General features: G+C 50.5%; 64 protein-coding genes and 2 tRNA genes (1 of these 66 running past the window's edge). 17 read left to right on the forward strand and 49 right to left on the reverse strand.

Annotation, left to right across the window (positions count from 1 at the left end; translation table 11 throughout):
- Positions 1–760: 760 nt before the first annotated feature.
- The 6 genes from A6301_RS21590 to rlmE all read right to left on the reverse strand — a co-directional run bounded on the left by A6301_RS21590 (position 761) and on the right by rlmE (position 6386).
- Positions 761–847, reverse strand: a tRNA-Leu gene (locus A6301_RS21590).
- Between the two features lie 24 nt (positions 848–871).
- A complete protein-coding gene (gene secG / locus A6301_RS21595; protein WP_107170106.1) occupies positions 872–1204 on the reverse strand; it encodes a preprotein translocase subunit SecG in 333 nt (110 codons plus the stop codon).
- 247 nt (positions 1205–1451) lie between these two features.
- Positions 1452–2789 carry a phosphoglucosamine mutase gene (glmM, locus tag A6301_RS21600; protein ID WP_107170107.1) on the reverse strand — a complete coding sequence of 446 codons (1338 nt, stop codon included), beginning with the start codon at positions 2787–2789 and terminating at the stop codon, positions 1452–1454.
- Between the two features lie 7 nt (positions 2790–2796).
- Complete coding sequence (gene folP, locus A6301_RS21605) at positions 2797–3630, reverse strand: dihydropteroate synthase (RefSeq protein ID WP_107170108.1); 834 nt, start codon at positions 3628–3630, stop codon at positions 2797–2799.
- A 117-nt stretch (positions 3631–3747) separates the two neighbouring features.
- Positions 3748–5700: an ATP-dependent zinc metalloprotease FtsH gene (gene ftsH / locus A6301_RS21610; protein WP_234258711.1), complete on the reverse strand. Its 1953-nt coding sequence runs from the start codon at positions 5698–5700 to the stop codon at positions 3748–3750.
- Between the two features lie 56 nt (positions 5701–5756).
- Positions 5757–6386, reverse strand: a complete 630-nt coding sequence (gene rlmE, locus A6301_RS21615) for a 23S rRNA (uridine(2552)-2'-O)-methyltransferase RlmE (RefSeq protein ID WP_107170110.1) — start codon at positions 6384–6386, stop codon at positions 5757–5759.
- Between the two features lie 143 nt (positions 6387–6529).
- On the opposite strand from rlmE, the gene yhbY reads away from it, so the two are divergent.
- Positions 6530–6823: a ribosome assembly RNA-binding protein YhbY gene (yhbY, locus tag A6301_RS21620; RefSeq protein WP_107170111.1), complete on the forward strand. Its 294-nt coding sequence runs from the start codon at positions 6530–6532 to the stop codon at positions 6821–6823.
- 128 nt (positions 6824–6951) lie between these two features.
- Here the strand turns inward: yhbY and greA are convergent, their stop codons facing one another.
- A complete protein-coding gene (greA, locus tag A6301_RS21625) occupies positions 6952–7431 on the reverse strand; it encodes a transcription elongation factor GreA (protein ID WP_005971506.1) in 480 nt (159 codons plus the stop codon).
- Between the two features lie 268 nt (positions 7432–7699).
- On the opposite strand from greA, the gene dacB reads away from it, so the two are divergent.
- Entirely contained in the window at positions 7700–9133 is a 1434-nt protein-coding gene (gene dacB, locus A6301_RS21630) for a serine-type D-Ala-D-Ala carboxypeptidase (protein ID WP_205540995.1), read from the forward strand.
- Positions 9134–9203: 70 nt separating this feature from the next.
- Here dacB and cgtA read toward each other — a convergent pair whose 3' ends face one another.
- The 4 genes from cgtA to rplU all read right to left on the reverse strand — a co-directional run bounded on the left by cgtA (position 9204) and on the right by rplU (position 12277).
- On the reverse strand, positions 9204–10376 hold the full coding sequence (gene cgtA, locus A6301_RS21635; RefSeq protein ID WP_215483491.1) for an Obg family GTPase CgtA: 1173 nt from the start codon (positions 10374–10376) through the stop codon (positions 9204–9206).
- Between the two features lie 260 nt (positions 10377–10636).
- On the reverse strand, positions 10637–11599 hold the full coding sequence (locus A6301_RS21640; protein ID WP_107170114.1) for a DMT family transporter: 963 nt from the start codon (positions 11597–11599) through the stop codon (positions 10637–10639).
- Between the two features lie 89 nt (positions 11600–11688).
- Entirely contained in the window at positions 11689–11946 is a 258-nt protein-coding gene (rpmA, locus tag A6301_RS21645; protein WP_005971498.1) for a 50S ribosomal protein L27, read from the reverse strand.
- A gap of 19 nt (positions 11947–11965) precedes the next feature.
- Positions 11966–12277 carry a 50S ribosomal protein L21 gene (gene rplU, locus A6301_RS21650; protein WP_010283026.1) on the reverse strand — a complete coding sequence of 104 codons (312 nt, stop codon included), beginning with the start codon at positions 12275–12277 and terminating at the stop codon, positions 11966–11968.
- Between the two features lie 256 nt (positions 12278–12533).
- Here rplU and ispB point away from each other — a divergent pair, with 256 nt between their 5' ends.
- The gene (ispB, locus tag A6301_RS21655) at positions 12534–13505 is read left to right on the forward strand and encodes an octaprenyl diphosphate synthase (RefSeq protein ID WP_234258712.1); all 972 of its coding nucleotides are present in this window, start codon (positions 12534–12536) and stop codon (positions 13503–13505) included.
- Positions 13506–13584: 79 nt separating this feature from the next.
- On the opposite strand, the gene A6301_RS21660 is transcribed toward ispB, so the two are convergent.
- Together A6301_RS21660 and A6301_RS21665 are read right to left on the reverse strand one after the other, a co-directional pair.
- Positions 13585–13959, reverse strand: coding sequence for a DNA-binding protein (locus A6301_RS21660; protein ID WP_107170116.1), 375 nt, complete (start codon positions 13957–13959; stop codon positions 13585–13587).
- A 248-nt stretch (positions 13960–14207) separates the two neighbouring features.
- Positions 14208–14594 (reverse strand): DNA-binding protein, encoded by a 387-nt coding sequence (locus tag A6301_RS21665; protein ID WP_205540993.1) that lies wholly within the window; start codon positions 14592–14594, stop codon positions 14208–14210.
- Between the two features lie 188 nt (positions 14595–14782).
- Here A6301_RS21665 and A6301_RS21670 point away from each other — a divergent pair, with 188 nt between their 5' ends.
- A complete protein-coding gene (locus A6301_RS21670) occupies positions 14783–15046 on the forward strand; it encodes a helix-turn-helix transcriptional regulator (RefSeq protein ID WP_005971488.1) in 264 nt (87 codons plus the stop codon).
- Positions 15047–15233: 187 nt separating this feature from the next.
- Here the strand turns inward: A6301_RS21670 and mdh are convergent, their stop codons facing one another.
- Entirely contained in the window at positions 15234–16172 is a 939-nt protein-coding gene (gene mdh / locus A6301_RS21675) for a malate dehydrogenase (RefSeq protein ID WP_005971486.1), read from the reverse strand.
- Between the two features lie 469 nt (positions 16173–16641).
- Between mdh and argR the strand changes: the two genes are divergently transcribed.
- Positions 16642–17112, forward strand: coding sequence for a transcriptional regulator ArgR (argR, locus tag A6301_RS21680; protein WP_012773258.1), 471 nt, complete (start codon positions 16642–16644; stop codon positions 17110–17112).
- A gap of 68 nt (positions 17113–17180) precedes the next feature.
- Here argR and tsaD read toward each other — a convergent pair whose 3' ends face one another.
- On the reverse strand, positions 17181–18194 hold the full coding sequence (gene tsaD / locus A6301_RS21685; protein WP_234258713.1) for a tRNA (adenosine(37)-N6)-threonylcarbamoyltransferase complex transferase subunit TsaD: 1014 nt from the start codon (positions 18192–18194) through the stop codon (positions 17181–17183).
- 227 nt (positions 18195–18421) lie between these two features.
- Here tsaD and rpsU point away from each other — a divergent pair, with 227 nt between their 5' ends.
- The 3 genes from rpsU (at position 18422) to rpoD (ending at position 22534) form a co-directional block, all read left to right on the forward strand.
- Positions 18422–18637 carry a 30S ribosomal protein S21 gene (gene rpsU / locus A6301_RS21690; RefSeq protein WP_001144069.1) on the forward strand — a complete coding sequence of 72 codons (216 nt, stop codon included), beginning with the start codon at positions 18422–18424 and terminating at the stop codon, positions 18635–18637.
- 152 nt (positions 18638–18789) lie between these two features.
- Entirely contained in the window at positions 18790–20544 is a 1755-nt protein-coding gene (gene dnaG, locus A6301_RS21695; RefSeq protein WP_205540989.1) for a DNA primase, read from the forward strand.
- Between the two features lie 154 nt (positions 20545–20698).
- On the forward strand, positions 20699–22534 hold the full coding sequence (rpoD, locus tag A6301_RS21700; protein WP_107170120.1) for an RNA polymerase sigma factor RpoD: 1836 nt from the start codon (positions 20699–20701) through the stop codon (positions 22532–22534).
- 96 nt (positions 22535–22630) lie between these two features.
- On the opposite strand, the gene mug is transcribed toward rpoD, so the two are convergent.
- Positions 22631–23134: a G/U mismatch-specific DNA glycosylase gene (gene mug / locus A6301_RS21705; RefSeq protein ID WP_234258714.1), complete on the reverse strand. Its 504-nt coding sequence runs from the start codon at positions 23132–23134 to the stop codon at positions 22631–22633.
- A gap of 140 nt (positions 23135–23274) precedes the next feature.
- Between mug and A6301_RS21710 the strand changes: the two genes are divergently transcribed.
- A tRNA-Ile gene (locus A6301_RS21710) sits at positions 23275–23350 on the forward strand.
- Positions 23351–23444: 94 nt separating this feature from the next.
- On the opposite strand, the gene A6301_RS21715 is transcribed toward A6301_RS21710, so the two are convergent.
- On the reverse strand, positions 23445–24068 hold the full coding sequence (locus tag A6301_RS21715; RefSeq protein WP_234258715.1) for a Bro-N domain-containing protein: 624 nt from the start codon (positions 24066–24068) through the stop codon (positions 23445–23447).
- A 168-nt stretch (positions 24069–24236) separates the two neighbouring features.
- Between A6301_RS21715 and A6301_RS21720 the strand changes: the two genes are divergently transcribed.
- The gene (locus A6301_RS21720) at positions 24237–24533 is read left to right on the forward strand and encodes an Arc family DNA-binding protein (protein ID WP_161547132.1); all 297 of its coding nucleotides are present in this window, start codon (positions 24237–24239) and stop codon (positions 24531–24533) included.
- A 662-nt stretch (positions 24534–25195) separates the two neighbouring features.
- Here the strand turns inward: A6301_RS21720 and A6301_RS21725 are convergent.
- The 23 genes from A6301_RS21725 to A6301_RS21835 form a co-directional block, all read right to left on the reverse strand.
- A complete protein-coding gene (locus tag A6301_RS21725; RefSeq protein WP_234258716.1) occupies positions 25196–26851 on the reverse strand; it encodes a hypothetical protein in 1656 nt (551 codons plus the stop codon).
- On the reverse strand, positions 26848–27396 hold the full coding sequence (locus tag A6301_RS21730; protein WP_234258717.1) for a hypothetical protein: 549 nt from the start codon (positions 27394–27396) through the stop codon (positions 26848–26850). Before A6301_RS21730 ends, A6301_RS21725 begins: the two co-directional genes overlap by 4 nt.
- Positions 27368–28090: a hypothetical protein gene (locus tag A6301_RS21735; RefSeq protein WP_234258718.1), complete on the reverse strand. Its 723-nt coding sequence runs from the start codon at positions 28088–28090 to the stop codon at positions 27368–27370. Before A6301_RS21735 ends, A6301_RS21730 begins: the two co-directional genes overlap by 29 nt.
- The gene (locus A6301_RS21740; protein ID WP_234258719.1) at positions 28090–28704 is read right to left on the reverse strand and encodes a tail fiber assembly protein; all 615 of its coding nucleotides are present in this window, start codon (positions 28702–28704) and stop codon (positions 28090–28092) included. The genes A6301_RS21735 and A6301_RS21740 overlap by 1 nt, the downstream gene beginning before the upstream one ends.
- Complete coding sequence (locus tag A6301_RS21745; protein WP_234258720.1) at positions 28704–30878, reverse strand: phage tail protein; 2175 nt, start codon at positions 30876–30878, stop codon at positions 28704–28706. The genes A6301_RS21740 and A6301_RS21745 overlap by 1 nt, the downstream gene beginning before the upstream one ends.
- Before the next feature lie 6 nt (positions 30879–30884).
- Complete coding sequence (locus A6301_RS21750; RefSeq protein WP_234258721.1) at positions 30885–31517, reverse strand: phage tail protein; 633 nt, start codon at positions 31515–31517, stop codon at positions 30885–30887.
- Positions 31510–32694, reverse strand: a complete 1185-nt coding sequence (locus A6301_RS21755; protein WP_234258722.1) for a baseplate J/gp47 family protein — start codon at positions 32692–32694, stop codon at positions 31510–31512. The genes A6301_RS21750 and A6301_RS21755 overlap by 8 nt, the downstream gene beginning before the upstream one ends.
- A complete protein-coding gene (locus tag A6301_RS21760; RefSeq protein ID WP_234258800.1) occupies positions 32684–33019 on the reverse strand; it encodes a DUF2590 family protein in 336 nt (111 codons plus the stop codon). Before A6301_RS21760 ends, A6301_RS21755 begins: the two co-directional genes overlap by 11 nt.
- The gene (locus tag A6301_RS21765) at positions 33019–35028 is read right to left on the reverse strand and encodes a phage tail tape measure protein (protein ID WP_234258723.1); all 2010 of its coding nucleotides are present in this window, start codon (positions 35026–35028) and stop codon (positions 33019–33021) included. Before A6301_RS21765 ends, A6301_RS21760 begins: the two co-directional genes overlap by 1 nt.
- Complete coding sequence (locus A6301_RS21770) at positions 35025–35207, reverse strand: hypothetical protein (RefSeq protein ID WP_198340221.1); 183 nt, start codon at positions 35205–35207, stop codon at positions 35025–35027. Before A6301_RS21770 ends, A6301_RS21765 begins: the two co-directional genes overlap by 4 nt.
- An 8-nt stretch (positions 35208–35215) precedes the next feature.
- A complete protein-coding gene (locus tag A6301_RS21775) occupies positions 35216–35473 on the reverse strand; it encodes a putative phage tail assembly chaperone (RefSeq protein WP_234258724.1) in 258 nt (85 codons plus the stop codon).
- Positions 35470–35649, reverse strand: coding sequence for a hypothetical protein (locus tag A6301_RS21780; protein ID WP_234258725.1), 180 nt, complete (start codon positions 35647–35649; stop codon positions 35470–35472). Before A6301_RS21780 ends, A6301_RS21775 begins: the two co-directional genes overlap by 4 nt.
- Positions 35606–35962 carry a hypothetical protein gene (locus A6301_RS21785; protein ID WP_234258726.1) on the reverse strand — a complete coding sequence of 119 codons (357 nt, stop codon included), beginning with the start codon at positions 35960–35962 and terminating at the stop codon, positions 35606–35608. Before A6301_RS21785 ends, A6301_RS21780 begins: the two co-directional genes overlap by 44 nt.
- A complete protein-coding gene (locus tag A6301_RS21790; RefSeq protein WP_044210396.1) occupies positions 35962–36303 on the reverse strand; it encodes a M15 family metallopeptidase in 342 nt (113 codons plus the stop codon). Before A6301_RS21790 ends, A6301_RS21785 begins: the two co-directional genes overlap by 1 nt.
- Positions 36300–36593: a phage holin family protein gene (locus A6301_RS21795; RefSeq protein WP_234258727.1), complete on the reverse strand. Its 294-nt coding sequence runs from the start codon at positions 36591–36593 to the stop codon at positions 36300–36302. The genes A6301_RS21790 and A6301_RS21795 overlap by 4 nt, the downstream gene beginning before the upstream one ends.
- A 9-nt stretch (positions 36594–36602) precedes the next feature.
- The gene (locus A6301_RS21800; protein WP_044206963.1) at positions 36603–37058 is read right to left on the reverse strand and encodes a DUF2597 family protein; all 456 of its coding nucleotides are present in this window, start codon (positions 37056–37058) and stop codon (positions 36603–36605) included.
- On the reverse strand, positions 37055–38197 hold the full coding sequence (locus tag A6301_RS21805; RefSeq protein ID WP_234258728.1) for a DUF2586 domain-containing protein: 1143 nt from the start codon (positions 38195–38197) through the stop codon (positions 37055–37057). Before A6301_RS21805 ends, A6301_RS21800 begins: the two co-directional genes overlap by 4 nt.
- 17 nt (positions 38198–38214) lie before the next feature.
- Positions 38215–38892 carry a phage virion morphogenesis protein gene (locus A6301_RS21810; RefSeq protein ID WP_234258729.1) on the reverse strand — a complete coding sequence of 226 codons (678 nt, stop codon included), beginning with the start codon at positions 38890–38892 and terminating at the stop codon, positions 38215–38217.
- Positions 38889–39389, reverse strand: coding sequence for a phage tail protein (locus A6301_RS21815; protein WP_234258730.1), 501 nt, complete (start codon positions 39387–39389; stop codon positions 38889–38891). The genes A6301_RS21810 and A6301_RS21815 overlap by 4 nt, the downstream gene beginning before the upstream one ends.
- Positions 39386–39838 carry a head completion/stabilization protein gene (locus A6301_RS21820; protein ID WP_234258731.1) on the reverse strand — a complete coding sequence of 151 codons (453 nt, stop codon included), beginning with the start codon at positions 39836–39838 and terminating at the stop codon, positions 39386–39388. Before A6301_RS21820 ends, A6301_RS21815 begins: the two co-directional genes overlap by 4 nt.
- Positions 39839–39932: 94 nt before the next feature.
- A complete protein-coding gene (gene gpM / locus A6301_RS21825) occupies positions 39933–40634 on the reverse strand; it encodes a phage terminase small subunit (protein ID WP_234258732.1) in 702 nt (233 codons plus the stop codon).
- A 2-nt stretch (positions 40635–40636) separates the two neighbouring features.
- Positions 40637–41674 carry a phage major capsid protein, P2 family gene (locus A6301_RS21830; RefSeq protein ID WP_234258733.1) on the reverse strand — a complete coding sequence of 346 codons (1038 nt, stop codon included), beginning with the start codon at positions 41672–41674 and terminating at the stop codon, positions 40637–40639.
- A gap of 74 nt (positions 41675–41748) precedes the next feature.
- Positions 41749–42573 carry a GPO family capsid scaffolding protein gene (locus tag A6301_RS21835; protein WP_234258734.1) on the reverse strand — a complete coding sequence of 275 codons (825 nt, stop codon included), beginning with the start codon at positions 42571–42573 and terminating at the stop codon, positions 41749–41751.
- A gap of 156 nt (positions 42574–42729) precedes the next feature.
- On the opposite strand from A6301_RS21835, the gene A6301_RS21840 reads away from it, so the two are divergent.
- Genes A6301_RS21840 through A6301_RS21850 form a run of 3 tightly spaced genes read left to right on the forward strand, consistent with a single transcriptional unit; the run spans position 42730 to position 45850 of the window.
- Positions 42730–44505: a terminase large subunit domain-containing protein gene (locus A6301_RS21840; RefSeq protein ID WP_234258735.1), complete on the forward strand. Its 1776-nt coding sequence runs from the start codon at positions 42730–42732 to the stop codon at positions 44503–44505.
- Positions 44502–45521, forward strand: coding sequence for a phage portal protein (locus tag A6301_RS21845; protein WP_234258736.1), 1020 nt, complete (start codon positions 44502–44504; stop codon positions 45519–45521). The genes A6301_RS21840 and A6301_RS21845 overlap by 4 nt, the downstream gene beginning before the upstream one ends.
- A gap of 8 nt (positions 45522–45529) precedes the next feature.
- Entirely contained in the window at positions 45530–45850 is a 321-nt protein-coding gene (locus A6301_RS21850) for an ogr/Delta-like zinc finger family protein (RefSeq protein ID WP_234258737.1), read from the forward strand.
- Positions 45851–46134: 284 nt separating this feature from the next.
- Here A6301_RS21850 and A6301_RS21855 read toward each other — a convergent pair whose 3' ends face one another.
- The 8 genes from A6301_RS21855 to A6301_RS21890 all read right to left on the reverse strand — a co-directional run bounded on the left by A6301_RS21855 (position 46135) and on the right by A6301_RS21890 (position 51744).
- A complete protein-coding gene (locus A6301_RS21855; protein ID WP_234258738.1) occupies positions 46135–48183 on the reverse strand; it encodes a replication endonuclease in 2049 nt (682 codons plus the stop codon).
- Positions 48183–49190, reverse strand: coding sequence for a phosphoadenosine phosphosulfate reductase family protein (locus A6301_RS21860; protein ID WP_234258739.1), 1008 nt, complete (start codon positions 49188–49190; stop codon positions 48183–48185). Before A6301_RS21860 ends, A6301_RS21855 begins: the two co-directional genes overlap by 1 nt.
- Positions 49187–50107 (reverse strand): Dam family site-specific DNA-(adenine-N6)-methyltransferase, encoded by a 921-nt coding sequence (locus A6301_RS21865; RefSeq protein WP_234258740.1) that lies wholly within the window; start codon positions 50105–50107, stop codon positions 49187–49189. The genes A6301_RS21860 and A6301_RS21865 overlap by 4 nt, the downstream gene beginning before the upstream one ends.
- Positions 50104–50343 (reverse strand): DUF2732 family protein, encoded by a 240-nt coding sequence (locus tag A6301_RS21870; protein WP_234258741.1) that lies wholly within the window; start codon positions 50341–50343, stop codon positions 50104–50106. The genes A6301_RS21865 and A6301_RS21870 overlap by 4 nt, the downstream gene beginning before the upstream one ends.
- A 75-nt stretch (positions 50344–50418) precedes the next feature.
- Entirely contained in the window at positions 50419–50772 is a 354-nt protein-coding gene (locus A6301_RS21875) for a hypothetical protein (RefSeq protein ID WP_234258742.1), read from the reverse strand.
- Between the two features lie 2 nt (positions 50773–50774).
- On the reverse strand, positions 50775–50978 hold the full coding sequence (locus A6301_RS21880; protein WP_234258743.1) for a phage filamentation protein Fil family protein: 204 nt from the start codon (positions 50976–50978) through the stop codon (positions 50775–50777).
- Between the two features lie 11 nt (positions 50979–50989).
- Positions 50990–51493, reverse strand: coding sequence for a phage regulatory CII family protein (locus A6301_RS21885; protein WP_234258744.1), 504 nt, complete (start codon positions 51491–51493; stop codon positions 50990–50992).
- 20 nt (positions 51494–51513) lie between these two features.
- Entirely contained in the window at positions 51514–51744 is a 231-nt protein-coding gene (locus A6301_RS21890; protein WP_234258745.1) for a regulator, read from the reverse strand.
- 154 nt (positions 51745–51898) lie between these two features.
- On the opposite strand from A6301_RS21890, the gene A6301_RS21895 reads away from it, so the two are divergent.
- From A6301_RS21895 to A6301_RS21910, 4 genes are all read left to right on the forward strand, one after another.
- A complete protein-coding gene (locus A6301_RS21895) occupies positions 51899–52480 on the forward strand; it encodes a phage repressor protein CI (RefSeq protein ID WP_234258746.1) in 582 nt (193 codons plus the stop codon).
- A 2-nt stretch (positions 52481–52482) separates the two neighbouring features.
- On the forward strand, positions 52483–53193 hold the full coding sequence (locus A6301_RS21900) for a hypothetical protein (RefSeq protein ID WP_234258747.1): 711 nt from the start codon (positions 52483–52485) through the stop codon (positions 53191–53193).
- Positions 53190–54251 (forward strand): tyrosine-type recombinase/integrase, encoded by a 1062-nt coding sequence (locus A6301_RS21905; RefSeq protein ID WP_234258748.1) that lies wholly within the window; start codon positions 53190–53192, stop codon positions 54249–54251. The genes A6301_RS21900 and A6301_RS21905 overlap by 4 nt, the downstream gene beginning before the upstream one ends.
- 194 nt (positions 54252–54445) lie before the next feature.
- Positions 54446–54805 (forward strand): protein YebF, encoded by a 360-nt coding sequence (locus A6301_RS21910; protein WP_234258749.1) that lies wholly within the window; start codon positions 54446–54448, stop codon positions 54803–54805.
- Between the two features lie 22 nt (positions 54806–54827).
- On the opposite strand, the gene A6301_RS21915 is transcribed toward A6301_RS21910, so the two are convergent.
- Positions 54828–55352, reverse strand: the 3' portion of a protein-coding gene (locus A6301_RS21915; RefSeq protein ID WP_107170123.1) for a LysR family transcriptional regulator. 378 nt of this gene lie beyond the right edge of the window; the window shows 525 of its 903 coding nt (coding positions 379–903); its start codon lies off the right edge, out of view — the gene reads right to left on this strand; its stop codon occupies positions 54828–54830.

Here is a 55352-nt window from a genome sequence, read left to right on the forward strand (position 1 = left end):
AAAAAATTAATTAACAATTTCATTTACTTACAACAAAATCACGACAGGGAATTTTTATTTTTAGACATAAAAAGGATAAAGCATACATGCAGAAATAATTATTTAAGATAAATAGTGGATGATATAAATTAAAAAAATCAGTTAAACTTTAACAAAGTATATTTTTAAAACCATGAAATCCAGCATATAACATTATATAAAAACAGCTCACAAACTCACTCTCACCCAACTATTAAATACTAAAAAAGGTATTTCCTGCACGTTTTTATATTTATCGCATGATAAATAGGGTGGTTAATCTAACGAACTTACTCATCTTGTAACCCTTCACGGTAAAAATTATTCCCCGAGGAAAAACACACCCAAAGTAACAGAGAATAGAGCCTCAATAACATCACAGAGTAGCAAGAAGTCCCATTTCACTAAAAGATCACGCCAAGAACGCCTCACCTAATAGACAATAGACCAAGCCCAACCGACACAGGAATGATGGGCGTAGCCACACTGGTTCCCTAAAAAACTACAAGCATAGATAAATCCAACCCATTGAATCTTTAACCGACTACCAGCCCTCTATAACACGGAGAAAATAAGATATAAGACAGTGGAGTTATATTATTGGGGAGGGATAGGAAACGCGCCTCAAGCCTTTATCGACTTACTAGACGGTAACCCTTAGCAGGTCAATGGCGCATCTGTAAGGTTAATGCGAGAAATTAAAGACAAAAAAATAGACGCTGTTAGCGTCTATTTTTTATGTTGGTACCGAGGACGGGACTTGAACCCGTAAGCCCAATCGGGCACTACCACCTCAAGGTAGCGTGTCTACCAATTCCACCACCACGGCATCACAATTACTGCTTCAAAACGCTTACTTCGGAATGTCACTCGCCGGCGTTGAAGGTGCAACAGGCGTTGTCGTCTGTTCCACTTTTTCTGGCTGGCTTAGGTTATCCCATGCACCACCTCTTTTCTGCAGCGAACTTAAGTTGCCCAGAATGAGACTGATAATGAAGAACAGGGTCGCCAGTATCGCAGTCATGCGGGTCATGAAATTACCAGAGCCGCTCGAACCGAACAAAGTGGCAGAAGCACCTGCTCCGAACGAGGCCCCCATATCAGCACCTTTACCCTGTTGAAGCATGATCAAGACAACAAGCCCGATCGATACTAACAGGAAAATCACTAATAGAGCTTCGTACATAGTCGTACCCGTTAACCTTTTCCCCATGATTCATGGAGATGCTATATTCTGGCGGCAAACCGCGTGTCATTCCGCTAAACAGGGTGTAGGACATCCCTTATGAAGCGGGTCTGAATACTAACCAAAGGATGTAACCTACGCAAGGGTAATTTAGCTACTACAGCTTGATTGCAGAAAAAAACAGCGGCTTTCGACACAAAGCACATATCGAAAGCCTTATCTACCTGATTGGTGAATCAAAAAAACCTCAGCTGACGGCTTTCACCGCATCAGCAATACGATTAGCCAGCGCAATTACCGTCTCTTCGTGTTCACCCTCAACCATGACGCGAATCAGTGGCTCAGTACCAGATTTACGCAACAGTACTCGTCCGCGTCCGGCCAATTCTTTTTCTACATCCTGCGTAATCTGCTGCACATTGCTATCTTCCAGCGGATCATTTTCGCCAGTAAACCGTACATTAACCAAGATCTGTGGAAACAGCTTCATGCCACTGCATAGGTCATGCAGGCTCATATGATTTTTCACTATCGCGGTAAGTACTTGCAAACCAGCGATCACTCCGTCTCCCGTCGTGGTTTTATCCAATAGGATTACATGACCGGAATTTTCCGCACCGATACGCCATCCTTTTGCCTGCATCATTTCTAACACATAGCGGTCACCCACCTTGGCACGAGCAAACGGGATACCCAGTTGCTTTAACGCAACCTCAAGCCCCATATTACTCATCAGAGTGCCTACCGCACCGCCACGTAGTTGCCCTTGACGCAGGCCTTCACGAGCGATGATATACAGGATTTGATCGCCATCGACCTTGTTGCCCAAATGATCGACCATGATGAGCCGATCGCCATCGCCGTCAAAGGCCAGCCCAACATCCGCTTTTTCAGCCAGTACACGTGCCTGTAGCTGCCTCACGTCCGTTGCGCCACACTCTTCATTGATATTCATCCCATCCGGCTCACAGCCAATCGCGATGACTTTAGCACCAAGCTCACGCAATACGCTGGGGGCGATATGATAGGTAGCGCCATTGGCGCAATCGACGACAATTTTTAAACCATTGAGACTCAGTTCGCTCGGGAACGTCCCCTTACAAAACTCGATGTAACGCCCAGCAGCGTCAACAATCCTGCTGGCTTTGCCTAACTCTGCGGACTCAACACACGTCAGTGGTTTTTCCAGTTCAGCTTCTATCGCTTCTTCTACGTCATCTGGCAGCTTGGTGCCGTCAATTGAGAAGAATTTAATGCCGTTGTCATAATACGGGTTGTGAGAAGCAGAAATAACGATACCCGCTTCTGCACGGAATGTGCGGGTGAGATAAGCAACCGCAGGCGTCGGCATCGGGCCAGTAAAAGAAGCGGACAGCCCCGCGGCTGCGAGCCCAGCTTCTAGTGCGGATTCGAGCATATAGCCAGAGATACGAGTATCTTTGCCGATAATAATTTTACGCGAACCATGCCGCGCGAGTACTTTCCCAGCAGCCCAGCCCAATTTAAGTACAAAGTCAGGTGTAATAGGCGTATCGCCGACCTTGCCACGTATACCATCGGTACCAAAATATTTGCGGTTACTCATCTTGTTTTTATTCCTTGGCAGAAAGGGTGGCTTCAACAATGCGCATGGCATCAGCCGTTTCTTTAACATCGTGGACGCGAATAATCTGTGCTCCTTGCATTGCCGCAATGACTGCGCAGGCGACGCTACCATGAACACGCTGTGCTGGCGGCACATTAAGGAGTTGTCCAATCATGGATTTCCTCGACATGCCAACTAGCAGAGGCAGCTCAAAGCGGTGTAACTCGCTCAAACGAGCCAGGAGCGCGTAATTATGAGCAAGATTCTTACCGAATCCAAACCCAGGGTCCAGTAATAGCTTACTTTTCGGAATGTTGGCATTCACGCAGCGTTCAATCTGCTGTTGAAAAAAATTTCCGATATCCTGTAGTAAGTCATCATAATGCGGTTTGTGCTGCATGGTTCTCGGCATACCCTGCATGTGCATCAGACACACTGGCAAACCTGTTGCTGCTGCTGCTTCCAGAGCACCGGGCTCTTGCAAAGCACGAATATCATTAATCAGATGCGCGCCTGCCAGTGCCGACGCCGTCATCACCTCGGGTTTTGAAGTATCGACCGAGATCCATACGTCAAAACGTCTAGCAATGGCTTCAACCACGGGCACCACACGTTCCAGCTCTTCTTCTGTGCTGACCTCATCCGCCCCAGGGCGCGTTGATTCACCGCCAATATCGATCAGGGTCGCGCCAGCGGTAACCATCTCCTGAACGTGCAGTAACGCCGCATCAAGCTTATTGTGTTTGCCACCATCGGAAAAAGAATCTGGCGTGACGTTAAGAATGCCCATGATGTGTGGGCAGGAAAGATCCAGCGTTGAGTCTCTGGCAACCAGTTGCATGATTTACCTCCGCATTCTGGTGTAGTTAGCGTGTAATGTGATTCAAGAGCATTCCCAGTAAAAAACCCCAGCATAGGCTGGGGTTTCGTAACGTTACAGATGTCTATCACGGGCAAATTATTTGTCGTCCGCTTGCTCAGACATCGTATTACCAGGATTGCTGCCTGAATTAGGAGTATGCGGCTCATCCACTGGCGTAGGGGCTTTCGGTGTGCCGCCACCATTGCCTGAATCGTTATCGGAGCGAGAAGCCTCCCAACCTGCTGGCGGGCGTACGTCTTTCTTACGTCCCATCAGATCGTCGATCTGGGGCGCATCAATGGTTTCATACTTCATCAACGCATCTTTCATTGAGTGAAGGATATCCATATTTGCCATCAGCAGTTCACGAGCACGCACATAGTTACGCTCAACCAGAGATTTGACTTCCTGATCGATGATACGCGCCGTTTCATCTGACATATGCTTGGCTTTTGCGACGGAACGACCGAGGAATACTTCACCCTCTTCTTCCGCATAGAGCAATGGACCGAGTTTTTCAGAGAAGCCCCACTGCGTCACCATGTTACGAGCAATTGACGTCGCAACTTTAATGTCATTGGACGCACCGGTCGAAACATGTTCCACGCCGTAAATAATTTCTTCAGCCAATCGACCACCGTACAGCGTAGAGATCTGGCTTTCGAGCTTCTGACGGCTGGCGCTAATCGCATCACCTTCAGGCAGGAAGAACGTCACACCCAGTGCACGACCACGTGGAATGATCGTCACTTTGTGTACCGGATCGTGCTCTGGTACCAGACGACCAATAATTGCATGCCCAGCTTCATGGTACGCCGTCGACTCTTTCTGCTTTTCAGTCATTACCATGGAACGACGCTCTGCGCCCATCATGATTTTGTCTTTCGCTTTCTCGAACTCGACCATCGAAACAACACGTTTGTTGCCACGAGCGGAGAACAATGCGGCTTCGTTAACCAGGTTAGCCAAATCCGCACCAGAGAAACCTGGCGTTCCACGCGCGATAACAGACGCATCGATATCTGGAGACAGCGGTACGCGACGCATATGAACTTTCAGAATCTGTTCACGACCGCGAACGTCTGGCAACCCAACCACAACCTGGCGATCAAAACGACCTGGGCGCAGCAAGGCAGGGTCCAGAACATCGGGACGGTTCGTCGCGGCGATGACAATAATGCCTTCGTTGCCTTCAAAGCCATCCATCTCAACCAGCATTTGGTTCAGCGTCTGCTCACGTTCATCGTGGCCACCGCCCAAACCAGCACCACGCTGGCGACCAACGGCATCAATTTCATCGATAAAAATGATACAAGGTGCGGCTTTCTTCGCTTGTTCGAACATGTCACGAACACGAGATGCCCCGACACCCACAAACATTTCAACGAAGTCAGAACCAGAAATCGTAAAGAAAGGTACTTTCGCTTCGCCAGCAATCGCTTTCGCTAGCAGCGTTTTACCCGTTCCCGGTGGGCCGACCATCAGAATACCCTTCGGAATTTTACCGCCCAATTTCTGGAAACGGCTAGGTTCGCGCAGGTAGTCGACCAGCTCGCTAACCTCTTCCTTCGCTTCGTCGCAACCGGCTACATCAGCAAACGTCGTCTTGATCTGATCTTCAGTCAACATACGTGCTTTGCTCTTGCCGAAGGACATGGCACCTTTACCACCGCCGCCTTGCATTTGACGCATGAAGAAGATCCAAACGCCAATCAGTAACAGCATCGGGAACCAGGAAATAAAAATAGATGCCAACAGGCTCTGTTCTTCCGGTGGCTCACCAACGACTTTCACATTCTTCGTTAGCAGGTTATCCAGTAGCTTGGGGTCATTGACAGGAATGTAGGTCGTGTATCTGTTGCTGTCTTTTTTGATAACACTGATCTCACGCCCATTAATACGTGCTTCACGGACCTGATCCTGATTCACTTCAGTCAAGAAGGTTGAATAATCCACCCTACGGCCATTCGACTCGCTGGGCCCAAAGCTCTGGAAAACAGACATCAGCACAACTGCGATGACTAACCAGAGAATTAGGTTTTTCGCCATGTCACTCAAGGGATTAACCTCATATTACAACTGTGTTAAAAAACAGCGTTAGGGTACTACAGTTTGCGCCCTGTCGCTACAATATACACTTCACGAGACCGGGCACGTGAGGCGTCTGGTTTACGAATTTTCACCTTCGTAAACAGGGAGCGAATTTCCCGCAGGTATTCATCAAAGCCTTCTCCCTGAAACACTTTCACCAGGAAACTTCCGCCTGGGGCTAATACATCTCGACACATACCAAGAGCTAATTCAACCAGATACATCGACTTCGGAATATCAACGGCTGGTGTACCACTCATGTTAGGGGCCATGTCAGACATCACCACCTGAACTTTGCTATCGCCAACTCTTTCGAGCAAAGCTTTGAGGACCTGTTCATCACGAAAGTCCCCTTGCAGGAAATCGACGCCAACAATCGGGTCCATCGGTAAAATATCACACGCGATGATTCGACCATTTCCACCAATTTGCGTGACCACATATTGCGACCAGCCTCCCGGTGCAGCGCCTAAATCTACAACCGTCATGCCAGGTTTAAACAGTTTGTCGCCCTGCTGTATTTCGTCAAGTTTAAACCAAGCACGTGAGCGCAGCCCTTTTTTCTGGGCCTGCTGCACATATTTATCGCTAAAGTGTTCCTGCAACCAGCGACTGGAACTTGCAGAACGCTTTTTATTCGCCATCGATTTTCCAACTATTCTCAGTAACACGCTCGTGGTGGGGAGAAACTTCTCACATATTACCAATCAGAACAGTCAAATTGGTTATAATCATGAGATGGCGGTAGAATGACCCGTTTTCAATCCCAACCTAAGTAAAAAAGACAATGAACCTAAGTAATAAACAAAAACAACACCTGAAAGGCTTGGCCCATCCGTTAAAACCGGTTGTCATGCTAGGCAATAACGGTCTCACCGAAGGTGTTCTGGCTGAGATCGAACAAGCATTATCGCATCACGAACTGATCAAGATAAAAGTAGCGACAGAAGATCGCGAAACCAAGGCCTTGATTGTTGAAGCGATTGTTCGCGAAACAGGCGCCGCTAACGTTCAAGTTATTGGCCATACGCTGGTACTCTACCGTCCTGCGAAAGAACGTAAAATTGTGTTACCACGATAACACTTTTTATTTCAGGATACTCGGTTTTAACGGAAAGGTGCCATGCCTCTCGGTTAGAGAAAAGGCCGCAAGCGGCCTTTTTCTTTTCTTTACAATTTTTGCTGTTTTAATCAACAATATGGCAAAATTTATAAATATTCGACCTTCAGAACTTCGTATTCCACATCGCCGCCCGGCGTACGAATGACCACAACGTCATCTTGTTCTTTGCCGATCAGACCACGCGCGATGGGAGAGTTAACAGAAATCAGATTTTGCTTAAAATCCGCTTCGTCATCGCCAACAATCCGGTAGGTTTGCTCTTCATCGTTATCCAGATTCATCACCGTCACAGTTGCACCAAAAATAACACGCCCGTTGTTTGCGGCCATTTTCGTGACATCGATAACCTGTGCGTTAGACAGTTTGGCTTCAATATCTTGAATACGCCCTTCACAAAAGCCCTGTTGCTCACGTGCAGCATGATATTCTGCATTTTCTTTCAGATCGCCATGCTCACGCGCTTCAGCAATCGCCGCAATAATTTCAGGCCGGCGCACAGATTTCAGGTGATCAAGCTCTTCGCGCAATTTTTCAGCACCGCGCAACGTCATCGGAAATTGTTTCATAATGTCTATACCTCTAAAAAAGTCTGTAAGACTCAAATAATCGTCATCCTGACGCGCTAAAAATCAAAGGCGACGGAGTCTCTGCAACGTGCCAGTCCTCACTGGACATAAAACAAAAGCAACCAGCCCCGGAACAAAATTTCCAGGCTAGCAGCGGTTTTGCATTTTGATACGTATTTTACCCCAGAGTTCAATGAGGGTCATCGTTTACTTTAGACCTTATTGCGCCGTAGTATGACCACACGTTACCCCGTTCTTAGCTGAGATTATGCGTTTTTCATCGATTGTTACCGGACTTGCCTGCGCTTTTGTTCTGCATGCCAATGCAGCTTCTGTTGAGGATCATCGTCAATATCTGCCAGATGGCGCCAATTTGGCGTTATTGGTGCAGAAAGTTGGCGCAACAACACCCAGCATGGCCTTCAATAGCCAACAAATGGCGCTTCCCGCCAGTACACAAAAGGTGATAACCGCATTAGCTGCATTACTACAATTGGGTCCAGATTATCGATTCATCACCTCGATGGAAAGCCATGGCTCTGTCACCAGCGGAATTCTGAACGGCAACCTTATCGTACGGTTTGGCGGTGACCCAACCCTGAAACGCCAGCAGATACGGAATATGGTGCAGGAATTAAGGAAACGAGGAATACGGGAAATCGCAGGTGATGTGCTGATCGATACCTCCGTTTTTGCTAGCCACGATAAAGCACCAGGCTGGCCTTGGAACGACATGACACAGTGTTTCAGCGCCCCGCCGGGGGCTGCTATTGTCGATCGTAACTGTTTTTCCGTTTCGCTCTACAGTGCGCCTAAAGCGGGTGATAACGCATTCATCCGCGTTGCATCCTATTATCCAGTGCAAATGTTCAGCGAGGTGCGCACGCTGGCGAAAGGCGCTTCCGATGCGCAATACTGCGAACTAGATGTGGTTCCTGGAGAATTAAATCGCTTTACGCTCACAGGCTGTTTGACTCAGCGTACAGAGCCCCTTCCACTGGCATTCGCTATTCAGGATGGGGCCAGCTATGCCGGCGCGATCGTTAAAGATGAATTACAGCAGGCAGATATCCGCATTAAAGGCAGCCTGCGCCGACAGACACAGCCAAGTGCAGCGGGAAGCGTGCTTGCCCAGACGCAATCAGCGCCACTGCATGATCTTCTCACTATCATGCTAAAAAAATCCGACAACATGATTGCCGACACGGTCTTTCGCACCATTGGGCATGAACGTTTTAGTGTACCGGGAACGTGGCGTGCAGGTGCAGATGCTGTGCGCCAGATTCTGCGTCAGAAAGCAGGTGTGGATTTAGGAAATAGTATTGTTGTTGACGGTTCGGGCCTGTCACGACACAACCTGATTTCACCGGAAACGATGATGCAAGTATTACAGTACATCGCGCAGCACGATAATGAGCTGAATTATATCACGATGCTTCCGCTTTCCGGCTATGACGGTACGTTACGTTATCGTGGCGGCCTGCATGAAGCGGGCGTTGATGGCAAGGTTTCGGCTAAAACAGGAGCCTTGCAGGGCGTATACAATCTGGCTGGTTTCATTACCACCGCGAGCGGCCAGCGTATGGCATTCGTTCAGTTCTTGTCAGGCTATGCCGTTCCGCCAGAAGACCAGCGCGCACGTCGCGTCCCTCTGGTGAGATTTGAAAGCCGCCTCTACAAAGACATTTATCAGAGCAACTAACATAAGAATACGGCCTTATCCTGTCAGGATAAGGCCGCGATAGACGAGAATCGACTAACAGAAGGAGGGATTACTTTTGATAGATAATCTCAACACCTTCATCATCCTCATCGTCCCAGTCATCATCCCACTCTTCTTCGGCTTCTTTTTCTACTTCAGCCAGTTGTTCACGGTGATAGTCATCCCACATGAACTCAACTTTTTCCGGCGCACTTTCGGCAATCGCCGTTATTTTCGGGTTGGCTTTCAGGAAGCTCATCACATCCCAGCAAAGTGGAGTCACGCCTTCACGGTTTGCCGCAGAAATCAGATAGTATTTGTCATCCCAACCAAGCGCGGCCGCAATCTCTTTGGCACGTTGTTCTGCTTCAGCCTTGTCGATCAAGTCAACCTTATTGAAAACCAGCCAACGCGGTTTTTCTGCCAAACCAGCGCCATACTGCTCTAACTCGTTGATAATGATTTTGGCATTTTCAACCGGATCTGATTCATCGATCGGCGCCAGATCAACCAAATGCAGCAGTACACGGCAACGTTCAAGGTGCTTCAGGAAACGAATCCCCAGCCCGGCGCCGTCGGATGCCCCTTCGATCAACCCAGGAATATCTGCCACAACAAAACTCTGCTCGCTATCCATACGAACCACACCCAAGCTAGGTACCAGCGTGGTAAACGGATAGTCGGCCACTTTCGGCTTCGCCGCTGATACAGCACGGATAAAGGTCGATTTACCTGCGTTAGGTAAGCCAAGCATACCCACGTCAGCTAACAACAGCAGCTCCAACGTCAGTTCACGTTCTTCGCCTTTCGTGCCGCTGGTCTTCTGACGGGGAGCACGGTTGACGGACGATTTAAAACGCGTGTTACCTAAACCGTGCCAGCCACCTTTCGCCACCATCAAACTCTGCTGATGGCGCGTCATATCACCTAGCACCTCGCCAGTACCCTGATCCAGAACACGGGTACCAACAGGGACTTTAATTGTAATATCTTTACCGCGTTTACCGGTACAGTCGCGGCTTTGTCCATTTTGCCCCCGCTCAGCGCGGAAGGATTTTTCAAAACGATAGTCGATCAGCGTGTTCAGGTTTTCGTCTGCCAGCAGATAAACGTCACCGCCATCACCGCCGTCACCACCATCCGGGCCACCGTTAGGAATATATTTTTCACGGCGAAAGCTAACACAACCGTTACCGCCATCGCCCGCCACAACGAGAATTGTGGCCTCATCTACAAACTTCATTGATTCTCTCCGCAAAAAACCAATAGAGAATATCTACGTGTTTTAGGCTTGTTATTGGTTCTCTTTGGCGTAACTTTTTGATTTTACGGTAGGTAGTATATTTTTACCCACCATTAAAAAACTGACGCACCAGAACGCATTCCAGCAAAGGAGCAGGATTGTACCTGCCTGCTCCAATAATTTCATCTGTATTAAAAATAAACAGTGCATGCTGTATGTCAAAAAACGCCTGTAACCCACCGCAATACACCTTATTTAATCTACTTTTGCGCCATCAATGGTGGCACGGGTTCCTTTTTTCCAGGAAGAAAACGATGCCCGATAGCGGAAAACATAGCGCCAGCAACCACGACAAAGGCTCCTACATAACCAACCCAATTCAGCACCGGCGCAGCAAAAAAAGTCGGCCACCCTAACGCCAGTAGATCGGAAAACAACAGCGTAAACAGCGGTGTTAACGTAATGACCGCGCTAACCTGCGACGCCTGCCAGCGAGCCATCGCCTCCGCAAGCGCGCCATACCCAATTAATGTATTCGCACCGCAGAATAACAGGCAGATAAGTTGCCACCCACTAAGTTGAAAAATAACATCGGGCTTGGCAAAAGGCGTAATAAAGACAACACATAGAACATATAGCAGAAACAGAATTTGCTGCGATGTCAGACGCCGTAGCAGGACTTTCTGCGCTACACCATAGGATACCCATACTGCCGAGGCGCAAACGCCCAACAATACGCCCAGCGTGTAGTCCGTTAACCGAGTAAAAATCTCAATCAGACTGGTATTAAAGAAAAGAATTAGGCCACAGATCAGCATGATCGCGCCAATGATCTGCGTGCCACGCATCTTTTCCTTCAGGATGAGTACGCTGGCGAACATCATTCCAACCGGGGAAAGCTGTCCAATGACCTGAGACGCCGTCGGGCTCAGATATTGTAGGGATGAGCTAAAGAAAACAAAATTGCCTAACAGTCCCGCCGTAGCAATCAGCAGCAGAACCCACCAACGCCGATGACGGAAAACCCGCATTGGGGGTAACTTCTTACGGGATGACAAAATAATGCCAAGCCCAATCGATGCGATAAGAAAGCGATACCAAACAATTGTATAAGGTTCCATCACCACCAGAACCTGTTTCATAGCTATCGGCAACGCTCCCCAACAAACAGCCGTGGTAAGCGCCAGACAAAGACCGATACCCATCTGCTGTTTAGTATTCATACTTATCCAGGTGGTTTACTCAGAATCAGAATGTAAAAAGCCCCGCAAAGAATTGCGGGGCTTAAATCCGTAAGACCTAACGCGAAAAATTATTCAGCAACGATGCTGATAAATTTACGGTTTTTTGGGCCTTTAACTTCAAACTGAACTTTACCATCAGTCAAAGCAAACAGAGTATGATCTTTCCCGCAACCAACGTTAGTTCCTGCGTGGAATTTGGTACCACGTTGACGAACGATGATGTTGCCAGCCAGTACACTTTCGCCGCCAAAACGTTTTACGCCCAGACGTTGTGCGTTAGAGTCACGACCGTTACGGGTTGAACCGCCAGCTTTCTTGTGTGCCATTTAATCCGCTCTCCTAATCTTAAGCGCTGATGCCGGTAATTTTCACGTCAGTGAACCACTGACGGTGGCCTGCTTGCTTACGGTAGTGTTTACGGCGACGGAACTTAACGATCTTCACTTTTTCGCCACGACCGTGAGCAACAACTTCAGCTTTGATTTTACCGCCATCGACGAAAGGAACGCCGATTTTGATTTCTTCACCATTAGCAACCATCAGAACTTGGTCAAACTCAACGGCTTCACCAGTTGCGATGTCCAGCTTTTCCAAGCGAACGGTTTGTCCTTCGCTTACTCGGTGTTGTTTACCACCACTTTGGAAAACTGCGTACATATAAAACTCCGCTTTCCGCGCACCCGTTAATAGGTTTCAGAGCGCGCTATAAATATTCATAATAGGGCGCGAATTCTACGCAAAAATACTGAGGATGACAAGTGCATAATCAACGGATGTGAAGAAAAAGAATACAACGTATGAACTGCCGTTTATCTCTCTCATTTTTCAAGTACAATCTGCTTAATAAGTTCCATCTTGCCGATATGCAACAGCAATCTTACGGCAGTGTTGAAGACATACGTTGGCATAAACCATGAATCTAGAACAAATTACAACATTAACCGCGCAGGATATGGCGGCTGTTAACAAAGTCATTCTTGAACAACTGAATTCCGACGTCGTTTTGATCAACCAGCTTGGGCATTACATCATCAGCGGTGGTGGAAAACGGATACGTCCGATGATCGCGGTGCTTGCAGCCAGAGCCCTTGCCTATGACGGGAATAAACATGTCACTGTCGCCGCACTGATCGAATTTATTCATACCGCAACGCTGCTGCATGATGACGTGGTAGACGAATCCGACATGCGCCGGGGTAAAGCAACGGCCAATGCTGCCTTTGGCAACGCGGCAAGCGTGCTGGTTGGAGATTTTATCTATACCCGCGCCTTCCAGATGATGACCAGCCTTGAATCGTTACGTGTGCTGGCGCTGATGTCAGAAGCGGTAAACGTGATTGCCGAAGGGGAAGTCTTGCAGTTAATGAATTGCAACGACCCGGATATCACAGAAGAGAGTTACATGCGCGTCATTTACAGCAAAACGGCACGTTTATTTGAAGCCGCAGCGCAGTCATCCTCTATCCTTGCAGGCGCGACGCCAGAGCAAGAAAAAGCACTTCAGGACTACGGTCGCTATCTAGGCACTGCATTCCAATTAATTGACGATTTGCTAGATTACAGTGCAGACGGCAAAACGCTAGGCAAAAACACAGGCGATGACCTTAATGAAGGCAAACCAACGCTGCCGCTGCTGCACGCCATGCGTAATGGTAATGCAGAACAGAGCTCGCTGATTCGCACTGCGATTGAAGAAGGAAACGGGCGCCATCTGCTGGAACCGGTTCTGGCTGCAATGCAGCAATGCGGTTCACTCGATTATACACGCCAGCGTGCAGAAGAAGAGGCGGATAAGGCGATCAGTGCGCTACAGTTACTACCAGACACGCCATACCGTGTGGCACTTGAAGGACTTGCCCACTTAGCCGTACAGCGCGATTTCTAACGTGGTGTTAGATTTTTCCTGGCAAAAATATTGATTCAGTCTAAGTAGCGCTGCCTTGCAGCGCTACTCGCTCAACAAATTAGGCAGTTTGATCGATGGTGGCATCATCCAATCGAGACAACATTGCTATTGTGCCTTCACGCAAGATGAAATTAATCAGTTGGGCACGTTCATCAACGGATAGCTGATGGAAAATATGCACCCATGATGACAGCAGGGTCGGCTCATTATCGATACGATAATATTCTGTTGGCGGATTCTCTTTCACCAGCAAAGAGTTTCTGACTTCATTCGGCAAACTGCGAATAGAGTATTCGACGCCACGCCCTTGAACCCCTTTCCGTCGGCGCTTTTCCCAACCGTCGTCTCGTGCTCGTTTGTTCAGCCCCTGCGGTGACTTAGGCAATCCACCTACGCCGACCAGCTCACTTGTTGCAAACCATTCTTTGTCCATACTCGTCACTCCCTTGTTTGTTTTGAACAGGCATTACGTCAACTCGCCCAAAAGTTTCCATATAATAGACTATAATTACCTAAACCGCTAACTTTTACGCGTTATCGACACACCTAAGTAATAGAAGAAATGATTAAATCCAGCGCAATGCCACAACATAGCGGCCAGAACAATGCGACAAAACAAAAGACACCCCAGACTCTTCTCTATCGCTAAGATTAGCGATCAGAGCACGTATTAGTGGTAAGTCAGTCAATCTCTATAGATGAGACAACGTCCCCATCTAATGGCGTAATACCCAACTGGCTCAGCGTAGTAGACACCCCGACCCGTAGGATATAAGCAATTAATTCATCTCTTTCTTTTTCAGATAGTTGCTGATAGATCTGCATCCATACGGCCAGTGCCGCAGGCTGTCTCGCCGAGTAGGCGGAAGGCTCGATTTCGAGTAATAGGGACTTTCTTACCGTCTCCGGCAAGCTGTTAATTGAGTACTCCACTCCCCTTCCCTGGACGCCTTTACGGCGACGTTTCTCCCATCCATCTTCGCGGGCGCGCTTATTCAATCCTTGTCTTGATTTCGGAAGGCCGCCGACTCCAACCAATTCGCTGGTAGCAAACCACTCTTTTTTCATTGCCTTTCATCCTGATAGTGCCATCCCTAACAAAAACGCATTTATTTTGGAAATTAATTGAGAATTTTAAGGAAAATTAATGCTATATTATTTCCAAATAATAATGTCATGTTAGCTCGGCATATAACTAACATCCGTTATTTATACCACTAATCTACAGTCGTCTTATAGCAAATAAGGGAAGGATTATGATTTTAAGGAAACAAGACTGGCATCCTGCTGATATCATTGCTGCACTGCGCAAGAAAAATACGACGCTGGCGGCAGTATCGCGAGCGGCCGGATTAAGCTCATCTACACTAGCTAACGCATTATCACGCCCTTGGCCCAAAGGGGAATGGCTTATCGCCGATGCGCTAAGTATTCACCCATCAGAGATTTGGCCCAGCCGATATTACAATCCAGAAACCAATGAGCTTATCGATAGAAAAAAACTCATCCGCCCCGATTAAAAAAGAAAAGCCGGAGATCGACATCTCCGGCTTTTTATTCTGCGTATTATTAACATTCAATAATACCCTAAATAATTCGAGTTGCAGGAAGGCGGCGACGCAGAGAGTCCCCAGGAGCTTACATAAGTAAGTGACTGGGGCGAGCGAGGAAAGCCAACGCACATGCAGCTTGAAGTATGACGGGTAATTAATTCTTGATGAACGTCTCGCCTAGCTCAATATCCTGCTTCAGCGTATCCAGCATGCTGTTCAGTGCATTTTGCTCAAACGCACTTAATGCGCCAATGTCTTTACGCTCGGCGACGCCATCTTTACCTAACAGAATCGGCTGAGCGAAGAAGCGGGCATGCTTGCCATCACTCTCAACATACGCACATTCCACCACACCGCTTTCGCCTTGCAGCGCACGAACCAGAGACAAACCAAAACGCGCCGCAGCCTGCCCCATAGACAGCGTTGCCGATCCACCACCTGCTTTGGCTTCAACAACTTCGGTGCCCGCATTCTGGATACGCTTGGTCAGATCGGCCACTTCTTGCTCACTGAAGCTGATACCAGGAACCTGAGAGAGCAGAGGCAGAATCGTCACACCAGAGTGTCCGCCGATAACTGGCACGTTAATATCCTGCGGCTGTTTGCCTTTCAACTCAGCAACAAACGTGTTGGAACGGATGATATCCAGCGTGGTTACACCGAACAGTTTGTTTTTGTCATACACGCCGGCTTTTTTCAGCACTTCGGCCGCGATAGCGACGGTCGTGTTCACCGGGTTAGTAATGATACCGATGCAGGCTTTCGGGCAGGTAACTGCAATTTGTTCAACCAAGTTACGCACAATACCTGCGTTGACGTTGAACAGATCGGAACGATCCATACCAGGTTTGCGTGCCACACCGGCAGAAATCAGCACAATATCCGCACCGGCAAGTGCCGGTTTAGCGTCTTCACCGCTATAGCCTTTGATCTTCACTGCTGTAGGAATATGGCTCAGATCGACAGCAACACCCGGTGTTACCGGAGCAATATCGTAAAGGGATAGTTCTGAACCTGAAGGAAGCTGGGTTTTGAGGAGGAGTGCGAGTGCCTGACCGATACCACCTGCTGCTCCGAGAACTGCAACTTTCATCCTAAACTCCTTATTATCGTAAAATAAAAAAGTGCCGTGAATTCATTTGGTTATAAACAGAATGTAAAAAATAAAGATAAAATTAGTCTACTTATCTTTCTGCAAATAACATGAGAGATAAAGATACGCTATGTCTCTAATAATAAATCAAAAACAGCCATTCGTTTGAAAGGTAAGTAAAGTTAATAAGCTATTGAGCTATAACGTGGTATTCATTCACGTGCGTTTAACCAGTGCGCTACAGTACACCGATCAGTGGCATCCAAACAACATCATTCTGATAACATTTGATTTACTTTTATGTGACGAAGGACGCATTTTTCGGACTACCGGGAGGCTCAATTTTTTTGAAAACAGCAACTAGCGCATATCTGGGGAAATCGACTGGAATTATACGCAATTTAATTGCATAAAAATTCACACAACTGCATAATAGAAAGATTAACCATAACAATTAATCCGGTGCAGAATGCGAAATTCGACAAAACAAGAAGACCTCGTTAAAGCGTTCAAAGCGCTGTTAAAGGAAGAGAAGTTCAGTTCACAAAGTGAAATTGTTCAGGCATTGCAAGATGAAGGATTTGAAAACATCAACCAATCCAAAGTGTCGCGCATGCTAACGAAATTTGGCGCAGTGCGCACGCGCAATGCAAAAATGGAGATGGTGTATTGTCTTCCAGCCGAGCTCGGTGTCCCTACTACGTCCAGCCCGCTAAAGAACCTGGTGTTGGACGTGGACTACAACGACGCTGTCATCGTGATCCATACCAGCCCAGGAGCCGCGCAGCTCATCGCCCGCCTGCTAGATTCACTTGGGAAATCTGAAGGTATTCTTGGCACCATCGCGGGTGATGACACCATCTTCACCACGCCAGCCAGAGGCTTCAGCGTCAAACAACTTTACGAAGCAATTCTGGTGTTATTCGAACAAGAGCTGTAATCCGCTCGTCTGGTGCCACTTTTTACTACGTGTAGGCCTGCTACACGTAGTGATTATCGCCCGAACGCTCACACCGCGGGCAATTCCGCCAACGGCCAACGTGGTCGAACAGAGACGCCAAGCGTCTGGCTAGCGCCGTGAACTAGGCGAACGCTGCCCGCATAGGCAATCATCGCGCCGTTATCCGTGCAAAACTCGGGACGCGCATAAAACACTTCACCACCGCGTTTCGCCATCACCTCACCTAGACGCTGGCGCAGCGTCCGGTTTGCACTGACGCCTCCTGCCATGACCAGTCGTTTAAAGCCCGTTTCATCCAGCGCACGACGACATTTGATGGCCAGCGTATCCACGACGGCATCTTCAAACGCACGTGCAATGTCGGCACGCGTTTGATCGTCATCGCCATTGCTACGAATCGTATTAGCAGCAAACGTTTTTAGCCCAGAGAAGCTGAAATCTAATCCCGGCCGATCGGTCATCGGGCGTGGGAACGTAAAGCGATGGGGATCGCCCGCCTGCGCCATTTTCGACAGCATTGGCCCCCCCGGATAATCCAATCCCAGTAATTTGGCGGTTTTATCAAACGCTTCACCCGCAGCATCGTCAACCGATTCACCCAGCAAACGGTATTCGCCAATACCCGTCACGCTGATGAGCTGCGTATGACCGCCAGAAACCAGCAACGCGACGAAAGGAAATGCTGGAGGGTTATCTTCCAACATGGGTGCCAGCAAATGCCCTTCCATGTGGTGCACAGGAATCGCCGGAACGCCCCAAGCGAAGGCAAGAGCACGACCAACCGTCGCGCCCACCAATAATGCGCCAACTAAGCCAGGCCCGGCGGTATAAGCCACGCCATCAATATCACCGGCCTGTAACCCGGCTTCACGCAAGGCTGCCTGAATTAACGGCACCGTTTTACGCACGTGGTCACGTGAGGCAAGCTCAGGCACTACGCCACCGTAGTCAGCATGCAATTTGACCTGGCTGTATAATTGATCAGCGAGCAAACCAGTTGTTGTGTCATAAATGGCCACACCAGTTTCATCACAGGATGTTTCGATACCCAATACGCGCATTACTGTTCCTACCTTGATGACGATACAAGCACGCGTTAAATGCCACTTGCTTCAAACTGTGGATAGTCTACCATAAGCGGCCTGATTTCTGCGCTGGCCTTGGTTGCGCGTTTTATGATCACCGCAATGCTTTACAAAGGCGTCACGTTTGCAGTAGAATTCCGCACCATTTTGAAAAGGCTGGCACAAGGCCAGCGGCAAACCGAATTTATTGAGGTGAGAGGCACATGCCGGTAATTAAAGTACGTGAAAACGAGCCGTTCGACGTAGCTCTGCGTCGCTTCAAACGTTCCTGTGAAAAAGCAGGCGTTCTGGCTGAAGTTCGTCGTCGTGAGTTTTATGAAAAACCAACGACCGAACGTAAGCGCGCTAAAGCTTCTGCAGTGAAACGTCACGCGAAGAAATTGGCTCGAGAAAACGCACGCCGCACTCGTCTGTATTAATTTTCAGGAGGGCTTCCCTCCTACGCGTGATTAATCCGCAGACTTAGCAGTTGCATACGAAGGCCGTGCTTTCCGAAAGGAAGCGCGGCTTGTTGTCGTTTATAAGCTATATCCGATGTAACCACGTTACAGAAGGTATACACCAGGGGCTTATGGCTGGACGAATCCCACGCGTATTTATTAATGACCTGCTGGCTCGCACCGACATCGTCGATCTCATTGACGCGCGCGTCAAACTGAAAAAGCAGGGCAAAAACTACCATGCGTGTTGTCCATTCCATCACGAAAAAACCCCCTCATTCACCGTAAATGGTGACAAACAGTTCTATCACTGTTTTGGTTGTGGCGCACATGGCAACGCCATTGACTTTTTGATGAATTACGATCGCCTCGAATTCGTTGAAACTATTGAAGAACTGGCCACCCAATACGGCCTCGAAGTGCCTTATGAAACTGGCACTGGCCCAACTCAGTTAGAGCGACACCAACGGCAAAGTCTGTACGAATTGATGGGGCAGCTGAGCGGGTTTTACCAGCAAGCGCTCACACAGTCGGTTGGTACGCCAGCGTTACAGTACCTGCAACAGCGCGGCTTAAGCGCAGATGTCATCAGCCATTTTGCAATTGGCTTCGCACCGCCCGGTTGGGATAACGTTCTAAAACGCTTTGGTCGAAATAATGACGACCGTAGCACATTGAACGATGCCGGCATGCTGGTGACTAACGATCAGGGCAGAACGTATGACCGTTTCCGTGAGCGCGTCATGTTCCCTATCCGCGACAAACGGGGTCGAGTGATTGCCTTTGGCGGACGGGTATTAGGCGACGGTACACCAAAGTATCTCAACTCGCCGGAAACAGAGATTTTTCATAAAGGTCGCCAATTATACGGCCTGTATGAAGCGCAGCAGAGCCACACCGATCTCAAGCGACTCTTGGTTGTTGAGGGCTATATGGATGTGGTGGCACTGGCGCAGTTTGGTATTGATTATGCGGTGGCCTCGTTGGGGACGTCCACGACCGCCGATCATATTCAGTTACTATTTCGTGCTACAGACCAGGTGGTGTGTTGTTACGACGGAGACCGTGCCGGACGCGAAGCGGCATGGCGCGCGCTGGAAACTGCGCTACCCTATTTGAACGATGGTCGTCAGCTACGCTTTATGTTCCTGCCGGACGGTGAAGACCCCGATACACTGGTGCGTAAAGAAGGCAAGGCCGTCTTTGAACAGCGCATGGAACAGGCTCTGCCACTGTCGCAGTTCCTGTTCGAGACGCTGCAACAGCAGGTGGATATGAGTTCACCCGATGGCAGAACCAAGCTCAGCACGCTGGTGCTGCCGCTGATAGGCCAGGTGCCGGGAGAAACACTGCGGCTGTATTTACGCCAGCAGCTCGGTAACAAACTAGGGATTTTGGACGACAGCCAGTTGGACAGACTGCTACCCAAAGTGGCTGAGCAGACTCAATCCTACCAGCCACCGCAACTAAAAGTCACAACTATGCGTATACTTGTAGGACTTTTAGTACAAAACCCAAGACTGGCGACAGAGGTTCCTGACCTCGCGCTGGAAGGCATTGAAGAAGACAAAGTGGCTGGTTTATCGCTGTTTCAGGATTTGGTGAAAACCTGCAACGCCAGCCCAGGAATGAATATGGGCCTGCTGTTGGAAAAATATCGCGACAGCAAATACCGTAAACAGCTTGAAACCATGGCTTCATGGAACCATATGATCGTAGAGGAAGAGCTCGACGAGAAGTTCAGAATCAGTCTGGCAGAGCTCTACGATCAGCTGTTGAAACAGCGACAAGAAACATTGATAGCCCGTGACAGAACGCATGGGCTCAACGCCAAAGAAAAAAAAGAGCTTTGGTCGTTGCAACTGGCGTTGACCAGAAAACACTGATACAGAGGCTTAATTGCCGATAAATAGCAGGGTCGAGCCCTGCAAAGAGCCGCTACAGGGGCTGCGGCGATAATAAAAATACCCCTAATGCTATTGTTAGCGAACTACGCTGACCGACACCAACCCAAATACTCTGAAGTGTGGATACCGTCTTATGGAGCAAAACCCGCAGTCACAGCTGAAGCTGCTTGTCACCCGTGGTAAGGAGCAAGGCTACCTGACCTATGCTGAGGTCAATGACCATCTGCCGGAAGATATCATCGACTCGGATCAGATCGAAGATATCATCCAGATGATTAACGACATGGGCATCCAGGTGATGGAAGAAGCACCGGATGCTGACGATCTATTGCTGGCCGAAAACACCAATGATGCCGATGAAGATGCGGCAGAGGCTGCTGCGCAGGTTCTATCCAGTGTTGAATCGGAAATTGGCCGTACTACCGATCCGGTTCGCATGTACATGCGTGAAATGGGTACCGTTGAACTGTTAACACGTGAAGGCGAGATCGATATCGCCAAACGTATTGAAGATGGTATCAACCAGGTTCAGTGCTCTGTTGCCGAGTATCCTGAGGCTATTACCTACCTGTTAGAACAATACGATCGCGTCGAAGCGGGCGAAAGCCGTCTGTCCGATCTGATCACCGGCTTCGTTGATCCTAATGCGGAAGAGGACATCGCCCCTACCGCGACTCACGTTGGTTCTGAGCTTTCGAGCGAAGAAATGGACGATGACGACGAGGAAGAAGACGACGAGGAAGAAGAAGACGACAACAGTATCGATCCTGAACTGGCGCGTGAAAAGTTCACCGAACTGCGTGAGCAATACGAGACGACCCGTCAGGTAATCAAAGAACACGGCCGCAGTCATGCGCTGGCAGCACAGGAAATCCTGAACCTGTCTGAAGTGTTCAAACAGTTCCGTCTGGTGCCGAAACAGTTCGATTTCCTGGTTAACAGCATGCGTTCCATGATGGATCGCGTCCGTACTCAGGAACGTTTGATCATCAAACTGTGCGTTGAACAGTGCAAAATGCCGAAGAAAAACTTCGTCACCATGTTCACTGGCAATGAAACCAACAACACCTGGTTTGCCGCAGCAGTCGCAATGGGCAAACCTTGGTCTGAAAAGCTGAATGATGTTGAAGAAGATGTCACCCGCAGCCTGCAAAAATTGCAGCAGATCGAAGAAGAGACGGGTCTGACGATCGAGCAGGTTAAAGACATCAACCGCCGTATGTCGATTGGCGAAGCAAAAGCACGCCGCGCCAAGAAAGAAATGGTGGAAGCCAACCTGCGTCTGGTTATTTCTATCGCGAAGAAATACACCAACCGTGGTTTGCAGTTCCTCGACCTGATTCAGGAAGGCAACATCGGTCTGATGAAAGCGGTAGATAAGTTCGAATATCGCCGTGGTTACAAATTCTCGACCTATGCGACCTGGTGGATTCGTCAGGCGATCACCCGTTCTATCGCCGATCAGGCGCGTACTATCCGTATTCCGGTACACATGATTGAGACGATCAACAAGCTGAACCGTATCTCTCGTCAGATGTTGCAGGAAATGGGTCGCGAGCCGACGCCGGAAGAGCTGGCTGAACGTATGCTGATGCCGGAAGACAAGATCCGTAAAGTGCTGAAAATCGCGAAAGAGCCGATTTCAATGGAAACCCCGATTGGTGATGATGAAGATTCACATCTGGGCGATTTCATCGAAGATACGACGCTGGAGCTGCCGCTGGATTCCGCTACATCGGAAAGCCTGCGTTCGGCGACACACGACGTACTGGCTGGCTTGACTGCACGTGAAGCGAAAGTCCTGCGCATGCGTTTCGGTATCGATATGAACACCGACCATACGCTGGAAGAAGTCGGCAAACAGTTTGATGTTACGCGTGAGCGTATCCGTCAGATCGAAGCGAAAGCGCTGCGTAAACTGCGTCACCCAAGCCGTTCTGAAGTGCTGCGTAGCTTCCTGGATGATTAATTCATTCCTCGGCTAATCCACGCTCAATAACGTTATCTCTACATAACCCCGGTTCGCCGGGGTTATTTTTTACCTGTCAGAATACTCAGCATACGATTATACGTTATCCTGCAATGCCTGATGTAGCTCCTGATACGACGCCACCAGCGACTCTAACGTCGCACGATTCAGCCCGCTAGGGTTCGGCAACACCCAAACCTGCGTCTCACCGATACGCCGCTCCTGACGCCCCCATGAAACCTTTTTGAGACCAAACGCCTGACTGAACGCCTGCTTCCCCAACACGGCCAGCGCACGCGGTTGATAGCACGTCATCTTCTCAACAATCGCATTTCCGCCTTGCAGCAATTCATCCCGCCCCAGCTCGGTTGCCTCAACCGTTGGGCGATCCACCAGCATGGTGATGCCGCATCCGGTATCCAGCAGATGCTGTTCTTCCGCAGGTGTCAGCAAACGTTCGGTAAAGCCCGCCTGATGAATCACCTTCCAGAAGCGATTACTGGGATTAGCAAAGTGGTAACCGTGATGAGCCGTCGACAGCCCAGGGTTAATGCCACAAAAAACAACCTGAAGATCCGTTGCCAGAATATCGGTAATCATGTCTTTCCCTACTGCCGTTGACTGCGCCTATCGTAAATTCTGATAAGAATAACAACAAGCTATCTTGAGTATAAAATCACCACCCGGTAGATCGGCTATAGACCTTCCCCCACACATTACCGTATAATCACCGCCCATTCGGCCCCTTAGCTCAGTGGTTAGAGCAGGCGACTCATAATCGCTTGGTCGCTGGTTCAAGTCCAGCAGGGGCCACCAAATTTTAGCTTTAAAATCATATAATTAAGCCACCTTTCGCAAGGTGGCTTTTTTGTTAATTGTGGTCACTGTCCCCTTTTTGTCCCCCTAGGTTTCAGGCAGACCTTATAAGCAGGCGGGTAAGCTGCTGCTTTTGCTGATGTGATAAAGATTGAATGAAGCTGTCTATGTCCCCTTCCCCCCTTCTACTCTCGGTATAATGGGAGAATGACAGTTCTGATTTAAATGCCTGCGTAGGGCAGGTTTCTTTATCACATATCGCGATTACTTCTGTACGGTGGCGATTTAAATAACACGTACTTAAAACACTTGCTGGCTTCCCACAGCATGGGCAAGAAACTTTCAATCGCCCCTTGCCTGAAATGGCCCTTGTCTTACTTTCACGATCCAAAATATCCAATACCCATCGCCTAAATTCTTTTGCTACTGGCGTTCTGGCGAACATAGCCAGCAGGTGAGCACCTCGTAGTGAGAATATGCGAATTTTCATTTTTCGCGATGAGTCGTTTATACCATTGGTCACTGAATCAATGACCAATGACATTCCCGCCGAAAATTCATCTGAATTCTGGTTATACAGATTAGTAATAGATTTCACATTGGCGTATTGAAGCGCCCTAGCCAGATCGGAAGCCGTAAACCATATCTGGCCGTTTCTTCTGGTAGGGATGAATGCGGTTTCATGGAATACCAGTTCCGTTTTTGCTACATTGTGCATGTCTATATTCCTTGCTGGGGATTGGACAAAACCGAAGCCCTGACTGTTAGCGCAGTTGGGGCTTCACTGTTTATAATACTCGTTAAGTTAGTGACCCCACGGCGGGGTCACTTGCAATGTAGCCCCACGGTAGTATTATGTCAATACGAATCCCGTTGAGGTAAAGAGATGTCTAGAACAAGCCCCGTGTTCAATTTGCGAATGCCGCCTGAACTGAAAGAGCAGATCACTGCTTTAGCGGAAAAAAACAAGCGTTCAATCAATGCAGAGATCGTCGCCGCAGTTGAGCTATCACTAGCTGTGAATGGCGGAACGGTAGAACCAACTGACTCTGGTTTACCAGGCGGTTTTGGTCATTTGCTTAAATTTTACAAAGCTGAAGAACTTGAGAAATTAGTTAATGACATTTCGATGGCTGCCGCTGAGAGGGCGATTAAAAAATTGTCAGCCCCCAGCGAAAAGTAAGGCTATATTTTTTCAGTTCCTGTATTAAGCTAATCACCTCTGAAACCCGCGCCAGTTCTGGCTTTGCGGGTTTTTATTTTCTTGCGCTCATGCGCCAAATTTGATCCATCCAACCCACGTAAAATAAAAAATCCCTTTTAATATCTGATTGTTATGATTTATCGCCGATCCTTTTTAGATCCTCAAAACTGAAAAAACCTGAAATTCCTTTCAATCTTTTCAGTTTGAGACTTTCACCGGAACCCCAGCAGCGGCGCTGGCTGGCATACCCGTTTGTAGAAAAATAAAACTGAAAAATATTTACGATCCGAAAACCGCAGGCGGGTGCGGTGTAGCGCCGATTTTGTCATGCGGGTGTTCATTTTGTGCGTGCGCTGGTTGCGCTTGCGGGACGTGGTGAGGATATCGGGTTGAATGACATGTCATGAGTGCATCAATGGAGTAAGGGCAGTACGGGACGTTTGAGGGCGTTTTAGCTCGGGGGTTGTCAGTTCGGTTTTCTATAGGCGTAAAAAAGCCCACGCACGGCGGGCTTGGCTTTCCCTGGTGTCATCATTATTGTTTGAAATCCAATCACATAATGACATTGGGTGTGTTTATTTTATAAACGTTTATACAGATCGATTATGCGTTATTGATCGGTTGTGTCGATCAATGTGTTATCACGTCCCAATCACCGGCCTGTATTTCGTCTGCAATGCACCTGACTCAGTACCGGTTGCCGCGATAGCGGCGGCGTTAAGCGGTGTGCCGGTGTTCGTGTGGGTATGTGCGGCCGTTTGCGCTGCCAGCTCCTGCACCACGTCCAGCGTGTCCAACATCAGTTGCATGACGTTAATCTGCTGGCTTCCCACCCACACCACTGGTGCGATAATATCCTGACGCGCTCCGGCTATGCTGCTACGGATTTGCCCGATTTTCTCCATCAGGCTTTGGCCAATGTCTATCGTTGCCGATTTGCCGACGCTGGCCACATAGCCCGCCTGCGTCGCCAGGCTGTAATCCCCTTCCGCTATCTGCACAATCGCACCGGCCAGCAACGTGGCTGTGCCTAACACGCGGGTTTTGTCCGTCGCCTGTATCGTCGTTTCTCTGGTCACGATGGTGCGCTGCTCGTCGTCTGCGGTTACCACACGGCGCATAGAGGATTCATTGATCGCCTGGTCGGTCTGCCGTACCCAGTCCCCCGCCACCGTCACGCGTTGCGATACCTCCGCCCGCTGCTGCTGTAGCTGTTCGCCTGGCTTAACATCCGGCAGGCTATGCCCTTGCGCCAGCGTCTGCCGTACAAACGGCTTATCCGGACGCCCCTCAGTAAACCCGATTTCTACCAGCGTTCCCGCAGGCGGAAACTGAAACATGCCCGATTCACCGCCCGCCATTGGCACCGGCAGCGGCACAGCGGGGTAAATGGGCGTGTCTTTGGCTGGATTGCCGTCAGCGTCCAGCAGTTGCACATCCACGGCATAGCGCGGACGAAACGGATCGGCAATATCACCGCTGGTGACAGATTCTGCGGGCGCTTCCACGCGGGCAAACTTCGGCAGATGCAGACCAGCGGATAACTCAGGGTACGCCGCATCAATCTGACGCTGTGCGGGGGTTGTCGCTGCCCGTTTGCCGGTTGCCACGCTGACCGGCTCCCACGCAATGGCCATATCGTCATTTTCCAGCCTGACCGATTTCAGGCGCTGGCCATTCACCATTACGCCAGGGCGAACAGACGGAACCAGAGGCAAAGTCATGCTATTGCCCGCCGCCTGGCTTTTGCTGAATTCTGCGGGAATATCAACGGGCTTTTCAGCAAACATCGAGTGCGCCCAGTTCCCCACGTATAGCCCGCCATCCGGCAACGGTTGCCAGACATAATCATCAATACCGAACGCCGCGCCGATATTGGCCAGCAACTGATAACCGGTGCCGCTGTGCGTAAAATGAGGGATCGGCGTCGTCACATACAGCGCATCCGGCAGATGCACCGTTAGCCCGCTGTTTTCTTCCAGCCAGGCAGCAAGCTGTTTTAACGTAGGATGCTGAAACGAGCACGGCCACATTCGTTCGAATATGCCCGCCAGTTCACGCACAAACAGCCGCTGATAGCCGTTCTCTGCCGGTTGCGATCGCTCAACGTACCCCGTAAACCAGCGAAAAACACTGTCCGTGTAGCCCGCATCCAGCCGCACCACTTTACCAGTGTAATCCGTATCGGTTTCTGCCGTGATGAAACCGCGCCCGCAGGCGTTCAGTTCCAGCACCATATTAACGCTGACCAGATGAACATCATCACCGGACAGCATCAGCCGTTTAACGGGTTTCATCCTTCGCTACCCCCTAACGAATCATTAACCGGTTTCAGCACGGTGCGTTCAAACCAGCTTAATTGCTCGTCGCTTTCTGCCGCTGAACCGCTGCCACCTTTCGCGCCTGGCGTTTGTTTTTTGGCGTCGGTTTTACCACCGGCGCGAGCATCGCGCTTTTCCGCCACGCTGACATGCTCACGCAGGGTAAACGTGACCAGCCACGCCTGTTTGCCGTCCTGCTTTGGCGCATCAATCGAACCGGTAAACGTGGCCAGCCGGAAATTAATCGCCTGCGCCGTGTGGTTGGCCACACGATAGCGTTTCAGCTTGCCGCCCTCTTTTGCCTCGGCCAGCGCCCACAGCCGCGTTAATACTTTCGCCTCGGTAAACGGAATAATGCCGGACACGCGCAGTTCTTTGGGTTTAATCCCCTGTTCGGCGTTGGTTGTACTCGACGTTTGGCCAGACTGATCTTGATCCTGAAACTGCATAGACGGGGTAACGGTGAGGCTTTTTAGCGGAATAGCTTCGCCATCAAGGGCGAGTGTAATTATCTGGCTCATGGATCATGCCTTCCAGTGCATCCAGTGAATCCCCGACAAACATCATCGCCGCCGTGTACACGGCAGATGGCTGCGGGATATTTTTCACCAATTCAGCCGCGATCACGCTGCTGTGTCCTTTTCCTGTAAACACCCAGGCGCGGGCGCTCCCCTGCTGTAATTCACATAAACCCTGACTGATTGTCGCCAGCATCGTGCCTCTTTCTGCGGCAAAGCTGGCCAACTGGCTTTTGATGCCGTCAGCGCTGGCCGACACCGCCGCTTCTGTCTGTGCTTCAGCAATTCGCTGGGCGTTCAGCGCCTGACGGCTGGTTGACACTGACAGCGGCACCACTGCGGGCAGCGCCTGGCTTTTGGCGGGCAACTGCATTTTTACCCTGTCCAGCGCTGCCGCCGCGTTGGCCATGCGAGCAACCTGCGTAAATGCCGGTGCCGGAAATACGCGGGTCAGCCGCTCCAGTTGCTGCATAAAATCCGCCTGCGCGGTGCCGCTGACCATGAACACCGTAACGGCGGTTTCACCGGCTGCGGCCTGCAACCGGCTGGCCAGATACGCCACCGCGTTGGCGGGGCTAAGATAATTCCCCGCCCCCGCTTTCTGGCCGACGCCGTACACCCACGGATGCACCGGCACGATAGCGCAGTTGATGGCTGTCATGTCAGCAGGAAAGCGGATATCCGCGATGCGCCACATTACTGCGGTGCCTCCGGCCAATCGATTTTCGCCGCGTTCACATCGATACGACTCAACAATACAGCGTATTTCTGCCATTCAGTGAGTGCGGCCTTCTCTTCATCGGTAGCAATATCAAGGTTAACGGCATAAGTCAGTTCATTGATGCGCGACGTGGCAGCGGCTTTGCGCGTTGCCAACTCTTGTTGTGCGGATTTGAGCGCGGCAGCGGCTTGTGCGGCCTTGTCGATCAGCCACTTTTTCCCGTTCCATTTGTCGAATTCCGTTGCAGGTTTCAGCAACGTGACACCTTCCGGCAATTCGCCAAATTGGCTAACAGTCTGCGGCTGGCGTGTTTCCGTGCTGTAAACGGTTTGACCACGATAGTCTGGCACCTGCTCCCACGCCTTACCGTCAGCACTGCGGCGTAGTGCCTGACCAACGGGCGGCAATTGCGGTTCATCGGCGTAGCTGTCGGCTGGCAGGCCAACACCTTGCATAACATATTCATAGCTGGCGCTCTGATATTCCCGCGTAACCGGATTAACGTGATAAACCGTAATCCAGCCTGAATTGATTGCCAGCCCACGTTCGTTCAGTTCTGCGTTTTTGATTTGTGTTGAATAGTTGCTCATTATGCTGCTCTCACGATGTAGTTAAATGCGATGTTGCGCGGGCGATTTTCGGATGCTGTGGGAACTACTCGGGATGCATCTAATTGTGATGGGTACCATGCGTTAGCGTCTCCAGTCGTCACGCTCAAAAAGCTATCTCTGTCGTGCAATTTTTCACTTGTGTCGTAATACAGCGCACCAGATGATGAGTCTGCTTTCACTCTTACATCTGCGTCGTAGCCATAAAACAGGCTACCTGTGATGTTTCTAATTGCATCCCCCTGCGCTGACATTAGAGCGCGCCCCGCATCAACACCGCGTCCGTCATCCCATCCGCGTACAAATTCGCCGCGTAAATCAGGTAGGAAACCCGATGGATAGCGGGACGCTAAAACAGGGTATTGAATTGTATCGAATTGCTGACCGTTGCATTTCAGCCAACCTGCGGGCGCGACAGCACCGGGAAAGAGCTGCGGCATTCCAACCAACTCAGATGTGGGTAGCGCGCCGATTGTTGATGGAGTGAGGTTTCTTGTGTGATACAGCGTAGACCACACCCCGTCATCATTATTCCGAAAATAAATCTCATCACGCGAAACGATGCCAAACTTGCTCGTGCGATTACCTGCAACGATAGTATCGTCACCTGCTAGCGCAATCATTTGTCGATAGTTATCGTTATTCATCACACCGACAATCGCCATGTCAACTGGCAATCCAACACCTAGATTTCCGCCGAGCGTCATACCGTTACGCAATTCGCCGCCGTCTAGTGACAGCGCCCCAACATCTGCCGATGTTGGTTTGTGGTGAGTGTTATAGTCTCGTCTCCAGCGAGGGAAATAATCTATGCCGTTGAACGCATACGTAAATTGTGAATTGTCATAGTCGTCAATGCGGGGAACCGCGGAGGGTGTTGTTACTCTGATCGTATAATTTGTCTCTGTACCGAATACTTCAACCACAGCGCCGGTTAAGTTAATACGACCACACCCTGTATCTGTAATCGTTCGATTATTGGCGTATGTCCATGAGCCTCTGCATGTCCAGTATGTATGTGAAAATGCCCCGCGTTCGCGCAGAAAGCTGACAAAATCAGCGGTCGTCCAGTCCCCGGACGCGCTCCCAAAATCAACTGATGAACTGTAGGCGCGGCCGGAACCGATATTCCGTGTAAACGACTCCCTGTCTGGAATATCCGCGCCGTTTTGGTCTTTTGCTAACGCACCGATACTCGCGGCGTGCAGAGCAATGTCAGCTGTACCATCAAATTCCACGCCCGCGATTTTTCTGGCCGTTGCCAGCTTTTTAGCGGCTATTGCAGTCCCTTCGATAGGTAAAAACCGATTATCAAGCTCTGAAATGGGTGATAGCGGGCGACTGTCAGTTAACTTACCATCGGCGATCACAGCCAACCTCGTCACATAGTGTGCATAACCCGCTTGATCGACGTAGTCCGCTAAGTTCGTCGCCGCGGTGAACGTGATGCGGTTTTCCCATGCGCCCGTTACCGTTCCCTGCCTGCTAACGTCCAGCCAGACGGATGTGTTAGCCGAAACATTCAGCATTGCCGCTGCATCCAGACGAGCCCGTAGCCCGCCCACGTAGCCAATACCTGGTGCAATAGTGGCAACACCGTTAGCCAACGCCACGCGGAACCCGTCATTCAAAAACGCAGCAGCACCGTAGTAATCCCGCATTGAAAGCCGGTGCACCTCATCCATCCCAAACAACCGCGCAGAAAAATCAATCTGCCACGTTGCTGCCGATACGTTGATTTGTGTTGCGTCTGCCGCGCCATCGAACTGCATAGCCAGATTACGGGTTAAGCTATTACCCTGCCTGCCGTTCTGCGTTTTGATTTTTTGCTGGGTGCGAACGTGGACGATCATCAACACGGTATTGGTTTTGCTATCAACCAGACCTATCCAGTTGTAGTCCCAATCCCCTATAGCGGTGTCTAACACTACGGAATAGACCACGGCGTTAGTATTCAGCACGCCCGATTGCGTGATAGCAGCGCGGTGTTTGATTGCCGCAGCGGCGGGCATTCCTTCATCACGGCTGACCGGCGCGTTTTCGTCCTGATCGGGGATCAGCGCAAATACCACGCTATCCGGCACAGCCGGTAAACCATCGATCACCTTGTTTACGTTCCACGCTTCAAAGGCGCGGGTAACTGCACTCTGTGCCATACATCCTCACAAACTCGCTGTATAAAATTCCATTGACGCCGCAAAACTCGGCGCATTGACCGACTGACGTCCATTAATCAGACCGTGCATCACATCAGCGCTGGCTGAGTAATACTCGGCACAATGCGCAAACTCCCCTGTGCTGACAGCCACCGTTTCATTATTCAACACATCAAAATTGTAACGGCGGCACGTCCTGCCGTACTGCCTGACCAGATTCATCATCAGCATGTTATACGTGCTCAGTTGCTCATCGTTGATGCGCACCAGAATCACATCCCATTCATAACCGGCTTGGCGCTCTTTCAGCTCAACCTCGCCCACCTCCAGCCGCGCAAAGATGCGGATAAATCCGGCCACGCTGCCCGCATCCTGTGCGTTGATAAATGCCCATTTCACCCGCTTGCGGTACAGGCTCAACGGCTCACCGTTAAACCGTTCGATATCCCGCTGATAGGCCAGCGCGTTAAGCAGCGATACGGGGCAGGTTTCTGCGTCCAACTGCTGCAACGGCCAGCGCATCCAGTCATTCACCTGCTGCCAGTAACGCTTACTGGCACGCAGTAATTTGGCCGGTTCGTCTTTATCCATCCACGACGGCAGACGCAGGCTGTCCAGTTGCTGACGGTAATCAGGCATTTTCAATAACCACGGTTAAGCCACTCAGGCGCGGCACACTCAGATCGCTGACGATATCGCCCTGGGAGAACGTCAGCGAATCAATCAGCGCAAACTCGCGATGCAGCTCCCGCCCCAGATTGGAAAATGAAAAACGGTCATACGGCCATGTTCGCTTAACGTCATACTCGCTGTTTTCCCGAAACGCGCAGCGCACCAGGTTGTCACAGCCGTTGCGTAACGCGGTGAGATCGTCGGCGGTCACATTGGCCAGATTGTTCACGTACAGCGTAACCGTCAGATCATGTACGGTTTCCGGCATCGCCATGCACTGCATATCATCGCCGTGGCCGTGGTTGCCCTGTGCCGTGATGTAGTCATTCACGGCGGTGATAAACGGCGCGGAAATCACGCCCGAATCCAGCAATAAATAGGCATTCGCCGTTCCTGCCCCGCGTGGTGCGTCATGCAGAAAGAAAATACGGTCAATGCTCAGCCCTGCTACGGCGGCGATCATGCTGCGGTAAATGGCGTCGGTGTGGTAATTACCGACCAGGTTGTACTGGTTGCGGCAGCGATCGCGCAGGTCATCATCAGATTCCTGATCGGCACCTGGCCTGATTAACCAGCCGTCTTCATTTTCTGCCCGTTCAATACCATCAACCCCAACGGGCAAAATGCGGTAATAGCCAGGTGCCAGATTAAACGCGCCACCCTCACCCGTCGCCGTCACCGGCACCAGCCCGCTGGCGTTGCCTGCGGGGATCGTCGTATCAACCGTGACGCGCAGGCTGTACACCTGGCCATTAATGCGTTCGGTCTGGATAACCGTTCCGGCCGGAATTAATACCGCCTGCCCCAAACTCAACTTGAAAAAACGGATTGCCCCACCCGCTGCCGTCGCAGGTTTACGGGTGACATTGACGCCCCAGGCGAACACGTCCAGAAACGCGCCGGATGCCGTAGCCAAAAACATGTTGGCCATCACCACGTTAATCAACACGTCTTTCAGCCACAGCACTGGCGTGGTGACAATCGCGTTAATCAGTCGCCAGAACGGCGACATACGCGACGTATTGGTAATAAGCCCCTCGGCATTGACCTGCGCCTGAAACTGTTCCGTGATAGCCTCAGCAGTTACCGGCATTCCGGCATCGCTCAACACCTGTTCATAATCAATCTGCGGTTTAGTGGTCATAATCAGCAGTCACCTGAATGCGGCCAAAATCATAGGTTTCAGCCGTTAGCCATAATCGCGTTTGCGTTTCTTCGCTTAATTCAACCGTGCCTGGAATAATTCTCTCGTCATCCTCTACCAGAATAATGAGTTGCGTCATGATATCGGCGCGTAATGTCGGGCTACGTTCAGCAATGAGTTTTGTCGTCAACCCGCTTTCAATAATGGCGTGTACGCAGTCCTGCCCGATGCTGGCACGGTTATTACATAAAACAGGCTCATTACCGGCGTTCAGATTAAAATCACGTCCTGTGATTAATAAATCGATGTATTTCGCTTCATCCATTAGCGTAATTCTTCCCATTCCTGTAACTGTTCCGGCGTCATGCCTTTGCTGGCATTAATTGTGATATTGCCAAACGTTTTACTGTTATCCGTATACGATTTGTTGTTATTGCTGATTTCTTTATTTATCCCACCGCGCTCAATGCCTTTTATCTGCCCTCCGGTTAATAATGAGTTATTAACCGCATTTAAACTTTCTGGCGGCTTTATATTTACGGGCATTGATGTAACGGGTGATGTCGTCGTTACGGGCATATCAATATTTACGCCGGGGATATTATTCAGTTTTTCAACAATCCATCCCCATGCGCTGGAAAAAGAACTCAGAAGACCATCCCATAACCCGCTGAATAACTCACTGATGCCCGATACCATCTTCCCCATGGTTTCCATCAGAGAAAAATCGCTGATAGCGCCAACCACCTTTTCCCAACCGGCAACAATCAGCGTCCACGCCGCTTTAAAGATCAGCGCCACCATCTGGATAATTGTTGCCAGTGTTTTAAATGTCTCCGTCTGCGAGACAGCCGCCACAATCTGATCCCAATACTGGTACAGCAGATAGCAGCCTGCCGCGAGCGCTGCAACAGCAACAATGATCAGCAGAACCGGCCACAGCGCGAAATTAAATGCGATGCCCGTTAATATGCTGGCCATACGCACCGCCAACAGCACGCCACGTAATACCCGCATCGTTGCCGCCCACGCCAGCACAGCCTTGTTGTACAGCCAGATAACGCCGACATGGATTTTCATGACCGCCGTTAACCCAGCCCACAAGCCCCGCAACCCCATCATGACAAAAGCCGATACCCCCATCACGATATTGGCTACCGCGCCCGCTGCGGCAAAACTTAATACAGCCAGCATGGCATAACCGATCACACGGGTGATATTGGGGAATAACGTTTGCCATCTGACCAGCGTTTGCCCTGCATCGGCCAGCTTGTTAATAAGCGGGTACAATACCGGCAGCAGCGTAGCGCCCATCGCCGCCCGCATCGCATACCAGACCGCAACCAGGCGATCCCACGGATTCGCCATTTTTTCCGCCATGTCCGTGGCACGCTTCATCCCGTCGCTGCTGCCCAGTTCCGTAATATGCCGTTGCAATACGCCGACATTGCCGTAAAGCTGTTTGATGACCGCAGACCCACCGCCAAAGGCATCATCCAATTCTTTCTGCGCTTTCAGGTTGCCTTCGATACTGTCACCGTATTTACCCTGCAATTTTTCCAGCATGGCGGGCATCGACAGCAATTTACCGTTGGTGTCGGTAAACGTCAGTCCCAGCTTTTTAGCGCCGTCAGCCGCACCGGTGAGAAACGACTCATATGACCCGCTAGCCTCGCTGCCGATGGTGCGTTGCAGTTCCCCCAGTACAGCAAATTGCTCATCCATGCCCACGCCAAAGTTGGTGCCTGCGCCTTTTGAACCTTCCATCAAATCCTTGATAGTGGCCATTTCAGTACCAAACGCCTGGCGCATATACGCCGCCTTTCCCGCCACCTGTTCCGCAAAATTCACATTACCCATAGCGTTTGCATCGGTGCGGAAGTTTGCGAACATCTGCCCCATAAATTCAGAGGTTTCCTCTGCCGTTCCCTTCAGTGCTGCGGCAACAGTATTTGTGATCGTCGTCATGCGCGGCAGTTCACCGTCAGACAGCCCACTCACCGAGCGTTTGATTACCTCTGTGGACTGCGCAAACTCCAGCGCCGACTTACCATACTGAATGCTGAATTTAAGGCCGTTCTCCGCGACCTGTTTTAGCGTTGCATCGCTGACCCCCTGCGCAGACGCCGATAGCAACGCATCATTCATCTCGATAGCGGGGGCGAGTGCTTCCTTAACCGCCATCCCAACCGCAAACAACCCCGCCCCACCCACTGCGATTTTTCCAAATGCCGCCTGAGCACGATCGGCAAAACCCGTTAGCGACGCCTGAGCCTGGCGCAAGGGGCGCGTCAGGTTATTAATCAAATTCAGCGTAAAATCTAAACTGCTCATGCGTCACCGTTAAATGCCAGCGTAATACCGTTTGCCACAGCAATACGCATTTTTTCCCAATTGGAATTATCCAGCCAGACGGCGCGGGCTAAATTATCGATATCGTCTGGCTCATGCGGTAAATAATGCCGTCTGAGCGTTAGCGCCTGTTCGATAAAATTATTGTTTATTGCCCGCACCCGCTCGGTTAGTTTTTTACTTCGATTTCCAACTTCGGCGCATATTGCGTATTAATCACTTCGGTGATTTGCAAGGCCGCACCCGGCTGCGCCAGCAGGTCATCCAAATCCTTTTTACTGTCTGCGCTGACAATACGGCGTAAATAGGTTACGGCGGGCGCGATTTTATTATCCATCGCCATATCGTTAATCAGGCCGTTATACGCCACCGTTGTTGGCTCAAACGTTAATTCCTTGCCTGCAATCGTTAATACAATTTTGCTCATAATACTGTTTCCCGCTGATTAATTTCATCGACTAACTGATTATGCCGTGCGGCACAATCAGCATAAATTTCCGGCCATTCATTTAATGGGATAGCCGCATCCGTTCCGGTATTTCCGGCTAATATGGGTAAATTATTTACCGGACATTTCTTTTTCAGGTTTTCCTGATAACGCACGTTCGGTTCGTTCAACACTGGCGTTGTACAGGCTGACAAACTCGCCAGACAGGCACACGTTAGTAAAAACCGGCTTAACGATTTCCCGATAAATTTCCTTGTTCGGCGCATGGCGTATCGCCTCCAGTTGGCTTTCCAGCTTCTGCCCTGACTGGCTGGCGATAGCCTGCATTGCCTGGCGGGACTGCTCACCGGCAGCGTTAGCCGCATTGGCCACAGCCAGATCTACACTATCGCGCTGCCAGTTGGCCACCTGCCAGCCAGCGGCGAAAACCACAGCTAGCACCACGCCAATCAGCCAGGGCTTATCCATCAACGTACCCCGTTGTGCTCAAGGCTAAAGTGATTGCCGTCTGGACGAGACTTAAAGCGCCCGCCCCAACTGCCGCCCAGCGATTCCCAGTATTCACCCAGCGGTAAATAATCTTCCGTGCGTGTTTTGTATTCATCGTTGATGAACAGATTCAGATCGACGGCCAGCCGCTGGGTATGCAGGCTATTGGCAATACCCTTGCCACTTTGGGCATTCAGCTTTGCCTGTTCCGGCGTGCGATAGGCTTCACCGTATGTCAGCTCGTACCCCTGCGTATCTGCCCACAAAATCAGCTTTGCCAGCATCTGGGCAAAAAGTTGCTGTTTATCCAGTAACTTCATTTTTTCTCGCTCCCTGTTAACAAACTACTTCCCCTGCGACGTAACCAGATTTCAACCGCCTGGTGACCCGCCACACCTAACGCTGCCCCTAACCCCGTCACGGCCAGCGGTGATAGTCCTGGTATCCAGACCAGAACCGCACCCGCCGCTAATGCTGTGGCCGATCCCAAAATCATGCGACCAACAAACAGGCGCGGCGTGATTTTTTCATCGCTGGCCAGCACCTTGCCGATCGCGATCAACCCGCCCAGCACAACCAGCCAGAGCACATTTTTTTCATATTCCTGCATGGGGCTTCCTTACCCGATGAGTTTTTCTGTCAGTTCCGATTCCAGATACGGAATGCCGTTAATACGCACAAAATCAGGGCTGGTTACCATGTATTTGATTTTGTGCGTCACCACGCTGCCACCCTTCGGATCGTTGTCGAGAATGTCACTGACAATCAGTTTGCAGCCGAACGCCTCCACCTTGATTTCTTCGTTACCGGCTTTGGCGTACCACATCAGATCAACCGGCTCGATACCACGCCATGACCCCGCACTACGCGCTTTAGCGGTAATGATGGCCAGGCTTTTGGTACTGAACTCCATTTCACCTTCAGCCGACACATCCCCCGCCACCCAGCCATCAGGCACACCCTGCGTCTGTGCGGCGGCGGTATTGTCCGTAATACTCAGGCCAACCTTTTCAACGTGAACCAAATCGCCGTCCATGTTGAAGTCAAAGGACTGGCCGGAAATCCGTTTCGTCATGCGTCACCCCCTAGTGACTGATCCAGAATCAGGCTCACCGTAATGCCCTTCGGACACTCATAGGTGCGCACTGTGATGTAAATCTCCACTTTGGTTTTTGTGCGCCAGGTGATCACCACGTCGCCATCCTGCGGCGGCTTCACTTCGCCAGGGAACGTGATGCCGTTAATCTGGCTACTGCGGGACATCTCGCGCAGCGTTTTAGCGAAATACGCCTGGTGCGCCGCGATACTGCCTGGCGTGCTGTTCAGACTGCGATCGGCAATTTTGGCAATCGCCTGCAAACGCACACGCCGTGCGGCTTTATCGACAATGCGCAGGTTCTCAATCGCCTGATAATCGCCGCCTTCCACGTCCAGTGTGCGGCCATCCGACCAGTAATAGCCGTCGTAATCGGGATACCACATCGGCACGCTGTAGCGCTGCACCTCCAGCGCCTGCAACGTGGCCAAATCCAGCGGCGCACCTTTTGAATCCACGGGCAGCGCGGTAGCGCCCATGTCCAGCAATGCGCCGGTTTGTACCCGCGCCGGACTATCTGCGATCGTCACAGCACGGTTACACAGACGGCCAGCCAATACGCCAGGCTCATTGCCCCACAGACGCGGCACCAGTTGCACGGCAGGAACAGCGGCACCCGCCTGTAACGTACTTAACCGCGCCAGATAACCCGCCCACTCTTCACTGGCCTGCACACCGTCCACAGCCAGAATGAACCACACCCAGCGACCAAATTTGGCGATCAACTCTGCCCGCAGGCTGGCAGCCGCTGCGATGGTGTCCTTAGTTGCGCCCTGCGTCAGCACGACGCCTTCGACGCTGGCCACCTGCTGTGCGACTTTTACCGCATCCGTCCAGACCGTATCCATGCCCTCAGCGGGCACGTCCTTCGGCAGAATGCTGATAAAGCCGCTCCAGTTCTGGCCAGCATTTAACATCGCCGCGTTTACGGTGCGTTTCAGCACAGAATCCGCCTCACCCAGCAGCGCATCCAGATCGCTTTGGGTATTCACCGGCACGGTTTTGGCTACCTTGTCCTTCCCCGTTCCCAGCCCGACGAACAGCACGACCCGTTCAATCTCGTTGGTTTCGCCCTGTAGTTGATTAACCTGGTTAATCTGTACCGTTGGCCAACTCATCTTCCCTCATTAACGGGCTATGTCCCGTATCCTATGGCCTGGATCTGTTTCTCCATCGCCGTGTTTAAATCATCCTGACTGATACCCAAAAACTCACGGTTAGGCACATCAACAGACCAGGAGGCTTTCGGCGGACGCCCTTCCATGCTGCGAATAATTGCCCCCGCCTTCCGCGTGGTCAGCGTCGCCTGAATTTCTGCATAACCTGGCTTGCGCCAGCGCGTTCCGTTTCGCGTTTTATACCCCAGCTTACGCAGCCGTTTAGCCTGGCGTAACGTGGCAGGATCATCCTGACCCGCGTCATTTTGCTGTATAGCCTGCCGTCGATTGACAGTGACACGCATCCCGTTTTGCTGGCCATACCCCACCACGCCAGCCGGAACCGGCCTATTCCCGTTACGGTATCCACCGCCATGCAGATAAATCCGCACCGCGTCGATTTCAGGCATTTCGCGGATATGCAGCAATTTGGGCATATTGCGGAGCATCTTGCCGCGCCGCCGCGTTTTACGTGGCGTCCATGCCGTTCCGTCCGGCGATCGCTGCTGCCTCACATGACGCTTTGCCGCAGCGATCACGCCATATTTGGCGACTCGCCAGAGCAACCGTCGCCGCTTAGGTGGCGTCAAATCCAATCGTGCCAGCCGTTCACGTATCGCACGCGCCTGTGCGGCATTTAACTGTCCGGTAATCACGACGGTTGCCCGATCACTGCGCCAGTTTCATCAGCCCCAAAGATTTGCCCTTCCGTGGCAACCCAGATTTCTGGCTCAGCCAGACGCCAGCGCTTGCCGTCAAACGGGATAATGCCGTTATCGTCCTCAATGATTGCCAATGACGCAGCCAACTTGACGGATACCACTACCGTGGCGGTATCCTGATCGATAACGTCAACGTCCAGCGTGGGCAATTCCCTGTCCAGCCCCGCATCCATAAAGGGCTGTTCGTCTTGCTCGGTCTGCCAGACCAGCAACAGAGCGCACAAGTTTTTCGGATCACACTCCCGATACGGCCAGCGCTCCCAGCTCAGCACCGCATCAAACTGCATGACCGCTAACTGATACTGTCCCTCGCCCAAATCCCGCTGGGCGCTGATAAAGCTGATTTCATCCATGAAGCTGTCAAAGCCCTGCATCACACGCGATGGCAGGTTTTGAGTTACAAATGCGGTCAACGCATCTAACTGGCTCATACCATCTTCACCGCGGCGCGTTTCAGCCCCTTCATACTGCGGATAACGATCGCCGCTTCCGCCAGCAGTCCCTTGCGTGTTTCGTCTCCCTCCTGTCCCGGATGAGACTCGCGACGGCCAATCGTGGCGAATTCTCCGATAAGATCGGCTTTCGCCCTGGCAAACACCGCTTTTTGATACTGCGCACACAGCAGGTTATTTCCGTCCAGACTGACGCCTGGCACCACGCTGGCCATACCATAGCCGCTATTTTTATGCTGCTGCTCTACGCGTACTAGCGCCGCGTTAACTTCACCGGCTGCGGCTAACAACGCCTGCGCCACCGTTCCGGCGTCGATATCGGCGGGAATGGTGCGCTGTTTCTGAAAATCCCGCAGGTTCAGATCTGGCCAAAATCCATTATTGGCCAGCACCGCATCCTGATAATCAACCGGCGTTCCACTAAACATAAATCCCCCGAAAAAGCGGGCTGACCGGCTTCCACGGCACATAACACAAATGTGTATTGCCTCAGCCGCGCCCGCTCGGCTTGCGGTAGTCGTGTTAACTCTTCTGCAAAGACCGGATGCGGGCAGCGATGGTTTTACGCATCGTGCCTACACCGACCTTGCGGTGATAGCGTTCCGCCTGCCCTAGCAGGGCATCGGCCTTACGCAACAGATCGATGTCGTCCGTCGCCGTGGCTCGCGGCTGGCCACTGTCATCACGTAACAGCAGCAAACCGGCAAACTTGAACCATTTGGCGTTAATTTCTTCATGCAAGCGCCAGTTCTGCGCCACGTTGGTAAACGTGCGGGAGAAATACGGTTCAACACTCTGCCCGCTGTCTGCCGTCAGCTCTGCCCATTCCAGCACGGCATCGGCCACAAAGGCGGCAAAGCTGCGTTTAATGTTGTCGGGGGTGCGCTGTCCCTGCGCAATGGCGATATCCGCCCAGTCCAATGCCTGATCAAACTCATCAACATCAAACAGCCAGATGATGCAGTGCGAGAAAATGGGATGCTGGTACACCTCGCCACTGTCCAGATACGCCTGAACGGTGGGCAACCAGCGCGGCAGCAATTCCCGCCGCTTCATCTCCACGCGATCGGCGATCGTGGGCTGGTTCCTCACCCGCTCAATGTCGTTTTCCAGCGCCCGAATTTGCAAATGCAGGCTATGTCCGCCCGTAATAGGCTGGCAGCGTGATAGCTGCTGTTCAGCCTGCAATCGGGCGTTATGACGTTGAGCGGGTGAAAGCGCCATGATTATTCCCCGTTACCAGCAGACGGATTTGATGGCTCAGCTACAGTGCCAATCGTCACCGCCGCTTCATCGATCGCAGCGTACAACTCAGGGTATTCCACCGCGTAGCCTTCATTACGCAGATACTTGTTTTCGTACTGCTTGCGATCTTCCACAAACTCGGCTTTACGCTGACGCGTATTGCGCTGGGTGTAGATATGCAGGTTACTGAGCGTGGTAACAGCCATACGCTTGCCTGGCATAAACGGCGGCACCATTGCAGGACGGCCAGCAATCGTACTACCCAGCATCTGCGCGGCGATTTTTTCAGTAGGGCGATCAGCTTTCTGGAACAGGCGGTATTGCTCTGCGGCAACCAAGTCGGCACCGACCAATACAACAAGACGCGGATCATTACGGTACTGCGGCGGGATTTTGGAGTTAATCAGGTCAGACCCCATCGAATCCAGCGACTTGTAATCGCCGTTTTCATCCAGCGTCACCGCATCGGTGATAATCTGCTGGCCGTATTTGTATCGCTTGACCAACTCATGCCAGCCGATGTTGACGTCTTCCCCGCTCGGGTTTTCATCGGGATCGGTAGTTTTGGCCACCGACGTACCATTAAAGCCGATACGCAACATATCCAGCGCAAACGCCTGGTTAGAAAACGCCTGAACCTTCTGGAAAAATTCATTTTCGCCACCGGCATTCGCCCAAACAGACAGCAAATCCCACGGCAGGGCAGCACATGAATCCGTCTCAACTAACTTGTACTCATTCCCTTCAACACCCACACCGCGAATAAAGCGGCCACCTGCTTTGCGTCCGGTATGAAGCGCAGAGCTACCGACAGAGACAACCTGTCCAGAAAGCTGATCTACATCGGCAACAGTAATCATGGAAAGAAAATCCACTGATTCCAGCAGTGCATCACGCAGTTGCGTTTCTTTTGGGTCGGATAGCGCAAAATAACGAGAAACATCCGATACCCCGTGCGCCTCCGACAGTGCGGCGGCAAACGAGTGTAAATATTCTCGCGCCCGCTGATTTAAAAACATAGAAATCCCTCTCGCTTAATGGCGAAATAAAATAAATTGAACCGGAAATAACCGATTAATTATGGCGTAACGACTTACACCAGATGGCTAAAACGCTTGTCCTTTTCACCAATTTTACGCGTAGGCAATTTGGTAATTTTCTCGTCCAGCTTGCCAAAGTTTTTCAGGATTTGCGGCAGGTTGTTACGCAGCGTGGCAAATTCTTGCGTATCCACCACGTCCTTTACGACTTCAATATCTTCCAGTACTTCTTCCTGTCCCGTTTCCAACGCAACCACGCGCTCTTCCAGCGCGGTTAAGGCTTCGGCCAGCGCCTGCAATTTATCGCCGCCTTCGTCACCCGCGCCCTCTTCTTCAGCAAAATTTTTAGGCTTAATACCGAACAAGCTATGCCACGTTTTCTTTTCTTCCTTTGCCATTGTCTTTCCTTTGATTTCTTTCACTTCATCAATCACCAGCGGCTTTAATGCGCCAAACAGGCGATATCCTTTTTTACGCTTATTAAAACGCAAACGGGTAGTACCCACACTGGCGGGGGTATTGGTGACCCCCAAGCCCTCCAGATAGGATTTACCCGTTCCACGAAAATTCCCGTCTGGTGTTAACTCAACCGAGCAAAACAGTAACTGGCCATCCCGATTGGCCTGCAACAAGTGGTTATTAGGGCGCAACTGAGCGAACAGACGCACCAGGCCGTCTTCCCCCTCTTCTGCTTTTACCGCCAACACTTCGCCAACATTGCCATACCACTGCTCATGCTCCGGCCAAATCAAGGCGGTATACAACTCAGGGTTATAGGTTTCTGCGGCATCAATTAACCACTGGCGTTCCATTTGCCGTTTATCAACGGTTTCGCCTTCCGTAGCAATACAGATCCAGTTAGTCATTAACTGCGACATTATTATTTTCCGTTTCGTTGCGACAAATAGATTATTGACGAATAAAAATAACGCGGCGAGAGGTTTAATTCTTATCTGTTCGGTTATCCGCTTATTCCCGAACTAAACCGACTCAGCAGGAAATAAATAATAAAAATAACCCCGCATAATGGCCGCATGTCTAAATATTCCGATGAATTAATAGGTGTAGCGCGGGCGCTCTATTTAAAAAGAGCGACACCTAAAGAAATTGCCGCTGATTTAAATCTGCCAAATGCGCGGATTGTTTACTATTGGGCGGAGAAATTTAACTGGTCTGATTTACTCAGCCATGAAAGTACAGAAGAAGCGATCGAGCGCCGTTATCAATTGCTGGTCGGGCGTGACAATAAAACCGAACTGGAATTAAAAGAACTCGACACGCTGATCACACACGCCGTGAAGCTGCGGGCGCAAAGCAATAAGCACAAGGAAAAGCTGGCAGAAGCCAAAGGCGGCGGACAGCGTAGCAACGGGCATGACGATGACGACGAACGCCCCGCGAAAAAGCGTAAATACCGCAAAAATGATATTTCCGGCCTGAGCAAAGAGGATTTTGACGCCTGGGCGGAAGAATATCTATTTGGTTATCAAAAGCACCTCCGCGCCAATATCGGCGAAATGGTGCGCAACATTCTGAAAAGCCGCCAGATCGGGGCGACCTGGTATTTTGCCTTTGAAGCGTTTGAAAATGCTGTACTGACCGGTGACCCACAGATTTTCCTGTCAGCCAGCCGCGCCCAGGCGGAAGTGTTCCGCTCTTATATCGTCAACATTGCCCAGGAATATTTCGGCATCACGCTGACCGGCAACCCAATCCGATTATCTAACGGCGCAGAGCTGCGCTTTCTGTCTACCAACAAAAACACCGCGCAGTCATACAGCGGTCATTTGTACTGTGACGAATATTTCTGGGTGCCAAACTTTGCCCGCCTGAATGAAGTGGCCAGTGCAATGGCCACACACGACAAGTGGCGCACCACCTACTTTTCTACGCCCAGCGCCAAAACGCACCAGGCTTACCCGTTCTGGACGGGCGAAGAGTGGAAGCGCGGCAACAAGAAACGGGCATCGGTCAAATTCCCTGCGTTTGACGAACTGCGCGACGGCGGGCGGCTCTGCCCTGATGGCCAGTGGCGCTACGTTATCACGATGGAAGACGCGATCGCGGGCGGGTTCAATCTGGCCAGCCTCGACAAGCTGCGCAACCGCTACAACGTGGACACGTTCAACATGCTGTATATGTGCGTGTTCGTTGACAGCAAAGACGCCGTATTCAGCTTTGACGACCTGGAACGCTGCGGCATCGATCCTGATATATGGCAAGACCATGACCCGAAAGCCCCGCGTCCGTTTGGCAACCGTGAAGTATGGGGCGGCTACGATCCCGCCCGTTCCGGTGACCTGTCCACATTCGTGATTATCGCTCCGCCGATTTATGAGGGTGAAAAATTCCGCGTACTACGAGTGATCAACTGGCAGGGCATGAATTTTCGCTATCAGGCCAACCAGATCAAAAAATTGTTCCAGCAATACCACTTCACTTACATCGGCATCGATATCACCGGCCTCGGTATCGGTGTCTTTGAAAATATCCAGCATTTCGCCATGCGCCAGGCCAAAGCCATTCGTTACGGCGTGGAAACCAAAAACCGGCTGGTCATGAAAGCCGCCGACGTGGTGGAAAGTAAACGCATTGAATGGGATCAGGACGAGAAAGCGATCGCCGCGTCCTTTATGTCCATCAGAAAAACAACCACCGCCAGCGGCAACGCGATGACGTTTGTCGCTGACCGCAGCGCGGAAACTGGCCATGCAGAAGCTGCCTTTGCGATTATGCACGCGCTGGATAACGAACCGCTGAACTATGAGAACAAACCTCAGTCACGATGGAGACTAAAGAAAGCAGCATGAAACGGAAATCACAGCGACGCGGACAGGAAGCGAACAGCGCCCCGCAAAAGAAGAAAATGAGCATTATCACGTTTGGCAAGCCCGAACCGGTATTAACCACCGGTACGGATTACCGTGATATCTGGTATGACAACAATTTCGACCATTACACGCTGCCGATAGATCGCCTCGCCCTGGCGCAGTTGATCAACCTGAACGGCCAGCACGGTGGCATTGTCTATGCACGCCGCAATATGGTGATTTCAGACTACCAAAGCGGCGGGCTGACGCACGATGAGATCGGCGCGGCGGCGTTCGACTATCTCACCTTTGGGGATGTAGCCATCCTGAAAGTGCGTAATGGTTGGGGTGCCGTCGTTGACCTGGTGCCGCTGCCGTCACTCTATCTACGTCGCCGTAAAACCGGCGAATTCGTGGTATTGCAGGACGGCGAACCGCTGGTTTACCCGTCTGACGATATCATTTTTATCAAGATGTACGACCCGCAGCAGGAATATTACGGCCTGCCGGACTATATCGGCGGCATCCACTCCGCCCTGTTAAACAGTGAAGCGGTCATTTTCCGGCGTCGTTACTACCACAATGGGGCGCATACGGGCGGTATTCTCTATACCAGTGACCCGAACATGACGGATGAGATTGAAGAGGAAATCGAGCAACAGCTTGCTAACAGCAAAGGGATCGGCAACTTCTCCACCATTCTGGTGAACATCCCGAACGGGGATAAAGAAGGGGTGCAGTTTATTCAGATGGGCGATATCAGCGCCAAAGATGAGTTTGCAAACGTGAAAAACATCAGCGCACAGGATGTACTGAATGCCCACCGCTTCCCCGCTGGCCTGTGCGGCATTATCCCGCAAAACGCCGCTGGCCTCGGCGACCCAGAGAAAGCCCGCGACACGTACCGAAAAGATGAGGTGACACCGATACAGCGGCGCTTTCGTACCGCCATCAGCGCCGATCGGGAAATTCCGGCACACCTACATCTGATTTTTACCGATGATAAAGCGAAGTAGAATGCAGCATGAGACTGAAACCGTTAAAATCCCAGCAGTTTGATTCGCTGGGAGCCAGAAATATGCGTGTTTTAAAAGTAGAATGCCCTGAGTGCGGCGAAAAAGCAGTAATAAGGAAGACTAACCGCAAGCATCGTAAAATAGCGGATATTTACTGCGCCTGCTCAGACGTTGAGTGTGGCCACACATTTGTTATGAATCTAACGTTTTCACACTCACTCAGCCCCAGTGCCAAAACTGGCGATAAATTACTACAAACGGTGATCGAAAACCTATCCCCTCAACAAAGACAAATGGCACTGGACTTGTTAAAAGCTCCAGCCGCATAAATCAGCACCACCGTGAATCGGTGGTGTTTTTATTTCGTAGAACAACCCCCTCTTTTACCTGCTCAGACAATTCACCTATCCAAATCAATGCTATTTGGCGATCCTTCTCACTGCTTTCATCCACACATACAAACCGTGTCAAAAGCGCTATACGTTCTAACACCGTAACTACGTCTAAATCGTCCATTCCGCGCCCTCAAATCACTGTATATACAAACAGTATATCAAAATATTTCTTAATTAATACTGGATAAGGTCATTGTATTTTAAAGCATTTATGTGGACTACCAGTTATAACCATCCCACAACTCGCAATCGGTTGATTTTTCATACTCATTTAACTGGCCGTTAGCCATTCGTAACATACGCTCCCCACCTATCGACAGGTTCCCGCCCCTTAAAAGAATGCTGACCTGCTCATTTTCCCCGCTAAAACCACGTAGCTTTAATAACTCGGATAATCGTCGCCGGTTCCCCTGCGTACAGTTATTGACAGAACTCCAAGGGGCGGCAGAGCCGCCAGAAAAGCCCGCCTCCGCTGGCGCTACGGCCAACTTCGGAACAATGCCCCACTTAACCAAACGTGTAACGACCTCTGACGCAGTACCCAACAGCGGCGAATAGACCCCCTGTATGCGCTGCACATCTTCCGCGTACTGGTTGCCCTGCTCGGTAATTTCATACGCCAGACGCACGACCAGATTATCGCGTGATACCAATGCCCCGCCCTGAGCCTGAGTGTACGCCGCCCAATCACCCAGATCGGCGGCAACCAACACGGCATCCATGCGGGCATCATCCAACTGGATATCGCGCAGGCGGCGCAGTTCACGATAAACCGTTACCGGCGCACCACCTATTTGCTGAAACTGACGGATGCGCCAGCGCGACGCCCAGGCGGAAACAGCCTTTGACATGTCTTTCAGGTTTTCGCCGGTTTCATCGTCGTTTTCATCATCCAGCGCGAAACCGTCGATGTTTTTTGAAATGTATTTTGCGATATAGCCCGTCGCCGAACCTTTTGCGGGATCGATAGGCTCAACGTGAAAACGCGCCTTTAGCGCCTTTTCACTCTGTAGTTCTGTAGAATCAACGTAGCGGGCGTAGTAACACATAATGTCACGCACCTGATCGACATGCTCAGGACGCATAAACAGCAACATATGCCAGTGGGGAGTGCCATCGTGATGCGGCTCCACCACGCGAAAACCAAACACGCTAATTTCCTCTCGCGACAATGCCGCGCGGATTTTCGCCCATACGCTACACAGGTATTTCTGTGTATCCCTCGGGCTAGCGCCGTTCCACTGCTTAACAAATCCCCCACCGCTATGCGCAGAGTGATATTTTGACGGCGCGGTAATGGTGTAGAACTCACCGGCACAGCCCATTTCATGGGCTAAATCTTCGAAACCTCGCATACGAACCATAAGTTCACATCTCCTTATTGCTGGATTGGCATTGCTGCCATTTACCATGTCATTCATTGATACCCGTTCGCCCGTTTCGGGGTTTTCGAGATCGAATGATTTAAAAAACTCGCGATTCCGTTTCTTCTGAGCAATCCATTCACCCAGCGTGCTGCGGGAAACATAGGCCGACGCCGCTTTTTGCACCTGTCCCACCGCAATGGCCATATGCTCACGCTGCAGATCACGGCGGCGTTTGATGCGTACACGCCACCATTCCGGCGACATCATGCGCAGCAGGCCAGATTCGGCGCTGTGCGTCGGCAACTCGCGACGGCCTTTGGTGAATTGCGCCCAGTACGGCGGCTGCGTACCAGCCTGTAGCGTTAATCGCCCCAAATGCCGGAACGCCATTAATGTGATGCTGCGCATATCCAGATCGGCAGCATTCGGTATGCCGCGCTCGGTATAGTCCTTAAAGCTAGCTGCCATAAAATCCGCCAGTTGAGTAGACAGACGGCGAATATCATCACGTTCGTATGTGGGCAGTTTTTCCAGATCGTCAGAGAACGGAAACGGGATATCACCGGCAGACAGGAATTCCGTTTGATAGCGCGGCATGATTTTGCGCAGGCGTGGCAATACGCTCTCACCCAACGTGCGGCGTAAAAACGTATTGGCGCGGCGGCGTCCTTTGTGTTCATCGGATTTAAAGAGGGTTTCGTAACGCTGGCCAAAGTATTTAGCAAGGTAATCAGGCAGGTCGGCAAAATACGGATGCCGGAAGTCATGATCGGTTTTATCCAGATGCCAGAGGATGCGCTCAACATAGCTCACGCCATCCGGCACACCTGGCGCGAACTGCTCACGCTGCCAGTTAAGAGCAGCGTGATGATCTCCGTTGTGCTCTGCGGCTTGTTGCATTACTCGCAAACCCCAGCATAAACACTGCTGCAAACGGCCTTGTCATTCATGCCTGCAAATAGATCGAACTGATTGCCGCCGCGTGAGGTCAATGCCCAGTCTCTATAGGTTTCAATACCGTGAGATTCCACACTGATGAACTCAATACGGCGTTCGGATTTACGCGGGTCTTGAGTCGAAGGAAAGAACGTGCTGTTACCACGGCGAGAACAAGCAGCAACCAGCCGTTCCCATTCAGCCACACGCGCCACCTCTTCTGGCCAGCGGCTGAATATTTCCGCTAACTCAGATTTTATCGCATGGATGCATGGCATACAGCCTACGCGGCTGCATCCCTGCTGATAGAGTGGATTGGGTTTAATTCCGTGACGGCGTGCCAATGCAAACACATCGGCGTGAGTCCATGTCAGTATCGGGCGGTAGACATGTAACCCTGGTGTATTATCTACGTCTGTTTCCCATTCTGGCAGCAATGCGCGTGCTGGAGACTCTTCCGCCCGTACACCTTGCCAACTGATAACCTCGTCATATTCAGCCAGCAGCGGCATGACGATCTGGTCACGAATAGGCGCGTGTTTTAGATCAAAAGTACAAAAGCGGGCTTTAGTGGAGGGGAATCGGCCTTTCCACATACACAAATCCAGAAAAGGGATACCCGTTGGATGAAGAACATCAAGCGCACGGGCAACCGTTGCGGCGGCCTGTGCATCAGTCATACCGCATTCAGTTACCAGCGTGACAGGCCAGCGCTCAGCAATGAATTTACGTTTTCCTGCTATACGGTCATCAAACGAGGCTTTAACTCTGCGTATTTCCCCCAGCTTGGATTCCAGATAATCAAGATATTCCATTGTTTGCGGGTGTTCATGACCTGTGTCAGCAAATACGCGGATGGTTGGTACGCCTGACTCAATAGCCAACAGCCATTGCGCCAGCGAATCTTTACCGCCAGACACTGAGTTAATGTTGATTGCATCGACAGAAAAACAACGGGAATCGATAGTCATAACCCCATCCCCCGCAACTCACCGCTGAAGCCGGTATTCAAGCCACACAGCGTTGAACCATTTCGCAGCGGCAATGACTCCTGACAATTGGCAGTCAGCACGCCGATCACTTCTTTGGCCGCGCCGCGAGTAATAGCGTTAGCACTGATAGAGCGCTGAACGGCTATTTCGTGAAACTCAAAGGTATGATAAATCTCGCGAGTTACTGGCGTATCGCTGTTTGAAATCACACACTGAGCACCATCTCTGCGATTAGCACCAGCCAGCGCGACAGCTAATGTGATGTGGTGACCAATGGAGAATGGCGCTGTGTGATACTGCGTGAAATTGGCGGTATCACTGGCGGGCAGGTACGGCGGATCGCAGTAAATAACCGCGTCAGGGCTAGCATGTCCTTCTATGGTCTTGCAAAACGGTGCAACCCTGAAAACGGCGTTGGTATCACGCGCTTTTTCTGCAAACAGACGGATTTCACTAGCAGGGAAATATGGGGAACGGTAACGGCCAAATGGCACGTTAAATTCACCGCTCTGATTATAGCGACACAGGCCGTTAAATCCGTGTCGGTTCAGATACAAGAAAAGCACAGCACGCTGTAGCGCGAAGCCCGCGCCAGTTGCACGCAAGAAATTAAACTCTGCCCTGCGCCCCAGATACTCAATTTCCGTGTTACCCGTCATGAACATTGACTGTGCATCACGGATCAGCAGCTCGGTGTCAGCAACAGCAACGCGATACAGATTAATCAGATCTGGATTAATATCGGCCAATACATAACGGCGATAATCCGTATTCAGGAACACCGACGCGCCGCCGACAAATGGTTCGATGAGGCAATCACCTTTAGGCAGGAGCGGCAGCAAATCAGGCAGGACGCGGGTTTTACCCCCCGCCCATTTGATGAACGGGCGGATCATATCGCCAGCTCCTGCGCCGAATGCTCAAACCGTTCCGCTTCCTTACGCAGCAATTCGATAATTTCTACGGCTGAATACTCTTTTTGCTGAAAGTGAACAGTCAGCGCAGAAAGACGCAGAGCAAATGAAAAATGTTGGTCTTTTTTTTCGTCCAGCCGTGCATTTTTCATCAATTCCAGTAGTGCGCCATTGTCGGCAACCGTGCTTGTGGTACGGCGTGTTTCGATATTTCTCATCGTGGTTTTCCTGTTTTTAGGTAATACGAATCCCCAGCCGGTAGAGGCTGTAAAAAAGAAAGGCGTATTACGGGATTAGTTTATTTTTGGGTATATTTTCCGTTCCCCGCATAAATCAGGGATAGGATCAGTACAGACATGCAGCACACTACAGTTAAAATGATCTGGTCGGAATGCAGAGGTTTTCTCATGAAACCGCCGCATCTCAAATAAGCCATTCAACAGCGCCTGGCGCTTATTAAAATCAAACTCCTTCCAACTCCAATCAACGTGTGTATTCCCCAGCCGTGGGCGGCAGAAGAAAATCAGGTTTTCACGTTCCCGCTTTGTTGCAGAGTTCCAAAACGCCTGTACAGGGCTATCCGTTCCCGAAATCATGCGGCGTATGGCCTTTAGCGGTTCGGGCAACTCACGAGCATCATGGTGCATGATTACCCCCTAACCCCAATCAGGCGACGCCACAACGAACGGCGCGGCATTACAGGCACATACGGCTTTTTACTCCAGGGTGCAAAATAGGCTTGCTCCGGTGTCGGTTGTACGCGCTGGCCGCTTGGCAGTTCCAGCCAGCCTTTGCCGTTCTTCAATCGCGGTGAAGGAGATTGACTGATAAGTAAACGAGCAATAGAAATCATAGCTATCCCTCTTACGCTAATACCGGCATGGCTGAATTCAGCACGTCTACGGCTGCGGCCATCATCGGCGTGGATTGGAAACGGGCTTCGACAGAAAGCACAATCAGCGACAGATTACGGATTGCGCTGTTTGCGCGGTGAAGGATGGCGTTTTTACGCGCCTGAGACATCGGGGCATTTGATACCGCTTCCCCAGCGATCGCGCCCACGTCAGCCGTGGCACTTAACGCAAACATCGTCACATTGTGTGACTTTGCTTCATTACGTGGCACAGATGGCAAACAGTTAATCTGCGCCAACAGGCCATCCAGTAAACCAGCGTCTTCCGTGTGATCGGTAATGGCTAGCAGTTCATCACACGTTAAGCGGTGCGGCTGTTCGGGGTTCAGCTTGTTACGCAGCACTTGAGAACGAACGCCGATCGCGGCCGCAACGTCTTCAAGGTTATGCGCCAGTGCGAACGCTCGGCAAGCGGCATCAAGGTGCGGGTGTTTAGCGATCTGATAATCAAACATAGCTATCCCTGCCCCGATACTTAGGATGGATTCGCTTGAAGCGAAATACGACATTCGCTTAATGCTTGAACGGTTAGCGCGGCCATGTTGACTTCAACCGTTGCACGGGGCTTGTCACCTTTCGGCTTAATCGGCAAGCGACCATCACGGATCATGTCGCGTGCGGTAGTAATTGGGGTACCGGTTACCCGACAGTATTCATCTAATGGCATGTACGGGACAGGGATGGTGATTGTAATGTTAGGACGCATAAGGCAAACTCCTCGTTTAAGCTGAATTCGTCAACATTCAGCAATATTCGTCAATATTCGTTTTTTGAAAAGTAACGGAGCAAGCCTAATGCTCATTTTGAAAAGTGTCAATGATTGATTTTCATTTTGAACATATCAGGTATTGAAAAAGCACATGCTGAAAATTGATTTTCATGGAGAAAGCGCCCCTATTTTAGACAGGGTAATAGAAGCATATGGCTTCACTTCAAAGCTGACACTTGCGCAACATTTCAACATGGCGGCAAGCAGCCTATCAGGCCGTTACCGGCGCGGCGGCTTTCCTGCCGATATAGTTGTTCAATGTATGGCCGAAACAGGAGTGAGCCTTGCATGGTTAGCTACTGGGCAAGGCAAAAAATTTGACGATGAGTCACTTGATATACTCAAGTTTCCCCACAAAAAACTGATCGATGGGCAGCTTTACGATTCTGGCTATGTGATGTTTGATAAAGTGATGTTTCCTCCTGGCGTTCCGCTGCCAGAAAATCCTATCTGCGTAATTGACGAAAAGATGCAGTACATCATCGACCAGACGTTTGCCGATGTTTATGACGGCCAATGGCTTGTTGAGATTGAAGACAAAATCAGTATCAGAACGCTGACCCGCATCCCTGTGCGTAAGGTTCGCGTTAGCGGTGTTGGTATGGCGTTTGATTGCGGAATTGATGATATAAAAATCCTTGGAAGGGTAAAAACTGAAATAGGGATGTTTTAATTATGTTTGGCTTTTTAAAAAAAATATTTTCTAACCCCAGTAATCAAAGCTCTGATACAACATCAGCAGTCGATAGCATGGGTAACTACATCTATGAGGATAATTTAGACCTAGACTCATACCCTTTTAAAATGGTTAATCAAAAGGCTATCTTATGGAATGGAATACCAGTAAATGTTGAATTTTCATATCTAAACGATCTCGAAAAAAAAGAAAGGATTCAAGGGAAAGTACAAGAGATAGCGATATCTGAAAAAGGTGAGTTTATTCTACAAGTAAATGTAGAGGGCGATGATATAACTCATAGCATTGAAGAAAAGCACATCGAAACAAAGATTCTTGTTGGAACAGTACGATTTAATTTTAAAGACTTTTGCAAACAAAAGCTAAAAATTAACACGCAAGAAATGTTCTCCTACGCAAAAGCCGTAAGACATGCTGCCAGCACGCTGACTGTAACTAAGGAAATCCCCCCGATACTTACATCCTTCACTTATGTAAAAAACAAGGAACGCTATAAGACAGAAACGCTCATTGACCGCATGTTAGAAAATAAACATGGCTTTGCAAGCATATCAGGTAAAAACCCTAAAACAGGTGAGCGGGATGATTTTGATATACAGAAAATAGACACAATGATTAAAAGCGAAGGACATAATAAATATAATCGTGATGAGTGGATTAAAGTAATTTTCGGTATTTCTGATAAATGAGTATAAAGAAACAAACTGATGGTAAATGGCTTTTGGATTTCTACCCAGAAGGCAAACCAAAGGGCAAGCCCAGCAAAAGAATTCGTAAGACGTTCTCCACAAAAGGGGAAGCCCTAGCGTATCAGAATCATATACTCGAAAATCTGGATAACAAGACGTGGCTTGACGGTAAAGAAGATCGGCGAACGCTGCGGCAACTGGTTTATATGTGGTTCGATGAGCACGGTATAACGCTGGATGATGGAGAAAAGCGCAAGAGCGCGATGGAATTTGCCTGCGAAAGTATGGGGGAACCTCTGGCGCATGAATTTAACGCCGCAATATTTTCCCTCTACAGAAAAAAACGTATTTCCGGTGAGATCGTCCGAACCGCTCGCGTAAAGCAAGTATCCCCCCGAACAATGAACCTTGAATTAGCCTACTTCCGCGCCATATTCAATGAACTAAAGCGCCTCGGTCATTGGAAGCTTGATAACCCGCTCGCTGGGGTTCGCGCCTTCAAATCAGAAGAGGCGGAGCTAGCTTATCTGGAGCAAGACGAGATCAACAGCTTGCTTGAGCAATGTAAAGCCAGCCGGAACAACAGTACATTTTGGGTGGCCTGCGTCTGCTTGGCCACTGGCGCAAGATGGGATGAAGCAGAGTCACTAACGACGAAGCAGATCAAAAATCTGAAAGTGAGTTTCTTCAAGACCAAAGGGAACCGAAACCGCACAGTACCCATCAGCAAAGAGTTTTATGACGCACTACCGAAACCAGAAAAACCAGGGCGGCTCTTTCAGTCGTGTTACTCTGCGTTCCGTAAAGCTGTAGAGCGTTCTGATTTTGAGCTGCCGGACGGCCAGCTTTCGCACGTACTACGGCACACCTTCGCATCACACTTTATGATGAACGGCGGTAACATTCTGGTGCTGCAACGTATACTAGGACACACAGACATAAAAATGACAATGCGTTATGCCCACTTTGCGCCAAACCATTTTAATGAGGCTATAGAGCTAAACCCTCTAAATAAAAGCGCCCCCTTTCTGCCCCCTCAGAACCCAAACCCTCGGTAATATTCAATAACATTCGTTCATTAAGTTATTGATAGTTATGTTAACTCATTGTTTTTAAAGGATGGGTCATGGTTCTCATAATCGCTTGGTCGCTGGTTCAAGTCCAGCAGGGGCCACCAAATTCAAGGAGTTGCGTTAATAGCGCTGCTCCTTTATTTTTGGGCGTCGGTTTATGTTTATCAGGAAGAAGCGGGATGGGATGGAAAACCAAAACGGCTGGTTGCGTTATGACAGCGGCCATCGTCTTAGCGGGCTACAATTATTACCTCAAGCATAGCGGCCCATCCTGCCTGGAGGTGACGTATGAGCAAGCCGTCGACTATGTGCAGCACGATCTCCTGACACACCGTATTCCCCGCTGGGCTAAATTAAAACCCGAAAACCTCGGTACCGCGACACCCGCGATTACTTTTGATAAAACCGCTTCACCCACGTTATCCGATCCCGAGGTTTACCTCCTAGCATTCACCGTCTCCGGCCCACAGAAAACACACTCGCTGTTTGCCATGTACGAATGTAAAACAGGTTCAGTTGAGTATGCTTCGAAAGACTAAAGGATGAATTCATCCCACGCATTCACGTCTTAACAACCTGCGAACATACGTCGATAAACGCACGCAGTTTGGGTTGGTTCCTCGCGGCTTTTGAGAAATAAAGAAAGAGGCCATCGTTTCCCGGCGAGAGATCGAGTAACGCCGCTTCCAGCGTGCCGTCTGCCAGTTCGCGTGAGGTATGGAAAGTGGATGAGTAAATCAGTCCGACTCCCCTCACCGCAAGGCTGCGCATCAGTTCCCCATCGTTAACGGTGACCGAGCCCGTTGGTTCAAGCCTCACACTTTCTTTATTTTCGATAAACTCCCACCGATAAATATCTCCTTTTTCAGGGCGGCGAAAGCGAATGCATTCGTGATGTACCAGATCGTTTGTGACTTTCGGCTTTCCATGCGTTTTGAAATAGTCCGGCGAACCAAAAACTGCCCACTTAAAGGGCGGCGAAAGTCGTATCGCAATCATATCCTGTTCGATGTACGAACCGATCATGATGCCAGCATCATAGCCTTCAGAGACGAAATTATCGTGACGGTTGCTCACCGTGATATC

The organism is Pectobacterium sp. IFB5596, from assembly GCF_021432585.1.
Taxonomy (GTDB): Bacteria; Pseudomonadota; Gammaproteobacteria; order Enterobacterales; family Enterobacteriaceae; genus Pectobacterium; species Pectobacterium punjabense.

What these genes read in the sequence shown, in the direction of transcription:
- secG (WP_107170106.1), bottom strand. Translation starts at nt 1,204, where the DNA reads ATGTACGAAGCTCTATTAGTGATTTTCCTGTTAGTATCGATCGGGCTT.
- glmM (WP_107170107.1), bottom strand. Translation starts at nt 2,789, where the DNA reads ATGAGTAACCGCAAATATTTTGGTACCGATGGTATACGTGGCAAGGTC.
- folP (WP_107170108.1), bottom strand. Translation starts at nt 3,630, where the DNA reads ATGCAACTGGTTGCCAGAGACTCAACGCTGGATCTTTCCTGCCCACAC.
- ftsH (WP_234258711.1), bottom strand. Translation starts at nt 5,700, where the DNA reads ATGGCGAAAAACCTAATTCTCTGGTTAGTCATCGCAGTTGTGCTGATG.
- rlmE (WP_107170110.1), bottom strand. Translation starts at nt 6,386, where the DNA reads ATGGCGAATAAAAAGCGTTCTGCAAGTTCCAGTCGCTGGTTGCAGGAA.
- yhbY (WP_107170111.1), top strand. Translation starts at nt 6,530, where the DNA reads ATGAACCTAAGTAATAAACAAAAACAACACCTGAAAGGCTTGGCCCAT.
- greA (WP_005971506.1), bottom strand. Translation starts at nt 7,431, where the DNA reads ATGAAACAATTTCCGATGACGTTGCGCGGTGCTGAAAAATTGCGCGAA.
- dacB (WP_205540995.1), top strand. Translation starts at nt 7,700, where the DNA reads ATGCGTTTTTCATCGATTGTTACCGGACTTGCCTGCGCTTTTGTTCTG.
- cgtA (WP_215483491.1), bottom strand. Translation starts at nt 10,376, where the DNA reads ATGAAGTTTGTAGATGAGGCCACAATTCTCGTTGTGGCGGGCGATGGC.
- A6301_RS21640 (WP_107170114.1), bottom strand. Translation starts at nt 11,599, where the DNA reads ATGAATACTAAACAGCAGATGGGTATCGGTCTTTGTCTGGCGCTTACC.
- rpmA (WP_005971498.1), bottom strand. Translation starts at nt 11,946, where the DNA reads ATGGCACACAAGAAAGCTGGCGGTTCAACCCGTAACGGTCGTGACTCT.
- rplU (WP_010283026.1), bottom strand. Translation starts at nt 12,277, where the DNA reads ATGTACGCAGTTTTCCAAAGTGGTGGTAAACAACACCGAGTAAGCGAA.
- ispB (WP_234258712.1), top strand. Translation starts at nt 12,534, where the DNA reads ATGAATCTAGAACAAATTACAACATTAACCGCGCAGGATATGGCGGCT.
- A6301_RS21660 (WP_107170116.1), bottom strand. Translation starts at nt 13,959, where the DNA reads ATGGACAAAGAATGGTTTGCAACAAGTGAGCTGGTCGGCGTAGGTGGA.
- A6301_RS21665 (WP_205540993.1), bottom strand. Translation starts at nt 14,594, where the DNA reads ATGAAAAAAGAGTGGTTTGCTACCAGCGAATTGGTTGGAGTCGGCGGC.
- A6301_RS21670 (WP_005971488.1), top strand. Translation starts at nt 14,783, where the DNA reads ATGATTTTAAGGAAACAAGACTGGCATCCTGCTGATATCATTGCTGCA.
- mdh (WP_005971486.1), bottom strand. Translation starts at nt 16,172, where the DNA reads ATGAAAGTTGCAGTTCTCGGAGCAGCAGGTGGTATCGGTCAGGCACTC.
- argR (WP_012773258.1), top strand. Translation starts at nt 16,642, where the DNA reads ATGCGAAATTCGACAAAACAAGAAGACCTCGTTAAAGCGTTCAAAGCG.
- tsaD (WP_234258713.1), bottom strand. Translation starts at nt 18,194, where the DNA reads ATGCGCGTATTGGGTATCGAAACATCCTGTGATGAAACTGGTGTGGCC.
- rpsU (WP_001144069.1), top strand. Translation starts at nt 18,422, where the DNA reads ATGCCGGTAATTAAAGTACGTGAAAACGAGCCGTTCGACGTAGCTCTG.
- dnaG (WP_205540989.1), top strand. Translation starts at nt 18,790, where the DNA reads ATGGCTGGACGAATCCCACGCGTATTTATTAATGACCTGCTGGCTCGC.
- rpoD (WP_107170120.1), top strand. Translation starts at nt 20,699, where the DNA reads ATGGAGCAAAACCCGCAGTCACAGCTGAAGCTGCTTGTCACCCGTGGT.
- mug (WP_234258714.1), bottom strand. Translation starts at nt 23,134, where the DNA reads ATGATTACCGATATTCTGGCAACGGATCTTCAGGTTGTTTTTTGTGGC.
- A6301_RS21715 (WP_234258715.1), bottom strand. Translation starts at nt 24,068, where the DNA reads ATGCACAATGTAGCAAAAACGGAACTGGTATTCCATGAAACCGCATTC.
- A6301_RS21720 (WP_161547132.1), top strand. Translation starts at nt 24,237, where the DNA reads ATGTCTAGAACAAGCCCCGTGTTCAATTTGCGAATGCCGCCTGAACTG.
- A6301_RS21725 (WP_234258716.1), bottom strand. Translation starts at nt 26,851, where the DNA reads ATGAAACCCGTTAAACGGCTGATGCTGTCCGGTGATGATGTTCATCTG.
- A6301_RS21730 (WP_234258717.1), bottom strand. Translation starts at nt 27,396, where the DNA reads ATGAGCCAGATAATTACACTCGCCCTTGATGGCGAAGCTATTCCGCTA.
- A6301_RS21735 (WP_234258718.1), bottom strand. Translation starts at nt 28,090, where the DNA reads ATGTGGCGCATCGCGGATATCCGCTTTCCTGCTGACATGACAGCCATC.
- A6301_RS21740 (WP_234258719.1), bottom strand. Translation starts at nt 28,704, where the DNA reads ATGAGCAACTATTCAACACAAATCAAAAACGCAGAACTGAACGAACGT.
- A6301_RS21745 (WP_234258720.1), bottom strand. Translation starts at nt 30,878, where the DNA reads ATGGCACAGAGTGCAGTTACCCGCGCCTTTGAAGCGTGGAACGTAAAC.
- A6301_RS21750 (WP_234258721.1), bottom strand. Translation starts at nt 31,517, where the DNA reads ATGCCTGATTACCGTCAGCAACTGGACAGCCTGCGTCTGCCGTCGTGG.
- A6301_RS21755 (WP_234258722.1), bottom strand. Translation starts at nt 32,694, where the DNA reads ATGACCACTAAACCGCAGATTGATTATGAACAGGTGTTGAGCGATGCC.
- A6301_RS21760 (WP_234258800.1), bottom strand. Translation starts at nt 33,019, where the DNA reads ATGGATGAAGCGAAATACATCGATTTATTAATCACAGGACGTGATTTT.
- A6301_RS21765 (WP_234258723.1), bottom strand. Translation starts at nt 35,028, where the DNA reads ATGAGCAGTTTAGATTTTACGCTGAATTTGATTAATAACCTGACGCGC.
- A6301_RS21775 (WP_234258724.1), bottom strand. Translation starts at nt 35,473, where the DNA reads ATGAGCAAAATTGTATTAACGATTGCAGGCAAGGAATTAACGTTTGAG.
- A6301_RS21785 (WP_234258726.1), bottom strand. Translation starts at nt 35,962, where the DNA reads ATGGATAAGCCCTGGCTGATTGGCGTGGTGCTAGCTGTGGTTTTCGCC.
- A6301_RS21790 (WP_044210396.1), bottom strand. Translation starts at nt 36,303, where the DNA reads ATGAAGTTACTGGATAAACAGCAACTTTTTGCCCAGATGCTGGCAAAG.
- A6301_RS21795 (WP_234258727.1), bottom strand. Translation starts at nt 36,593, where the DNA reads ATGCAGGAATATGAAAAAAATGTGCTCTGGCTGGTTGTGCTGGGCGGG.
- A6301_RS21800 (WP_044206963.1), bottom strand. Translation starts at nt 37,058, where the DNA reads ATGACGAAACGGATTTCCGGCCAGTCCTTTGACTTCAACATGGACGGC.
- A6301_RS21805 (WP_234258728.1), bottom strand. Translation starts at nt 38,197, where the DNA reads ATGAGTTGGCCAACGGTACAGATTAACCAGGTTAATCAACTACAGGGC.
- A6301_RS21815 (WP_234258730.1), bottom strand. Translation starts at nt 39,389, where the DNA reads ATGAGCCAGTTAGATGCGTTGACCGCATTTGTAACTCAAAACCTGCCA.
- A6301_RS21820 (WP_234258731.1), bottom strand. Translation starts at nt 39,838, where the DNA reads ATGTTTAGTGGAACGCCGGTTGATTATCAGGATGCGGTGCTGGCCAAT.
- gpM (WP_234258732.1), bottom strand. Translation starts at nt 40,634, where the DNA reads ATGGCGCTTTCACCCGCTCAACGTCATAACGCCCGATTGCAGGCTGAA.
- A6301_RS21830 (WP_234258733.1), bottom strand. Translation starts at nt 41,674, where the DNA reads ATGTTTTTAAATCAGCGGGCGCGAGAATATTTACACTCGTTTGCCGCC.
- A6301_RS21835 (WP_234258734.1), bottom strand. Translation starts at nt 42,573, where the DNA reads ATGTCGCAGTTAATGACTAACTGGATCTGTATTGCTACGGAAGGCGAA.
- A6301_RS21840 (WP_234258735.1), top strand. Translation starts at nt 42,730, where the DNA reads ATGTCTAAATATTCCGATGAATTAATAGGTGTAGCGCGGGCGCTCTAT.
- A6301_RS21845 (WP_234258736.1), top strand. Translation starts at nt 44,502, where the DNA reads ATGAAACGGAAATCACAGCGACGCGGACAGGAAGCGAACAGCGCCCCG.
- A6301_RS21850 (WP_234258737.1), top strand. Translation starts at nt 45,530, where the DNA reads ATGAGACTGAAACCGTTAAAATCCCAGCAGTTTGATTCGCTGGGAGCC.
- A6301_RS21855 (WP_234258738.1), bottom strand. Translation starts at nt 48,183, where the DNA reads ATGCAACAAGCCGCAGAGCACAACGGAGATCATCACGCTGCTCTTAAC.
- A6301_RS21860 (WP_234258739.1), bottom strand. Translation starts at nt 49,190, where the DNA reads ATGACTATCGATTCCCGTTGTTTTTCTGTCGATGCAATCAACATTAAC.
- A6301_RS21865 (WP_234258740.1), bottom strand. Translation starts at nt 50,107, where the DNA reads ATGATCCGCCCGTTCATCAAATGGGCGGGGGGTAAAACCCGCGTCCTG.
- A6301_RS21870 (WP_234258741.1), bottom strand. Translation starts at nt 50,343, where the DNA reads ATGAGAAATATCGAAACACGCCGTACCACAAGCACGGTTGCCGACAAT.
- A6301_RS21875 (WP_234258742.1), bottom strand. Translation starts at nt 50,772, where the DNA reads ATGCACCATGATGCTCGTGAGTTGCCCGAACCGCTAAAGGCCATACGC.
- A6301_RS21880 (WP_234258743.1), bottom strand. Translation starts at nt 50,978, where the DNA reads ATGATTTCTATTGCTCGTTTACTTATCAGTCAATCTCCTTCACCGCGA.
- A6301_RS21885 (WP_234258744.1), bottom strand. Translation starts at nt 51,493, where the DNA reads ATGTTTGATTATCAGATCGCTAAACACCCGCACCTTGATGCCGCTTGC.
- A6301_RS21890 (WP_234258745.1), bottom strand. Translation starts at nt 51,744, where the DNA reads ATGCGTCCTAACATTACAATCACCATCCCTGTCCCGTACATGCCATTA.
- A6301_RS21895 (WP_234258746.1), top strand. Translation starts at nt 51,899, where the DNA reads ATGCTGAAAATTGATTTTCATGGAGAAAGCGCCCCTATTTTAGACAGG.
- A6301_RS21900 (WP_234258747.1), top strand. Translation starts at nt 52,483, where the DNA reads ATGTTTGGCTTTTTAAAAAAAATATTTTCTAACCCCAGTAATCAAAGC.
- A6301_RS21905 (WP_234258748.1), top strand. Translation starts at nt 53,190, where the DNA reads ATGAGTATAAAGAAACAAACTGATGGTAAATGGCTTTTGGATTTCTAC.
- A6301_RS21910 (WP_234258749.1), top strand. Translation starts at nt 54,446, where the DNA reads ATGGGATGGAAAACCAAAACGGCTGGTTGCGTTATGACAGCGGCCATC.